The organism is Pseudoalteromonas denitrificans DSM 6059, from assembly GCF_900112265.1.
Classification (GTDB): Bacteria; Pseudomonadota; Gammaproteobacteria; order Enterobacterales; family Alteromonadaceae; genus Pseudoalteromonas; species Pseudoalteromonas denitrificans.
Genome location: NZ_FOLO01000015.1, coordinates 1 through 57671 on the forward strand (window position 1 = coordinate 1; position 57671 = coordinate 57671).

General features: G+C 35.0%; 56 protein-coding genes (1 of these 56 running past the window's edge). 45 read left to right on the top strand and 11 right to left on the bottom strand.

Annotated elements, in window-relative coordinates; genetic code table 11:
* Positions 1-183 precede the first annotated feature (183 nt).
* From BM088_RS11095 to BM088_RS11120, 6 genes are all read left to right on the top strand, one after another.
* Positions 184-693, top strand: a complete 510-nt coding sequence (locus BM088_RS11095; protein WP_091983668.1) for a VOC family protein — start codon at positions 184-186, stop codon at positions 691-693.
* 22 nt (positions 694-715) lie between these two features.
* Entirely contained in the window at positions 716-1210 is a 495-nt protein-coding gene (locus BM088_RS11100; protein ID WP_245763805.1) for a nuclear transport factor 2 family protein, read from the top strand.
* A gap of 14 nt (positions 1211-1224) precedes the next feature.
* A complete protein-coding gene (locus tag BM088_RS11105; protein ID WP_091983672.1) occupies positions 1225-2121 on the top strand; it encodes an MBL fold metallo-hydrolase in 897 nt (298 codons plus the stop codon).
* 157 nt (positions 2122-2278) lie between these two features.
* Positions 2279-2482 carry a Fe-S cluster assembly protein IscX gene (gene iscX / locus BM088_RS11110; RefSeq protein WP_091983674.1) on the top strand — a complete coding sequence of 68 codons (204 nt, stop codon included), beginning with the start codon at positions 2279-2281 and terminating at the stop codon, positions 2480-2482.
* A 77-nt stretch (positions 2483-2559) separates the two neighbouring features.
* Complete coding sequence (locus BM088_RS11115) at positions 2560-3489, top strand: glycosyltransferase family protein (RefSeq protein ID WP_091983676.1); 930 nt, start codon at positions 2560-2562, stop codon at positions 3487-3489.
* A complete protein-coding gene (locus BM088_RS11120) occupies positions 3489-4565 on the top strand; it encodes a phosphotransferase enzyme family protein (RefSeq protein WP_091983678.1) in 1077 nt (358 codons plus the stop codon). The genes BM088_RS11115 and BM088_RS11120 overlap by 1 nt, the downstream gene beginning before the upstream one ends.
* Positions 4566-4632: 67 nt before the next feature.
* On the opposite strand, the gene BM088_RS11125 is transcribed toward BM088_RS11120, so the two are convergent.
* Together BM088_RS11125 and trhP are read right to left on the bottom strand one after the other, a co-directional pair.
* Complete coding sequence (locus BM088_RS11125) at positions 4633-4881, bottom strand: YfhL family 4Fe-4S dicluster ferredoxin (protein WP_091983679.1); 249 nt, start codon at positions 4879-4881, stop codon at positions 4633-4635.
* Positions 4882-4883: 2 nt separating this feature from the next.
* Positions 4884-6281, bottom strand: a complete 1398-nt coding sequence (trhP, locus tag BM088_RS11130) for a prephenate-dependent tRNA uridine(34) hydroxylase TrhP (protein ID WP_091983680.1) — start codon at positions 6279-6281, stop codon at positions 4884-4886.
* Between the two features lie 322 nt (positions 6282-6603).
* Here trhP and ndk point away from each other — a divergent pair, with 322 nt between their 5' ends.
* The 10 genes from ndk (at position 6604) to BM088_RS11180 (ending at position 17740) form a co-directional block, all read left to right on the top strand.
* The gene (ndk, locus tag BM088_RS11135) at positions 6604-7035 is read left to right on the top strand and encodes a nucleoside-diphosphate kinase (protein WP_091983682.1); all 432 of its coding nucleotides are present in this window, start codon (positions 6604-6606) and stop codon (positions 7033-7035) included.
* Positions 7036-7214: 179 nt separating this feature from the next.
* On the top strand, positions 7215-8351 hold the full coding sequence (gene rlmN / locus BM088_RS11140) for a dual-specificity RNA methyltransferase RlmN (protein WP_091983683.1): 1137 nt from the start codon (positions 7215-7217) through the stop codon (positions 8349-8351).
* A 203-nt stretch (positions 8352-8554) separates the two neighbouring features.
* Complete coding sequence (gene pilW, locus BM088_RS11145; RefSeq protein WP_091983686.1) at positions 8555-10189, top strand: type IV pilus biogenesis/stability protein PilW; 1635 nt, start codon at positions 8555-8557, stop codon at positions 10187-10189.
* Positions 10186-11109 carry a RodZ domain-containing protein gene (locus tag BM088_RS11150; RefSeq protein WP_091983689.1) on the top strand — a complete coding sequence of 308 codons (924 nt, stop codon included), beginning with the start codon at positions 10186-10188 and terminating at the stop codon, positions 11107-11109. The genes pilW and BM088_RS11150 overlap by 4 nt, the downstream gene beginning before the upstream one ends.
* A 17-nt stretch (positions 11110-11126) precedes the next feature.
* The gene (ispG, locus tag BM088_RS11155; RefSeq protein WP_091983691.1) at positions 11127-12245 is read left to right on the top strand and encodes a flavodoxin-dependent (E)-4-hydroxy-3-methylbut-2-enyl-diphosphate synthase; all 1119 of its coding nucleotides are present in this window, start codon (positions 11127-11129) and stop codon (positions 12243-12245) included.
* Positions 12246-12392: 147 nt separating this feature from the next.
* Positions 12393-13670 (top strand): histidine--tRNA ligase, encoded by a 1278-nt coding sequence (gene hisS / locus BM088_RS11160; protein WP_091983693.1) that lies wholly within the window; start codon positions 12393-12395, stop codon positions 13668-13670.
* Position 13671: 1 nt separating this feature from the next.
* Positions 13672-14322 (top strand): YfgM family protein, encoded by a 651-nt coding sequence (locus BM088_RS11165; RefSeq protein WP_091983696.1) that lies wholly within the window; start codon positions 13672-13674, stop codon positions 14320-14322.
* A gap of 9 nt (positions 14323-14331) precedes the next feature.
* Entirely contained in the window at positions 14332-15510 is a 1179-nt protein-coding gene (gene bamB / locus BM088_RS11170; protein WP_091983698.1) for an outer membrane protein assembly factor BamB, read from the top strand.
* A gap of 167 nt (positions 15511-15677) precedes the next feature.
* A complete protein-coding gene (gene der / locus BM088_RS11175) occupies positions 15678-17147 on the top strand; it encodes a ribosome biogenesis GTPase Der (RefSeq protein WP_091983700.1) in 1470 nt (489 codons plus the stop codon).
* A gap of 206 nt (positions 17148-17353) precedes the next feature.
* On the top strand, positions 17354-17740 hold the full coding sequence (locus BM088_RS11180; RefSeq protein WP_091983702.1) for a VOC family protein: 387 nt from the start codon (positions 17354-17356) through the stop codon (positions 17738-17740).
* Between the two features lie 33 nt (positions 17741-17773).
* On the opposite strand, the gene argE is transcribed toward BM088_RS11180, so the two are convergent.
* Entirely contained in the window at positions 17774-18946 is a 1173-nt protein-coding gene (argE, locus tag BM088_RS11185; protein WP_091983704.1) for an acetylornithine deacetylase, read from the bottom strand.
* Positions 18947-19106: 160 nt separating this feature from the next.
* Here argE and argC point away from each other — a divergent pair, with 160 nt between their 5' ends.
* From argC to BM088_RS11220, 7 genes are all read left to right on the top strand, one after another.
* Positions 19107-20129: an N-acetyl-gamma-glutamyl-phosphate reductase gene (gene argC, locus BM088_RS11190; RefSeq protein ID WP_091983706.1), complete on the top strand. Its 1023-nt coding sequence runs from the start codon at positions 19107-19109 to the stop codon at positions 20127-20129.
* Positions 20126-20887 carry an acetylglutamate kinase gene (argB, locus tag BM088_RS11195; RefSeq protein WP_091983708.1) on the top strand — a complete coding sequence of 254 codons (762 nt, stop codon included), beginning with the start codon at positions 20126-20128 and terminating at the stop codon, positions 20885-20887. Before argC ends, argB begins: the two co-directional genes overlap by 4 nt.
* A 21-nt stretch (positions 20888-20908) precedes the next feature.
* Positions 20909-21829 carry an ornithine carbamoyltransferase gene (locus BM088_RS11200; protein WP_091983710.1) on the top strand — a complete coding sequence of 307 codons (921 nt, stop codon included), beginning with the start codon at positions 20909-20911 and terminating at the stop codon, positions 21827-21829.
* Positions 21830-21922: 93 nt separating this feature from the next.
* A complete protein-coding gene (locus BM088_RS11205) occupies positions 21923-23134 on the top strand; it encodes an argininosuccinate synthase (RefSeq protein WP_091983712.1) in 1212 nt (403 codons plus the stop codon).
* Positions 23135-23193: 59 nt separating this feature from the next.
* Positions 23194-25065, top strand: coding sequence for an argininosuccinate lyase (gene argH, locus BM088_RS11210; RefSeq protein ID WP_091983714.1), 1872 nt, complete (start codon positions 23194-23196; stop codon positions 25063-25065).
* Between the two features lie 370 nt (positions 25066-25435).
* The gene (locus tag BM088_RS11215; RefSeq protein WP_091983716.1) at positions 25436-25651 is read left to right on the top strand and encodes a hypothetical protein; all 216 of its coding nucleotides are present in this window, start codon (positions 25436-25438) and stop codon (positions 25649-25651) included.
* A 99-nt stretch (positions 25652-25750) separates the two neighbouring features.
* Positions 25751-26275 (top strand): hypothetical protein, encoded by a 525-nt coding sequence (locus BM088_RS11220; RefSeq protein ID WP_091983718.1) that lies wholly within the window; start codon positions 25751-25753, stop codon positions 26273-26275.
* Positions 26276-26337: 62 nt separating this feature from the next.
* On the opposite strand, the gene msrA is transcribed toward BM088_RS11220, so the two are convergent.
* A complete protein-coding gene (gene msrA, locus BM088_RS11225; protein WP_091983720.1) occupies positions 26338-26871 on the bottom strand; it encodes a peptide-methionine (S)-S-oxide reductase MsrA in 534 nt (177 codons plus the stop codon).
* Between the two features lie 324 nt (positions 26872-27195).
* On the opposite strand from msrA, the gene BM088_RS11230 reads away from it, so the two are divergent.
* The 4 genes from BM088_RS11230 to BM088_RS11245 all read left to right on the top strand — a co-directional run bounded on the left by BM088_RS11230 (position 27196) and on the right by BM088_RS11245 (position 30769).
* On the top strand, positions 27196-27531 hold the full coding sequence (locus tag BM088_RS11230; RefSeq protein ID WP_091983722.1) for a hypothetical protein: 336 nt from the start codon (positions 27196-27198) through the stop codon (positions 27529-27531).
* Between the two features lie 84 nt (positions 27532-27615).
* Positions 27616-29274: an Lcl C-terminal domain-containing protein gene (locus BM088_RS11235; protein WP_245763806.1), complete on the top strand. Its 1659-nt coding sequence runs from the start codon at positions 27616-27618 to the stop codon at positions 29272-29274.
* Between the two features lie 39 nt (positions 29275-29313).
* Positions 29314-29832 (top strand): Lcl C-terminal domain-containing protein, encoded by a 519-nt coding sequence (locus tag BM088_RS11240; protein WP_245763807.1) that lies wholly within the window; start codon positions 29314-29316, stop codon positions 29830-29832.
* Positions 29833-30001: 169 nt separating this feature from the next.
* Positions 30002-30769, top strand: coding sequence for a DUF2884 family protein (locus BM088_RS11245; protein ID WP_425439303.1), 768 nt, complete (start codon positions 30002-30004; stop codon positions 30767-30769).
* A 99-nt stretch (positions 30770-30868) separates the two neighbouring features.
* Here BM088_RS11245 and BM088_RS11250 read toward each other — a convergent pair whose 3' ends face one another.
* Together BM088_RS11250 and BM088_RS11255 are read right to left on the bottom strand one after the other, a co-directional pair.
* Positions 30869-32488, bottom strand: coding sequence for a methyl-accepting chemotaxis protein (locus tag BM088_RS11250; RefSeq protein WP_091983726.1), 1620 nt, complete (start codon positions 32486-32488; stop codon positions 30869-30871).
* Positions 32489-32628: 140 nt separating this feature from the next.
* Positions 32629-33330: a pseudouridine synthase gene (locus BM088_RS11255; RefSeq protein WP_091983728.1), complete on the bottom strand. Its 702-nt coding sequence runs from the start codon at positions 33328-33330 to the stop codon at positions 32629-32631.
* A gap of 298 nt (positions 33331-33628) precedes the next feature.
* Here BM088_RS11255 and xdhA point away from each other — a divergent pair, with 298 nt between their 5' ends.
* The 12 genes from xdhA (at position 33629) to BM088_RS11315 (ending at position 46535) form a co-directional block, all read left to right on the top strand.
* The gene (gene xdhA, locus BM088_RS11260; RefSeq protein WP_091983731.1) at positions 33629-35077 is read left to right on the top strand and encodes a xanthine dehydrogenase small subunit; all 1449 of its coding nucleotides are present in this window, start codon (positions 33629-33631) and stop codon (positions 35075-35077) included.
* The gene (xdhB, locus tag BM088_RS11265) at positions 35070-37406 is read left to right on the top strand and encodes a xanthine dehydrogenase molybdopterin binding subunit (RefSeq protein ID WP_091983733.1); all 2337 of its coding nucleotides are present in this window, start codon (positions 35070-35072) and stop codon (positions 37404-37406) included. The genes xdhA and xdhB overlap by 8 nt, the downstream gene beginning before the upstream one ends.
* 9 nt (positions 37407-37415) lie before the next feature.
* Positions 37416-38276, top strand: coding sequence for a xanthine dehydrogenase accessory protein XdhC (gene xdhC / locus BM088_RS11270; RefSeq protein ID WP_245763808.1), 861 nt, complete (start codon positions 37416-37418; stop codon positions 38274-38276).
* Positions 38277-38299: 23 nt separating this feature from the next.
* Positions 38300-39688: an allantoinase AllB gene (gene allB, locus BM088_RS11275; protein WP_091983735.1), complete on the top strand. Its 1389-nt coding sequence runs from the start codon at positions 38300-38302 to the stop codon at positions 39686-39688.
* Positions 39689-39774: 86 nt separating this feature from the next.
* Positions 39775-40797: an allantoicase gene (gene alc, locus BM088_RS11280; protein WP_091983737.1), complete on the top strand. Its 1023-nt coding sequence runs from the start codon at positions 39775-39777 to the stop codon at positions 40795-40797.
* Positions 40794-41294: a 2-oxo-4-hydroxy-4-carboxy-5-ureidoimidazoline decarboxylase gene (gene uraD, locus BM088_RS11285; protein ID WP_091983739.1), complete on the top strand. Its 501-nt coding sequence runs from the start codon at positions 40794-40796 to the stop codon at positions 41292-41294. The genes alc and uraD overlap by 4 nt, the downstream gene beginning before the upstream one ends.
* A gap of 9 nt (positions 41295-41303) precedes the next feature.
* Positions 41304-41645 carry a hydroxyisourate hydrolase gene (gene uraH / locus BM088_RS11290; RefSeq protein WP_091983742.1) on the top strand — a complete coding sequence of 114 codons (342 nt, stop codon included), beginning with the start codon at positions 41304-41306 and terminating at the stop codon, positions 41643-41645.
* 2 nt (positions 41646-41647) lie between these two features.
* The gene (locus BM088_RS11295) at positions 41648-42181 is read left to right on the top strand and encodes an ureidoglycolate lyase (RefSeq protein WP_091983745.1); all 534 of its coding nucleotides are present in this window, start codon (positions 41648-41650) and stop codon (positions 42179-42181) included.
* Positions 42182-42213: 32 nt separating this feature from the next.
* Entirely contained in the window at positions 42214-43539 is a 1326-nt protein-coding gene (gene guaD / locus BM088_RS11300) for a guanine deaminase (RefSeq protein ID WP_091983747.1), read from the top strand.
* Between the two features lie 166 nt (positions 43540-43705).
* Positions 43706-44914 (top strand): urate hydroxylase PuuD, encoded by a 1209-nt coding sequence (locus BM088_RS11305; RefSeq protein ID WP_091983749.1) that lies wholly within the window; start codon positions 43706-43708, stop codon positions 44912-44914.
* 62 nt (positions 44915-44976) lie between these two features.
* A complete protein-coding gene (locus BM088_RS11310; RefSeq protein WP_091983751.1) occupies positions 44977-45624 on the top strand; it encodes a TetR/AcrR family transcriptional regulator in 648 nt (215 codons plus the stop codon).
* 65 nt (positions 45625-45689) lie between these two features.
* Positions 45690-46535, top strand: coding sequence for a hypothetical protein (locus tag BM088_RS11315; RefSeq protein ID WP_091983753.1), 846 nt, complete (start codon positions 45690-45692; stop codon positions 46533-46535).
* A gap of 48 nt (positions 46536-46583) precedes the next feature.
* Here the strand turns inward: BM088_RS11315 and BM088_RS11320 are convergent, their stop codons facing one another.
* The 4 genes from BM088_RS11320 to BM088_RS11335 form a co-directional block, all read right to left on the bottom strand.
* Positions 46584-47186 (bottom strand): GyrI-like domain-containing protein, encoded by a 603-nt coding sequence (locus BM088_RS11320; protein ID WP_091983755.1) that lies wholly within the window; start codon positions 47184-47186, stop codon positions 46584-46586.
* 6 nt (positions 47187-47192) lie between these two features.
* A complete protein-coding gene (locus tag BM088_RS11325) occupies positions 47193-48092 on the bottom strand; it encodes an AraC family transcriptional regulator (protein ID WP_091983757.1) in 900 nt (299 codons plus the stop codon).
* 123 nt (positions 48093-48215) lie between these two features.
* Positions 48216-49109, bottom strand: coding sequence for a hypothetical protein (locus BM088_RS11330; RefSeq protein WP_143085065.1), 894 nt, complete (start codon positions 49107-49109; stop codon positions 48216-48218).
* 62 nt (positions 49110-49171) lie between these two features.
* The gene (locus BM088_RS11335; protein WP_091983762.1) at positions 49172-50434 is read right to left on the bottom strand and encodes a glycerate kinase type-2 family protein; all 1263 of its coding nucleotides are present in this window, start codon (positions 50432-50434) and stop codon (positions 49172-49174) included.
* Positions 50435-50726: 292 nt separating this feature from the next.
* Here BM088_RS11335 and BM088_RS11340 point away from each other — a divergent pair, with 292 nt between their 5' ends.
* On the top strand, positions 50727-52139 hold the full coding sequence (locus BM088_RS11340) for an MFS transporter (protein ID WP_091983765.1): 1413 nt from the start codon (positions 50727-50729) through the stop codon (positions 52137-52139).
* 86 nt (positions 52140-52225) lie between these two features.
* Here BM088_RS11340 and BM088_RS11345 read toward each other — a convergent pair whose 3' ends face one another.
* Complete coding sequence (locus tag BM088_RS11345; RefSeq protein WP_091983767.1) at positions 52226-52828, bottom strand: outer membrane beta-barrel protein; 603 nt, start codon at positions 52826-52828, stop codon at positions 52226-52228.
* A 191-nt stretch (positions 52829-53019) separates the two neighbouring features.
* On the opposite strand from BM088_RS11345, the gene BM088_RS11350 reads away from it, so the two are divergent.
* The 5 genes from BM088_RS11350 to BM088_RS11370 form a co-directional block, all read left to right on the top strand.
* Positions 53020-53487 carry a CreA family protein gene (locus BM088_RS11350; RefSeq protein ID WP_091983769.1) on the top strand — a complete coding sequence of 156 codons (468 nt, stop codon included), beginning with the start codon at positions 53020-53022 and terminating at the stop codon, positions 53485-53487.
* A 2-nt stretch (positions 53488-53489) separates the two neighbouring features.
* On the top strand, positions 53490-54284 hold the full coding sequence (locus tag BM088_RS11355) for a hypothetical protein (protein WP_091983771.1): 795 nt from the start codon (positions 53490-53492) through the stop codon (positions 54282-54284).
* Positions 54285-54304: 20 nt separating this feature from the next.
* A complete protein-coding gene (locus tag BM088_RS11360) occupies positions 54305-55858 on the top strand; it encodes a serine hydrolase (RefSeq protein WP_091983774.1) in 1554 nt (517 codons plus the stop codon).
* A 129-nt stretch (positions 55859-55987) separates the two neighbouring features.
* Positions 55988-56905 (top strand): histone deacetylase family protein, encoded by a 918-nt coding sequence (locus BM088_RS11365; RefSeq protein ID WP_091983776.1) that lies wholly within the window; start codon positions 55988-55990, stop codon positions 56903-56905.
* A gap of 165 nt (positions 56906-57070) precedes the next feature.
* Positions 57071-57671, top strand: partial view of an EAL domain-containing protein gene (locus tag BM088_RS11370; RefSeq protein WP_091983779.1) — the 5' end (the start) only. It continues 1925 nt past the right edge of the window; only the first 601 of its 2526 coding nucleotides appear in the window; the start codon lies at positions 57071-57073; its stop codon lies off the right edge, out of view.

The window sequence follows — 57671 nt, forward strand, 5'->3', positions numbered from 1 at the left end:
TATGATAAATTAAAGTTACAGTTTGAAAGTATGCTAGCACTGGCGTGTGCAATGATTTGGCTGCCAATGTGAAAGATCAACAGCCCCTAGGGTGAGTTGATTTTTTTAATGAGAGATAAACTTCACATCAAAAATCAATACGTTTTAATACATTTTCAAAGATTAGTAGGTTAAAAACAAGTTATGAAAAATAAATCCAAAATTTTAAATGTCACATTTTCGGTTCAAACTTTGATATTTTTAATATCAATAATAAGCTCAAGTTCAATCGCACAAGCAAATAGTTGCTTTGAAAGAAAAAACTTAGAGCCCAGTTTTATTGCTATCAATTCTTATAAAGGAAGTAACTTAGGGAAGTGGTATCAAGATGTTTTTAACCTTAAAACAGTTAAAGAGTTTGCATTTGAAGGTGGTAGTGCAACAGGTGTATTAATGCATAATGATGAATTTATTGTTGAAGTATTTTTTTACAAAAATGGAGATGTGAACAAGCAAAAACCACAAACTAAATCCGGCATCAAAAAATTTGGTATGTTTACTAACATTGATTTACAAAAATTAAAAACATGTTTAAACGCTAAAGGTGTTAAAGCAACGCGTATTTATAATGATAAAAACCTTAATATAGACTTATTACAAGTAATAGACCCTAGTAATAATGTATTTGAAATTATTAAGCGTCACGCTATTTAATAAGGTTCTGGAGACTTTAATTTTGAAACTAATTATAAAACTGATCCTTTTCATTTCTATTTTTTATTTGAGTAAAGTTCAGGCTGAAGATGTATTTACCAGCTCTGTCTCGCCAGACATTTCTGCGGATAAAATTGCAGTGCTTAGAGCTGCAACAGATTATATAGAATCACAACATAAGCGTTCTGGCCAAATGATGCAAAGAGGTTTACATCAAAAGCTAGTAAAAAGAACTTATTGGCAAGCTAAGGCTGGCTCAGAATTTATCATGGAAACTGATTTTAATACCATGGTGAGCGTTGCAGAAAATTATAATAAGTCAGGTGATAAATTTTCATCACCACCTAAAATTGACATAAAAATATTGGACATAGAACAACGTATTGCCTCTGTTAAATTAATTGCAGATGACTGGGTTGATTATATGCACTTAATAAAAAATACTCAGGGTCAATGGAAAATAATAAATGTGCTTTGGCAATATCATGATATTACAAAACATACTTCAAAAAGATAATAAGGAATTTAAAAATGAAACTTTTAAGCAAATTATGTTTTATGGCAGCAGCTATAATTTCACCTTATTTAATTGCAGCAGAAGATGGGTTAAATGTATCTGCAACTAAAATCACATCAGGTTTTTATATGCTTGAAGGTGTTGGTGGATTTGTTGGCGGCAATATGGGATTGTTTGTTGGTGATGACGGTGTCATTTTAATTGATGATGCATTACCAACTCATATACAACTTATAAAAAAAGCTATTAAAACAGTTACAAATAAACCTATCGATTTTTTGATCAATACCCATATCCATGCGGATCATATTGGTAACAATGAAATTTTAGGGAGTGAAGGGGCTCATATTGTAGCCCATGAAAATATATTACATGATTTATTAAAAGAGGGAATGCCCAGAGCTAAAGGCAAAGCAGTACCAAAAGCAGCATTACCTCAAATTACCTTTTCCCACTCAATGAATTTTCACTTAAATGGTAATGAAACTTACGTTCTTCATGTGCCACAAGCTCATACTAATGGTGATGCTGTTATTTATTTTAAAGATATAAATATATTACACACAGGAGATACTTTATTTAATGGTATGTTTCCTTACATAGATTTTGCTCGCGGTGGTACTTTAGAGGGTTATATTTCAGCACAAAAGAAAATTTTAACTTTAATTAATGAGCAAACAAAAATTATTCCGGGTCATGGTAAGTTGGCAGATAAACAAGATCTCGAATCTTCAATTAAGATGTTAGAAGATGCTAAAAAATTGATTAAAGCACTTATTTCACTAGGTAAAACTGAAGATGAAGTCATGCAGCTTAATCCTTTACTCAAATATCATGATAAATGGAACTGGAGCTTTATTACAACCGATAAAATGACCCGTCAAGTATATCAAGGATTAAAAAAGCAATAAATGGAGTGATATATATTGCAATTTTAGTATTAAATATTGGTTTAATGTCAGCTCTTTATTTGTAGCGATGAAGATGAGAGTTTCGATTTATTTATTGCTCTCAATTTGGTTAGCGACTATTTTTACTATAGAAGATGAACGTTTTAGGCAGAATAATATGGGCTTACATTGGACTGATTCGTTTGGTATTGCTGAGTCACTTTGTGATAAATATTCGGAACAAGATCCTTCCAGAATTCGCTTTACACAATTAAGAAATTTGGTTTTAAGTTTAGATGAATTTGATGATGATCCTGAACATTGTGGTGAGCGTGTGCTTGAAGCAATACAACAGGCATGGATTGATGAAGTCAGAGAATAAAAAATTGCGCAAAATCATAGCAATCGAAATTAAAGCGGCGTAACATTATGGATCCGTAATATTAATGAACTGCTTTAATGTCTTCTGAACAACAAAAACTTACTTTGGTAATTTTAGCTGCTGGCTTAGGCACTCGCTTTGGTGGTGATAAGCAGCTAACTGTGATTTCAGGGCTTGATTGCACTATTATGGAGTTAAATATACTTGATGCCATCAAAGCTGGTGTGACTCATGTTGTATTTGTTATCAGTCAAAAAATTAAATTAGAAGTTGAAACTGATATTCTACCTCGCTTGCCTAAAAATCTTGATATAAAAATCGCTATTCAAGATATTAAAAATGTACCACAATCATTTAAGCACTTAACGATACAAAGAAAGAAACCATGGGGTACAGGTCATGCATTACTCATGGCTAAACCTTATGTATCAGGTAAAGCAATCGTCATAACAGCAGATGATTATTATGGTGCATCTGCATATCAATTATTAGCTGATGCATTACTAAATGATAACTCATCACTCACTTCCAACTGGAGCTTAATCGGTTATCCTATTTTAGATACCTTGTCGGAAGAGGGTGGTGTTAATAGAGGTATTTGCCAAGTAAATGACCAAAATCATTTGAAGAAAGTAGTCGAGTTTTTAGATATTCGTATTAAAAACGATAAATTAACGGGGTTGAACGGTAATAAAGTCAGAGTAAACATACCAAAAAATAGTCTTGTATCTATGACTATTTGGGGTTTTGATATGAGCTTGTTTGAATATTTAGAGTCAGGATTTTTGAGGTTTCTTTCAATGCATGACAGCGCTGTCGAAAAAGAGTATTATTTACCTGATCAAATACAAAATGCAATAGAGAAAGATCAAAAGAAAACGCTTGTATTACGTACGAATGAGTCTTGGCTAGGAATGACTTACCGATCAGAGTTAATAAGTGTCACCAAAAAACTAAATCAGATTTTTAAGGGAAGCAGCAAACCTTGTTGTCAGAGTAATAAATAATGTACCAAGAGCAAGCAAAAATATTATCAGAATATTTTGGATTAAATACTAGTTCAGAAGCTAAAGAAGTCACAATAAAACCTATAGGCAATGGCCACATCAATACAACTTTATTATTGCAGGGGACAAAATCGCCTGTGGTTGTACAAAAACTAAATACTTATGTATTTCCTGAATTAAATGAACTAGTTAACAATGCCAGGTTGATTGAGCGGCATTTAGAAAATAAAAAAAATAGCAATAATTATAAACTTGATATTATTAAACATGTTGCCACTACTGAGCAAAAATATTTAGTAGATATAAATGGTGATAATTGGCGTGCTTTAGAGTTTATTGGTGGTAGTTACAGTGAAGATGTTGTTATTAATAAACAGCAGGCTAAAATAGCAGCTAATGCCTTTGGTCAGTTTGCAGCGGCATTAGAAGATTTTGATGCAAAAAAATTGTTTCCTGTTATTCCTGATTTTCATCACTTGGCCAAACGCATTGAAGCTCTAAAATCAGCTGTAAATTTGGATAAACATGACAGGCTTAGTAGCGCCCAAGATCAAGTTGACTTCTGTTTAGGGCAGGAAGGCTTAGTTGAAGAGTTGGAGCTGCTTAAAACAAAATTACCATTAAGAGCATGTCATAATGACACAAAAATAAATAATATGCTTTTTTGTTCAAAAAAACATAATGCTAAAGCTGTGATTGATTTAGATACTTGCATGTCAGGATATTGGTTATTCGACTTTGGTGATATGGTGCGAACTTTTTGTTCCCCCGAAGAAGAAGACTCTACAAATTTAGATAATGTTGTTATTCGTGAAGATATATTTGAAGCGATAGTCGAAGGTTATGTTACACCATTGAAAAACCTGATAACTCATGTTGAAAAGCAAAGTTTTTGGGTGGGTGCAAAGGTAATGTGTTTAATGATTGGAGTGCGCTTTTTAACTGACTATTTAGATGGTGATAACTACTTTTGCATTAAACGAGCTGGGCACAATTTAGATCGCGCAAAAAATCAGTTTGCTTTATATCAAGATTTACTGAAAAAAGAAGGTAAATTAAAAGCTTTATTAGATTAAAAAGTGATACGTGAAAATCTAGTCCCGCGGAGTTATTTTTAATAACTCCGCGTTTAAACTAAGCTTATTAACCTTGAGTTAAACGAATAAACTTTTCGGCCAGCTCATCTAAAGACTCTACATTATTAGGGTCTTTTTTTATGCAATCAATAGGACAAACACTCACGCATGTTGGTGTATCGTAATGGCCGACACACTCAGTGCATTTGTCGGGATCTATTTCAAAGATCTCTTTACCTAGTGTGATAGCCTGATTTGGACATTCAGGATCACACATATCACAGTTGATGCATTTATTATTTATTAAAAGAGCCAAGGCTATTTAGTCTGCTTAAATGGATTACGTGTATCTTGGCCTTCATCTAAATTTCTTAATAAAATTGCTTTATCTAAATCGATATCCTCTGGTAATGGAATTTTTACAATATGACCAGAACCTTTAGCATCATTAATAGATTCACCTTTTTTATTTTCCATATGCTCTAGTTTAAAGCTAACGTTACCTTGTGGTGTCATAAGCTCTAATGAATGTCCGGTACAAAATTTATTTTTAACATCAATTTCAACTAAGCCATTGTCATTACGACCAATTATTTCACCTACAAATTGCTGTTGTTCTGAAACAGAGTGACCATAATCATAGTTTTGGTAATCTTGATGTGCATGGCGTTTTAAAAAGCCTTCGGTATAACCGCGATGTGCAAGGTTTTCTAAATTTCCTAGTAAACTCGGATCAAAAGGGCGACCAGCAACGGCATCATCAATGGCCTTACGATAAACTTGAGCTGTACGCGCAACATAATAAAATGATTTAGTACGGCCTTCAATTTTTAAGCTATGTACACCCATTTGTGTTAACTGATCAACATACTGTACAGCACGTAAGTCTTTTGAGTTCATGATATAGGTACCATGCTCATCTTCAAATGCAGGCATGTATTCGCCTGGGCGGCCTTGTTCTTCCAGCATAAAAATTTCTTTAGTAGGTTCCCCTGCACCTAAAGTTGGGATAACAGCTTGTGGATCAATTTTATGAACTATATCTCCAGTTTCATTCTCTTTAGCTGGTTTTACATCATATTCCCAACGACATGCGTTAGTGCAGGTTCCTTGATTAGGATCTCGCTTATTAATGTAGCCTGATAATAAACAACGGCCTGAGTAAGCCATACATAAAGCACCATGAACAAATACTTCAAGTTCGGTATCTGGGCATTGTTGGCGAATTTCAGCGATTTCTTCAAGTGATAACTCACGAGATAAAATGATTCTTTCAACACCTTGTTTTGCCCAAAATAACACACTGGCATAGTTAACAGCGTTAGCTTGAACAGATAAATGAATTGGCATATCTGGATACTTTTCACGAACTAACATAATAAGACCAGGATCAGACATAATGAGTGCATCTGGTTTCATAGCAACAACAGGTTCAATATCACGCATATACGTTTTTATTTTTGCATTATGAGGTGCAATATTTGAAACTACATATAGTTTTTTACCTAAATCATGCGCTTCATTAATACCTATCTCTAAATTTTCTAGATTAAACTCATTATTTCTGACGCGTAAACTATAGCGAGGCTGTCCTGCATACACAGCATCTGAACCATAAGCATATGCATAACGCATATTTTTTAAGCTTCCTGCAGGAGATAAAAGTTCCGGCGTAAATAAGCTTGGAGAATTTTTAGGGGTAAGAATAGAAGACATTGTAAAACCTCATACATAGAACTGAGTACAAACCAGTTGCATGGATTATTAAATTAATAATTATAAAAAAACGCGGCATTCTATAAAAACAACAGCTGGCAGTTGTTGATCTAGATCATATTTACAAAGGAAACTGAAAAAGATTAAAACCTATCTCAGTCATATTTTTTAAATATTTATATGAGATAGTGCTATTTGAATGTTATTTCGACAATTAAGATAGGATCTTTGGATTTTATCGCGTATAATTCGCGCCCACTAATATATGGATGGTCTTTCATTCGTATAAACCATATTCTTTTAATTTATTGGAGCAAATAAGATGGCTTTAGAGCGTACTTTTTCAATCATCAAACCTGACGCAGTAGCAAAAAACCTAATCGGTCAAATCTATAACCGTTTCGAAACTGCTGGCCTTAAAATCGTAGCTTCTAAAATGGTTCACCTTTCTCAAGAAAAAGCAGAAGGTTTCTACGCTGAGCATTCTGAGCGTCCTTTCTTTGGTGCTTTAGTTGCATTTATGACTTCTGGTCCAGTTATGGTTCAAGTTTTAGAAGGCGAAAACGCTGTTCTTAAAAACCGTGAAATCATGGGTGCTACTAACCCTGCTGAAGCGCTAGCGGGTACTATCCGTGCAGATCTTGCTGATAGCATCGACGAAAATGCTGCTCACGGTTCTGACGCTTTAGAGTCTGCAGCTCGTGAGATCGCTTACTTCTTCGCTGATGAAGAACTTTGTGCACGCACTAGATAGTTTCTTTGTAGTAGCAACTTAGGTTGCAATACACTACACGGATTGTAGAAAAGGGCTTTATGCCCTTTTCTTGTCTTTTTTATAAATAAATTATTTGGTTTTGAGTTATTTATAAAGTAGATAAGTTTATATATTTACACATTAAAAACATTAAAGTCGTCACTATGGTAGAGGTTTTCATGAATACCACAAAAGCTAAAATTAACTTACTTGATTTAAACCGACAAGGCATGCGTGAGTTGTTTGAATCATACGGCGAAAAGCCATTCCGTGGTGATCAAGTAATGAAATGGATTTACCATTTTGGCGTAGATAACTTTGATGAAATGAGCAATATCAATAAAAAGCTCAAAGCACGCTTAAAAGACGAGTGTGAAATTCGTGCACCTGAGATATCAGAAAAACAAGTTGCTAGTGATGGCACCATTAAATACGCATTAATTCTAGATGGTGGGCAGGAGGTTGAAGCTGTTTGGATCCCTGAAAAAGAACGTAAAACTTTATGTGTTTCTTCTCAAGTGGGTTGTGCCCTCGAGTGTACTTTTTGTTCTACTGCTCAACAGGGGTTTAACCGTAATTTAAAAGTATCTGAAATTATAGGCCAAGTTTGGCGTGTAGCTAAAGACGTTGGTTTACATGCTGATAGCACAAACCGCCCGGTAACAAACGTTGTTATGATGGGTATGGGGGAGCCATTACTTAACTTAAATAATGTTGTCCCAGCAATGGAACTAATGATGGATGACTGGGGTTTTGGTTTATCTAAACGCCGCGTAACCATAAGTACTTCAGGTGTTGTGCCTGCACTTGATATATTAAAAGAAAAAATAGATGTTGCTTTGGCTATTTCATTACATGCACCAGATAATAAATTACGTGATGTACTAGTACCAATCAATAAAAAATACCCTATTGAAGAATTTTTAGCTGCATGTCGTCGTTATATTGATGGTTCAAAAGCAAATAAAGATGTGACAATTGAATATGTGATGCTTGACCATATCAATGATAGTACAGATCAAGCACATGAATTAGTTAAAACACTAAAAGGTACTCCTTCAAAAGTTAACTTGATCCCATTTAATCCATTTCCTGGCAATGATTATGGTCGCTCTAGTAATAGCCGAATAGACCGATTTTCTAAAGTATTACAGGCTGCTGGCATAACATGTATCGTTCGTCGTGCTCGTGGTGATGATATAGATGCGGCTTGTGGTCAATTAGTGGGGGATGTTAAAGACCGAACTAAACGATTAATGAAAAAGAGAATGCAGCAAGATAATGGAATTGCAGTAAAAGTAATGCCAGGTAAATAATAAGCTCTGTTTTTGTCACTTTTTGAAAGCATTTAATCAAGCGCTCATTAAATGACAAAAATAGATGAAGTTAAAGAGCTTTTCTGTAGACTATGCTTTCAATAAAAGAAATGTATACTTGTTGATTAAATTAATAAACGAGACTGATTCAATCGTTTAATATTTAGCCTTGATTGTTTTTGTTTGTTAATAAGGAAATTTATATGCGTCACTTATTATTTTATAGCTTAATTTTGTTGAGTGTTTCAGGCTGTGTCACTCAAAATGTATATGAAGGTAGCAAAAAATCTGTTGTTAATAAAAAAGTAGACAATAGCCAAGCCGCACGTACTCGTATTTCTTTAGCATTAAAGTATCTTTCAATGGGTGATAGCTCACAAGCTAAATTTAATTTAGAAAAAGCCTATCAGTTTTCTCCAAAGCTTCCAGAAGTCCATTACACAACAGCGTATTATTATCAATCTGTTGGAGAGCCTGGAAAAGCCAAGAAATCTTATAAAACTGCTTTAGCCTTAGCACCAAATGATGCAAATACACTTAATAATTATGGTGTGTTTTTATGTGATATTGGTGAATATGACAATGCTATAGATAATTTTTTACGTGCTATTGAGATACCTAGCTATTTGAGAGTTGCCGAAAGTTATGAAAATTTAGCCTTGTGTGCCATCGAATCTGATGATTTTGACAATGTTGAAGGTTATTTAAAATCATCGGTAAAACATAGCCCAATGCGAGGTTCTTCATTGATAAACTTAGCTGCATTCTATTATGCCAAAAGTGACTTACATAAAGCGCAAGGGATACTAAAACGTTATGAATCTGCTGGTCGAATTTCATCTAGATCATTATTGTTATCATATTTAATAGAATCTAGTATGGGACATATTGAAACTGCAAGTAACTTAGCAAAAACAATTGAGCAAACTTATACTACATCAAGTGAAGCAAGAATTTTACGTCAAAATAAAACTGCATCTAGCGAATTTGAACGTTTAAAAGATCAATATCGAAAAAGTGAATTACGAAAATTACAAAAAGATATTTTATCACGTAAAGAAAAGCCTAAAATTAAAATTATTAAAAAGAAAAAGGCACCAAAAGTACCAAAAGTAGCTCAAGTTATTAATAAAAATACTGAATTGGTAATTCAAAAGCCAAAAGTTGATGTTTTAAAGTCTGAAAAATTAAATGTAGAAGAAACGTCAAAAACTGAAAAGTCAGTTGACTCTGAAAATGAAGCAACTCAAGTTATTAACAAAATTCAAGAGCCAATAGTTGAAGTTTTGAAAGCTGAAGAATCAACTGTAGAAGAAATCTTAATGACTGAAACTGATGTGCCAAAGGTTTCTCTAAATAAAGTAGCGCCAGTTATTAATAAAAAGACTGAATTGGTAATTCAAGAGCCAAAAGTTGAGGCATCAAAGACTGAAAAAACATCGGTTTCTGAGGGTGTCATTGAATCTAAATCATTAATGATTGAACAAGCTTATTCATCTGTAAAAAGAGATGTTACACAAATTGAAACGCCATTTCATATTGTGAAAAATGGTGAAAACTTATTTAACCTTTCAGTAAAGTACAATGTTAAATTAAAAACTTTATTAGCTTGGAATAATTTAACTGAAAATGATCAGGTTTTTCGTGGAACCAAAATCTTTTTAAATAATCCAAATGTTTATCATCAGGTAACTGGTGGCGATACTTTATTTAGCATTTCACTTAAATATAATATTTTGATGAAAAAGTTACTTGAGTGGAATGCTTTAAAAGAAAATACTAATTTAACACCAAACCATAAAATTTTATTAGTGGATCCAAAAACATATATATTATGACAGACATAAAATTAGAACAGGACCAAATACAAGCGCAGTCTCGACTGAATTTAGGTCGCTTGTTATCCGAAGGTAGAGAAGCCGCAGATATTTCAATTGATTCTTTTGCGACGGAATTAAATTTAAATGCCTCACAATTATTAGAACTGGAAAACGGTCAATTTAACAATTTAGGTCCGGAAATATTTGTTAAAGGTTATATTAAGTCTTACTGTAAATTATTAGGTTTAAACGAATCTGAAGTATTAAAGTGTTATCAAAATATTGGGCATAATCCAGAACAAAAACAAATGCAAAGTTTCTCGCATCGAATTGAAAAAGAAACGCATGATAGTCGTTTAATGTTAGTAACTTATATTGTGCTTGTGATTGTATTTGGTTCTTCAGCTGTATGGTGGTGGCAAAACCAAACATCAGAAAATGACATTCAAGTTCAAGAAATAAATGAAAACCTTCAAAATAATACAGCTTTGAAAAATGTAAAAGAAGAGAGTAAACCAGGTTTTGTTGAAAGTGATGAAACTCTTAGTGACAGTGAAATAGAAGAGAGTCTACCTAGTGAGTCAGTTAAAGTTTTACTAGCTCCAAAAGCTGCAGATATAACTAAGGCTGAAAATAAACCTGATATTATTAATGAACAGGTTGAGATAAAAGAAGTTGCAACTGAAGCAATTACAAATAAAATAATTATGCGCTTTTCAGGGGATAGCTGGGTAGAAATTTTTGATGCTACGGGTGAACGTGTAGCTTTTGGTGTAAAAAAGTCGGGCTATGTTATGACTGTTAATGGTGTTGCCCCATTTGCTGTGGTTTTAGGTAAACAGCAGTTAGTTGCTATAGAGTTTGATGGTGAGAAAGTGGATACATCTGGCTTGCCAACAAATCGTTTAGCGAAGTTTAAACTTCCATTATCACTATAAATTAGACTGAGAATATTATGTTTTCTGAAACTCCCATAAAAAGACGAAAATCCAGCCGAATTTATGTAGGTGATGTAGCCATTGGTGATGGTGCACCCATTGCTGTTCAGTCTATGACTAATACAGATACAATGGATGTTGATGCTACAGTTAAGCAAATCCAAGATATTCAAAATGCTGGGGCAGATATTGTACGTGTTTCTGTACCGACAATGGCAGCTGCGGAGGCATTTAAAAGTATTAAACAGCAAGTTGATATTCCATTGGTTGCTGATATTCACTTTGATTATCGTATAGCTTTAAAAGTTGCTGAATATGGTGTTGATTGTTTACGTATTAACCCTGGTAATATTGGTTCTGAAGATCGTATTCGAGCGGTTGTTGATGCTGCAAGAACGTATGATATTCCAATTCGAATTGGGGTTAATGGTGGTTCTTTAGAAAAGGATATACAAGAAAAATATAAAGAACCAACACCTGAAGCATTATTAGAGTCGGCAATGCGACATGTTGAAATTTTACAAAGACTCAACTTTGATAAATTTAAAATATCTGTTAAAGCATCTGATGTATTTTTAGCCGTAGGCGCGTACAGGTTATTAGCTAAAGAAATAGACCAACCTTTGCATTTAGGTATTACTGAAGCAGGTGGCTTTAGAGCTGGAGCAGTAAAATCTGCGGTTGGTCTTGGTATGTTATTATCAGAAGGCATAGGCGATACTTTAAGAATTTCTCTTGCAGCGGATCCTGTTCAAGAAATTAAAGTGGGTTTTGATATATTAAAATCATTACGTATTCGCTCTCGAGGAATCAACTTTATAGCGTGTCCAAGTTGCTCAAGACAAGAGTTTGATGTAGTCAATACAATGAATCAGCTTGAAGAAAACCTAGAAGATATTATCACACCTATCAGTGTTTCAGTTATTGGTTGTGTGGTAAATGGACCTGGTGAAGCTTTAATCAGTGATTTAGGGCTTGCTGGAGCTAATAAACGTTCTGGTTTATATATTAACGGCGAACGTCAAAAAATGCGTATCGATAATAATAATATAGCAGATCAACTCGAGCAACAAATAAGGGACTATGTTAAAACAAAGGATGAACAAGCGCTTATAGATGTGAAAATAGTAGAATAACATACTTAAAAAAGATCTAATTAGAGCTAAAAATAGGCAACTAGAAGAATAAAGGGTTTTGGTTTATAATTCGGCTCTTTTGTTTTTAACGCAAGTTATATTTTTCAGCGTTTTTATTTATCTGTAACAAATGAATTAGGACCGACAGTGGCGAAACAAATTCAAGCAGTGCGTGGCATGAACGATTGCTTGCCAGGCGATACACAAATTTGGCAGAAACTTGAAGCAATACTACGTGAAACAGTTGCTTCTTTTGGTTATCAGGAAATTCGTTTTCCAATCGTAGAATCAACAGACTTATTTAAACGCTCTATCGGTGAAGTTACTGATATCGTTGAAAAAGAGATGTATACATTTGATGACCGAAATGGCGATAGCTTAACATTAAGGCCTGAAGGTACGGCTGTGTGTGTACGCGCAGCTAATCAAGCTGGCTTATTGTATAACCAAGAACAAAGACTTTGGTACATGGGCCCGATGTTTAGACATGAACGTCCTCAAAAAGGCCGTTATCGTCAATTTTACCAGTTTGGCTTAGAGTCATTTGGTTTTCCTACCGCAGAAATGGATGCGGAAGTGATAATCTTGACTGCCCACTTATGGAAAAAACTAGGTATAAATAAAAATGTCACATTGGAACTTAATTCATTAGGCTCCAGTGAAGCACGTGTAAAGTATCGTGAAATTTTAATTGCCTTTTTAGAAGAAAATAAATCGCAGTTAGACGAAGATTCTTTACGTCGTATGTATACGAATCCTTTACGTGTGTTAGATAGTAAAAATCCTGAAGTTCAGGCTCTTTTAATCAAAGCACCTAAGCTTTCTGAAAACTTAGATGAAGAGTCTGCAGAACATTTTTCAAATTTATGTGAACGATTAGACGCTGCAGGCATCGAATACCAGGTTAATGAAAAATTAGTACGAGGATTAGATTATTATAATCGTACAGTTTTTGAATGGGTTACTAAAAATTTAGGTGCTCAAGGTACTATATGTGCTGGTGGTCGTTATGATGGTTTGGTTGAACAATTAGGCGGTAAGGCAACGCCAGCTGTTGGTTTTGCTATGGGCATGGAACGATTGGTTTTATTGTTGCAAGAGTTAGAGTGTGTTGGTGAAATTCGTAGCAATGCTGATGTTTATTTTGCTGCTACGGGTGATAAAGCCAGTATTCAAGCTCAAGTGATTGCTTTAAAGTTACGAGAGCAAGTACCAGGTGTGCGTATTATGGTTCATGCTGGTGGTGGTAACTTTAAAAAGCAACTGAAACGCGCAGATAAAAGTGGTGCACAAATCGCCTTAATATTAGGTGATGACGAACTAGAACAAAATGTTTTGACAATAAAGTATTTAAGAGAAAAGAAAGATCAAATAACATTAAATATTGATGAAGTCAGAACTCTTTTAACAAATTTGGTAGGGTAGTATGGAAATTTTTTCAACAGAAGAAGAACAAGCAGAAGCAATCAAAGGCTTTTTTCGTGATAATGGTATTGCACTTGCTATAGGCGTTGTACTTGGTTTAGGTGGTTTATACGGTTGGAGAGCTTATAACCAACATACAGTAGATACTACAGAGTTAACATCGGACTCTTATACCAAGTTAGTTGAAAAAGCGGGTCAAGAAGGTTCGAGCTTATTAGCTGATGCTGATACATTTATTGAAAACAACAGTGGTTCTAGCTATGCAATTTTAGCTGCTTTTGTAACGGCAAAAGAAGCGGTAGATAAAAATGAACTTGATACGGCTGCTGAAAAGTTAATATGGATATCAACTAATACTAATAATATAGAATTTAAAGCTTTAGCTTTTACACGTTTAGCACGAATTCAATTAGAGCAAAAAAAGTTTGATGAAGCTTTAACTACGCTCGGTAATACTTTGCCCATCAGTTTTGAAGCGACTGTTGCTGAACTTAAAGGCGATGTATATGTTGCTAAAAATGATTTAGAGCAAGCGCGTAAATCATATCAGGTTGCTGTTGATGCTGGTGGTTCAGAAAATAATACTTTATTGCAAATTAAACTTGATAATTTAGCTGTTGTCGCATTAAACGTTCCAGTATCTGACAAGTAAGGTTGGGTCATGAAAAAAATTACCATGGCAACATTGGCTTTATGCATGGCCTCATTAATAGGTTGTTCTTCAAGTGATGAAGATGAAGAAGCGCTAGTTTTACCTGTAATCGTAAATCAGTTTGAAACAAATGTATTATGGCAAGAATCTGTTGGTGAAGGTGTTGGTCACTATTTTTCAAGACTTTCGCCAACTGTTTATAAAGAAACTCTTTTTGTTGCAGATAGAAATGGCGAAATTAAAGCGCTTTCTCTTGAAACCGGTGATGTTAAGTGGCAAAAAGACGTACGTTCAAATACTGCATTCTGGCCTTGGGAAGATAGCGATAACGCTAAACTATCGGGTGGTTTATTACAGGCGTTCGGTAAAATTTATGTTGGTTCTGAGCATGGCGAAATAATTGCACTAGATCGTGAAACAGGTGAAATAGTTTGGCGTCAAAGTGTTCCTGGCGAGGCCCTTTCAAGCCCTGCTGCAGGTGATGGTTTAATTTTTGCTAATTTAGGTTCGGGCCAATTAGTTGCATTGCACCCAGATACAGGTGAGCAACGTTGGAAATATGAACAAGAAGTACCAGCATTAACTTTACGTGGTATGAGTTCTCCTGTTGTTGCTAACGGCGGGGTGTTAGTAGGTGAAGAAACTGGAAAGCTGACGGTTTTAATTTCTGAAAGTGGTTTTTCTGCTTGGAAAGCTGATATTGCAGTGCCTAAAGGAACTTCTGAGTTTGAACGATTGGTTGATGTTGATGCACAGCCTATTGTTTCAGGGTCTATCGTATATACTCTTGCTTATAATGGTAATTTAGCTGCTGTAGATATTCGTTCAGGTAATGTGATTTTTAAACGCGAATACAGTGGGTATCGAGAGCTGTCTATTGATGGTCAGAATATTTATTTAGTTGATAGTTCGGGTGGTGTTTTTGCACTTGATAAAAATTCTGGTATAGAGCGTTGGAGTCAACCAGCACTTGTAGGTTGGCACTTAACTGGGCCAACGGTTATCGGTAATTATTTAGCTTTAGGTGATAATGAAGGTAATTTGCATTGGTTAGATAAAACAACGGGTGATTTAGTTTCTCGTAAAGAGTTTGATGATTCAGGCTTTTTTGTTGAACCTGTTGCTGTTGGCAATAAATTAGTTATTACTACAAGAAATGGTGAAGTTTCAGTTATTGAAGCACCATAATGTAAAATTTTAGTTAATTACACTTTATCCTGTGATTAATTAAGTATATTTTAAAGGGCTTCGCATAGCGAAGCCTTTTGTTGTTTTTAGTTTTCTACTAAATTAGAAAGTAAGCCATTTTGTTTTGGTTTGATATTCAGGTTTAGAATAATTTAAAGGGGTTGTTTATGCTTCCTGTGATCGCTCTTGTTGGGCGACCTAATGTTGGTAAATCCACATTATTTAATCGTTTAACTCGTACTCGTGATGCGTTAGTTGCTGACTTTCCAGGTTTAACTCGCGATCGTAAATATGGTCAGGCGCGTAGTGATGACTATGAGTTTATCGTTGTGGATACTGGCGGTATTGATGGTTCGGAAACGGGCATCGAAGTGGAAATGGCTGAGCAATCTTTATTAGCAATTGAAGAAGCTGATGTTGTTTTATTTTTGGTGGATGCCCGTGCCGGTATGACGGTCGCTGATCAGGCAATTGCTGATCATTTACGTAAACAAGATAAAACAATTTTATTAGTGGCCAATAAAACTGATGGTATAGATGCCGATTCACATTGTGCTGAATTTTATCAGTTATCTTTAGGTGAAGTTTTTCATATTGCAGCATCTCATGGCCGTGGTGTTACTTCTTTGATCGAGATTGCGTTGCAACCTGTTATTGAAGAATATAATAAGTTGCATGGTATTGAAGTTAATGTTTTAGACGAAAATGATGATGAGTTTTCTGAAATATACGAAAATGATGAAGATTTAGAAGATTATAATCCTGAAGATAAACCAATAAAGCTTGCTATTATTGGTCGTCCTAATGTTGGTAAGTCAACACTGACAAACAGAATTTTAGGTGAAGATCGTGTCATCGTTTATGATGCACCTGGCACAACACGTGACTCTGTGTATATTCCTATGACACGAAACGATAGAGAATATATTTTAATTGATACTGCTGGTGTGCGTAAGCGCAAAAAAGTAAGTGATGTTGTTGAGAAGTTTTCAGTTATTAAAACACTTAAAGCAATTGAAGATGCTAATGTGGTCTTAATTGTTGTTGATGCAAGAGAGGGGATCAGTGATCAGGATCTAAGCTTATTAGGTTTTACACTTAATGCAGGCCGTTCTTTAGTGATTGCAGTGAATAAATGGGATGGTTTGGATGATTATGTTAAAGATCGTATTAAAACTGAGCTAGATAGACGCTTAGGGTTTATTGATTTTGCACGTATTCATTTTATTTCAGCATTACATGGTACTGGTGTAGGTCATTTATTTGAATCAGTAGATGAAGCATATAAATCGGCAACTAAACGTGTAAGTACTTCAATGTTACGTCGTATTATGGATATGGCACAGTCGGACCATCAACCTCCTATGGTTAGTGGTCGTCGAGTGAAGTTTAAGTATGCTCATGCAGGTGGTTATAACCCACCAATTATTGTAATACACGGTAATCAGGTGCATAAATTACCAACGTCATATAAACGATATTTGATGAATTATTACCGTAAGGCCCTAAATGTTATGGGTACGCCCATTAAGATTGAATTTCGTGAAGGCGATAATCCTTATGCAGGGCGTACCACTAAAGTTACTTTGTCACAAAAACGTAAACGCAGACAAATCGCTAAATTACACAAAAAATAACTTTAAATATGATATTTAAACTAAGTTGAATAAAAGCGCCGATGGCGCTTTTTTTATAGGTTTTAAGAATATAAATATAGAATATAGTCATTCTTTTATTTTATGACATAATCCACTTGCTTGTTTTATAGCTAAAAATAGGGCATATTTTAAACTGAGGTAATGAAATAATAAAATAGAATTCTCTGCTGTTATAAGGTGATGCGATGGAATTTGCGAATACAATTATCTATGTTGATGACGTTGAGGAAACATTAGATTTTTATTATCAGGCCTTTGGCTTGCGCACAATTGAAGATGATGAATCAGGTCAGTATGGTGAATTGGATACTGGGAATGTTAAGTTAGCGTTTTCAGCACACCCATTTGCGCAATCTCATTTCAAACAAAGTTATATTCGCAGTCAACCAAAGCAACCCGCTTTAGGGTTTGAGATTCGGTTTTACTGCGATAATGTTACTCAATCTTATGATAAAGCTGTTGCTGCGGGTGCAGAACCTTTTTGCTCACCAGCAGAAAAAACAGGAGGTCAAACCGTGGCTTATGTGCGTTCTATCGAAGGTACTTTAATCGCTTTATATTCACGAAAATAAACCACTGTTAAGATTGTACTTCAAGCTCATTTTTCAAAAGCAGCTTTCTAAAATTATTTTTCTTATTATTTCTTGAGTCGGTTTTATTTTTTCCATTGCTAAATACTCATCAGGCTGGTGTGCTTGATTAATTGAGCCCGGTCCCATAATGATTGTTTCACACCCTAATTGCTGTATGAAAGGTGCTTCAGTACAATAATTCACTGCAATGGCTTTTTCACCTGATATTTTTTCAGCTAATTGCACTAAAGAAGAATCTGTTGCTCCCTTAAAAGCAGGGATAGGATCATGTAAATCTATTACCTCAACTGTATTGGGATATTGCTTAGTGATATCTGAAACGGCCGCAAGTAATATCGCTTGTAATTCTTTTACACTTATCCCAGGTAATGGGCGCAGATCAATATGTAATTCACAACAACCACATATGCGATTAGCATTATCCCCACCATGAATATGGCCTAAGTTTAATGTAGGGTAGGGAATTTTAAAATGCTTGTCTGAATATTTATTCTTCAAGGTTTGCTTTAAAACAAGTAGCTTCTCTATTACTAAATGCATTATTTCAATGGCGTTTAAACCAGAGTCGGGGGCTGAACTATGGCCCGACTTTCCTGTTATTCTTATCGCATTCGACATATGACCTTTATGTGTGAATACAGGGATCATGTCAGTTGGTTCACCAATAATGCATCTAGCAGGTTTTAAGTTTTTATGTTGACAAATTTGCTGGGCACCCGCCATGGTTGTTTCTTCATCCGCCGTTGCTAAAATAATTAAAGGTTGTTTTAAATTTTTTAAGTCTAAACCTTGTAAAACATCTAGGATGAATGCAAAAAAACCTTTCATATCGATTGCTCCTAAACCGTAAAGTTTATTGTTCTTTTGGGTTAACGCAAAGGGGTTTAAGCTCCATTGTTTATCATCAAAAGGGACTGTATCGGTATGACCTGCCAACATTAATCCTCCTTTCACATTTGTATGTTCTACTTGTTGCTCTTGCGGGGTTAGTCGAGCGAGTAAATTGTATTTTTTAGGTGCGTTATTTAGCTCTGTGATTTCACATTCAAAACCTAGAGTTTGGCACCAGGTTGCTAAGTTATCTATTACCAATTTGTTGCTTTGATTAAGTTTGTCATCAAGTGCGCTGATTGATGGAATTGATACGAGTGTTTGGTACATATGTAAAAAATTATTGTTGGACATAAATAAGCCTAAAAAGTTTAAAATAATTATTCATAAAACTTGAATATAAATCCAGTTTAATTTATTGTGCGTATATATTCATATTTTTAGCATAAATATCTCCCCAGCGTAAGCTGATTTTACTTCCCTCCGGATAGAGGGAATTTTTTTAGAGGTCAAAATGAAGGTTGTTATTATCGGGGCAAGTGGTTACAGCGGTGCAGAGCTTGCTTCACTCGTTGCATCACATAATAAGTTAACACTTGCAGGTATTTATGTATCAGAAGCAAGTTTAGACAAAGAAAAGTATTTAAGTGATTTATATCCTCAATATTTAGGTTTGTTAGATCAAATTTTACAACCTTTAACAAGTAATGCCTTTGCTGATATTCAAAAAAATGCTGATTTTGTCTGTTTATGTACAGATCATAAAGTAAGCATAGAACTTGCGCCTATTTTTATTGAAATGGGGAAGAAGGTGTTTGATCTTTCTGGAGGGTTTCGTTTGAGCTCTGATGAGGACTATCAAAAGTATTATGGTTTTAGTCATCAAAACATAAGTTTACTTAATCAAGCGGTTTATGGCTTAGCAGAATGGCAAAACACAGATGATATTAAAAATGCGCAACTGATTGCTGTGCCTGGGTGTTACCCAACAGCTGCGTTAAATGCACTGAAACCTTTGGTTGATGCGAATTTAGTAAGCAAAGAAAATATTATAATAAATGCTGTTTCAGGTGTAACTGGTGCAGGACGTAAAGCAAATGTTAACACTCATTTTTGTGAGGTGAGTTTAGCTGCTTATGGTTTATTTAATCACAGACATACCCCTGAAATTGAAAAATACTTAGGTCATAAAGTGCTGTTTACACCGCATATAGGAAATTTTCCTAGAGGTATTTTAGAAACTATTTACGTTCAGTTAAAAGAAAATGTAACAGCAGATCAAGTTGAAAAGGCATATGACTGTTTGGCTGATCAACCACTGATCCGTCTATTGGCTAATAAAATCCCCACAATTAATGGCGTAGTCAATAAGCCGTTCGTAGATATTGCATGGCAACAGCAAGGTTCTCAGTTAATTGTCATGTCGGCTATCGACAATTTGTTAAAAGGCGCTTCAGGTCAAGCATTACAATGCATGAATATAAGTATGGGACTTTGCGCGGAATATAGTTTATTACCTAAAGGAGTTCAGGAATGAAAACTTGGGTAATTAAACTGGGTGGTGCTGTTTTAAATAGTGAAGGTGCAGCTAAATCTTTATTTGAAGTGTTGACAAAGCAGCTTAATGCACAATTTGTCATAGTGCATGGTGGTGGATCATTAGTTGATACCTGGTTACAAGATGCCGGATTTGCAACTGCAAAACACTTAGGTTTGCGCATCAGTCCAAAGGAGCAAATGCCTTATATTGTAGGGGCGTTGGCAGGATGCGCAAATAAACAACTTATGGGGCAAGCAATTGCTGCAAATTTAAAACCAGTGGGTTTAAGTTTATATGATGCTGGGATTGAAAGTAATAAAAAACTTAAAGCGCTAGGTCAAGTGGGAACCAGTGAATCAACACTGGATAGTGTTGTTGAACTTATGTTAAGTCAAAAAAGGTTACCGATTATAAGTTCGATTGGTTTTGATTTAGATGGCAGTTGGTACAACGTAAATGCGGATGAAGCGGCTGCGGCAATTGCGGCAAGTTTAAATGCTGAACTTATATTTATGACTGATGTTGAAGCCGTTTTAGACGCTGACAAAAAACCTTTACATCAGCTTAATACAAATGAAATAAAAGAATTGGTTAATGATGGAGTGATTTTAGGTGGTATGCAGGTCAAAGTTGAGACCAGTTTACGTGCTGCCGAACACTTACGACGTGGTGTATATATTTCTAGTTGGCAAAAACCAGAGAATTTAGCTGATTTATTAGAAGGTCTGCACATTGGTACAAAAATTACTTTATAAATTATTTAGGAAAAATACATCATGTCACAACATTTTTTACACGGATTAGAGTTCGATAAAACAGCAATACTAAAGTTGCTTGATTTGGCAAAAGCATTAAAAGCAAATCCAAAAGATTTTAATCAAGCCTTGCGGGGATTATCAATAGTTACTTTATTTGAAAAGCCAAGTTTAAGAACACGTCTTTCATTTGATATTGGTATTAACAAATTAGGTGGTCACGCAGTTTATTTAGATCAACAAAATGGTGCTATGGGTTCTCGTGAATCTGTAAAAGATTTTGCTTTAAATATTTCAACTTGGGCTGATGGTATTGTAGCTCGTGTAAACCAACACAGTACTTTAACGACTTTGGCTGAACACGCAAGTGTGCCAGTGGTGAATAGTTTGTGTAATTTATATCATCCATGTCAGGCATTAGCTGATTTTTTAACTTTGCAAGAAGTACATGGGGATGTAAGTCAGCTTAAATTAGCATATTTAGGTGAAGGTAATAATGTTACTCACTCGCTTATGTTACTTGCGGCTACTTTAGGCACTGACTTTGTTGCTGTGTGTCCTAAAGGTGCTTCCCCCGATGCTCAAATTGTAAAACAAGCTGAACAAATAGCTGCAATTAATAATGCTCATGTGCAGGTCAGCGATAGAGTAGAGGCAGCAGCGGGAGCTGATGTTTTATATGCTGATACTTGGGTGTCGATGGGGGATACTTCTTCAATTGATGAAGTGAAGCAAAAGTATATGCCATATCAATTGAACCAAACATTATTAGAGCAAACGGGTGCAAGTACCGTTTTACATTGCCAGCCTGCTCATCGAGAGTTTGAAATTACATCTCAGTTAATGGATGGACCTGCAGCCAAAATTATTCAACAGGCTGAAAATCGTATGCATGCACAAAACGCATTATTAATCACATTATTAAATCCTGACTTTATTTAATTAAAAAGTCTAGGTCAGAACTTCAATTAAGAATTTAAGTAGGTTGGGTTTTAGCCTAATAAATTAAAGAAAGCATTATTCAAAGGTAAAGTTATGAGTTCAATAAAAAAAGTAGTATTAGCATATTCTGGTGGCTTAGATACATCTGTGATTATGCCGTGGTTAAAAGAAAATTATGATTGTGAAGTTGTCGCTTTTGTTGCTGATGTAGGTCAAGGGGATGAAGAACTTGAAGGCATTGAAGCAAAAGCATTAGCGTCAGGTGCATCAGAATGTTATGTCGTAGACTTAAAAGAAGAAATGGTTGCTGATTACATCTACCCTACGCTTAAAACGGGTGCTGTGTATGAAGGAACTTATTTATTAGGAACATCAATGGCACGTCCTATCATTGCTAAGGCACAAGTAGAAGTTGCACTTAAAGTAGGTGCTGATGCTGTTGCTCATGGATGTACAGGTAAAGGTAATGATCAGGTGCGTTTTGAATCTTGTTTTGCGGCTTTAGCGCCAAACTTAAAAGTGATTGCACCGTGGCGGGAGTGGGATTTAGATAGTCGTGAATCCCTTCTTGATTACTTAGCTGAACGAGATATTCCATGTGCTGCTTCAGCTAAAAAAATCTATAGTCGTGATGGTAATGCATGGCATTTATCCACTGAAGGTGGTGAGCTTGAAGACCCATGGTGTGAGCCGTCAGCAGAAATTTGGCCTTTAACTAATTCTCCAGAAGAAGCACCAAATGAAGCGCAATATGTTCATATTGGTATTGAAAAAGGTGAAATCATAGCTGTAGATGGTGAAAAACTATCTCCTTATCAATGTCTAGTGGCATTAAATAAACCTGCAGCACTTCATGGCGTAGGACGTATTGACATAGTTGAAAATCGTTTAGTCGGTATGAAATCGCGTGGATGTTATGAAACACCAGGTGGTACGGTAATGGTAACTGCTCTACGTGCACTTGAAGAACTTGTTTTAGATAAAGAGTGTCGTAAATGGAAAAATACTTTTGCCAATGAATTTGCACACCTTGTATATGATGGCCGTTGGTTTACACCACTTAAAGATTCTATTTTAGCGGGGGCTGAAGCGCTTGCTCAAACATTTACTGGTGAAATAGTTGTTAAGTTATATAAAGGTAATGTGACAGCGGTACAAAAGAGATCTCCAAATAGTTTATACAGCGAAGATTTTGCTACTTTTGGTGCTGATGATGTTTATAACCAATCTCATGCGGAAGGGTTTATTCGTTTATTCTCGCTTTCGAGCAGAATCACAGCACTGAGCAAAGAAAATACAAAGTAGTTTTTAGCAACAAAAAGCAAGTAATAACTAGGGCGAAATAATTCGACCAGGAGAACAAAATGGCATTGTGGGGCGGTAGGTTTTCATCAGGACCAGATCAGGCATTTAAACAGTTTAATGACTCATTGCCTTTTGATTATCAATTGGCAGAACAAGATATTATTGGTTCAATTGCCTGGGCAAATGCATTAACGCAGGTAAATGTATTAACGAAGGGCGAATTTCAACAAATTCAAACGGCATTAAATGAATTACTAGATGAAGTTGCAGTCAACCCACAATTAATTGTGGCATCAGGTGCAGAAGATATTCATTCTTATGTTGAAACTGCGTTAATTGAAAAAGTGGGTGATTTAGGTAAAAAGCTACATACCGGGCGCAGCAGAAACGATCAAGTCGCCACTGACTTTAGGCTTTGGTGTCGTGATACTGCTGAGCAGTTATTAAAAGCAATAACATCACTTAAGAATGCCATTATCACTTTAGCTGAAAATGAATTTGGAACTGTGCTACCTGGTTATACACACTTACAACGCGCACAGCCCGTACTATTCAGTCATTGGTGCATGGCTTATTATGAAATGTTGGAACGTGATGAAAGTCGTTTAAAAGATGCAATTGAACGACTTAATGTATGCCCATTAGGTTCCGGTGCTTTGGCGGGAACAGCTTATGCTATCGATAGGCAAAAACTTGCCGAGTCACTTGGTTTTACCTCTGCAACAAAAAATAGTTTAGATGGTGTTTCGGATCGTGATTTTGTGGTGGAATTGTTAAGTTGCGCTTCTATTTCTATGATGCATTTATCACGTATGGCTGAAGATATGATTTTTTATAATACTGGGGAAGCTGGGTTTTTAGAGCTAGCTGATAGCGTAACATCAGGCTCTTCTTTAATGCCACAAAAGAAAAACCCTGATGCACTTGAGCTAATTCGTGGTAAAACAGGCCGTGTTTTTGGGGCTTTTTCTGCCATGATGATGACCTTAAAAGCCTTGCCTCTTGCTTATAACAAAGATATGCAAGAAGACAAAGAAGGCTTATTTGATGCCATGCCAACATGGATTGCCTGCATACATATGGCAGAAGCGTGTATTAAAGGTGTCAAAATAAACCAAGAAGTCACCAAGGCTGCAGCGCAAGGTGGTCATGCAAATGCGACGGAATTAGCAGACTATTTAGTTGCAAAAGGTATTCCTTTTAGAGAGGGGCATCACATAGTTGGTGAATTAGTACAAGTTGCGATTAGTGAAAATAAAAACCTTGAAGATTTGTCCTTAGCTCAGTTTCAAGCAGTATGTAAAACAATTCAGGAAGATGTTTACCCTGTGCTTGAGTTACAGGCGTGTTTAGATGCACGTCAAGCATTAGGCGGAACATCGGCAATACAAGTTAAATTTGCAATGCAAAGTGCTAGAGCATCACAAAAAGTAAGAGTACGAGATGCAAGATTAGATGATGTTGAAGCGATAAATGATTTAATCCAATACTGGGCAAAAGTCGGGGAGAATCTGCCGCGAGCAAAAAGTGACATGATACATTCTATAAATGAATTTGCTGTTACAGAAATTAATGGCAAAGTGACTGGATGCGCGTCACTTTATATTTACGATACAGGTCTTGCAGAAATACGCTCTTTAGGTATATGTGAAAAAACTGAAGCTAAAGGACAGGGTCGCGCATTAGTTGACCATTTATTAGTTAAAGCTAAAAAACTGGCCCTTAAGCGTGTGATTGTTTTAACCCGTGTACCAGGCTTTTTTACTAAATTAGGGTTTTCAGCAAGCCATAAATCTGAATTACCTGAAAAAGTAATGAAAGATTGTGAATTATGCCTACGCAAAGATAATTGTGATGAAGTTGCTATGGATTATTTATTGAATACTCACGCTCAAACCGAAGGTCATATACCGTGTGCAAATGTTGCTTAACCTTCTTTATGTATAGATGTAGTTAGCATAATAGTTAATGACAGTATTTTGACATTAAATATAAAGTCCCCTTTTTATCGTTTTTTGTTAGAAACAAGACTCGTTAATTAAAGCCTATCAATATGTATTGATAGGCTTTTTTGTATATTAAATAAACATATAAAAATAACCACTGAAGGATGCTAAATCGAAAGTGTGAAAAAAGATAAATGTGAATAATTCCTTATTCGTAATTTCAATTGTTTTTTCAAGTTTGGATCGTAACTTGCTAAATAAAAAGGGAAATTAATTTATGAGTTTAAATTTAACCATTAAAAATAATAAATGACTCAAATTTCCCCTTTTAACAATAAAAACAAGGAAAAATATTATGCAAGCATATGACAAACAAGGTTTATCAGCACTGGTTCATAAAAAAAATCAAACAATGAATTCGTCGCAGAACACTAGCAAAAGTAGTTTATTATCTGCTAAGGTAATCAGCTTATCACAAGCTGCTTTGATTTCAGGGGGAGCTAGGTTAACAGCTAGGTTAAACCCTATGCGTGGTGGTGGGGTATTACCAGATAAAAAAAGTTTTCTTTAGTGAATAAAGTATAGTTTTAACTTAAAATTTAATTATTTTATTTTCTATTTGAACACATAACTTTTTTCAGTTTTAAGTAATTAAAAATAGAGATTAATAATGTTTTGGTTAACCAAAAACTTGAGTTCATCATTAGGTGCATTAGTGGTGTGGGGTTTTTTAATGGCTCTGCTTTTTAATTTATTAATGAAATATTCTAAAAGTAAAAAAGATAGCCTGCTATTTTTTTCTGCTTTTATAATGTTTAGTTCATATTTTATTAGTGATCACTTTTGGGATCTATATAAAGTCTCTGAAATTTATTTAATTTGGTTTAGCTATGATGTTATCACTTTAATTGTTATCTTTTGGTTTTCTAAAACTTTTAATTTAAAAACTTCTTTTGGTGTTAGGTATGTTTATATTGGACTTGTAATAAATTCATTATTCTTTTTAAGTATGCATATAGACACTAGAGTTTTAGGTAATGCAGAACATTGGTGGTTATGGGATCTATACTCAGCAGGCGTAAACTTAATCGATTTTATGATGATATTTGCGCTCATATTAGATAAAGACTATTTAGGCATATTTCGATTTTATAAATTTGTCACTTCACCCATTCGAAAAAAAGCGCTTGTATAGCGCTTTGATTATATCTAAAAATCAATATTGTCACTGAAGATTTTGGTTCAATTTATAGCTATTTATTTTAAATATTCAATAAACTCTTCTTTTAACTTTTTTATTTTAGGTCCTATTAACATACTGCAATAGGGTTGTTCTTGATTCGCTGCATAATAATCTTGATGGTAATTTTCAGCTAAATAAAACTCTGAAGCAGGGGTTATCTCTGTTACAATCTTAGCACTAAAGTGAGGTTGATATTTGATGATAGCTTGTTCTGCTAGATTTTTCTGTGCATCATTATGATAAAAAATAACGCTTCGATATTGTGTACCAATATCATTGCCCTGTCGATTCAATTGAGTTGGATTGTGTAAGGTAAAAAGCATATCAAGTAAAACTTCAAATGAGATTTTAGTTTCATCAAACTTGATTTGAATAACTTCGGCATGGTTTGTTAGCCCGCTACAAATTTGTTGATAGCTCGGATTTTTTATTGCTCCCCCCGCATAACCAGACTTTACAGAGTTTACACCAAGTACATTTCTAAATGCTGCATCAATACACCAAAAGCAACCAGCACCAAAAGTTGCCGTTTGAATTTCTTTGTCCATAATAAAACTTTTTGGAAGGCCATAAAAATAAGTATAACTTAAAAGAGTAAATATCTTGCCCTAGCGTATTAATTTATCTAATCTTTATCTGTATTTTATTAAAATTTATGTTTATTAGTGTTTTAGTTTCTATATAAGAAACTTTCAAAGTAGATAAAAGTGAAATAATGCTTAAAAAGTCAAATTGTATACATTGTAAAAGGTCGAGATATATTTTTATTTGGGCTTTTTTAATGCTAGTAATGTACTTTGCTTTTCTTCAATAAGATTATTTTTGCTATACTAAAATAGCTAATACTTAAGTAATTGTAGGAATTAATATAAATGAGTGAGAATGAAAGAGCGTTTATTACCAGTGGGCGTAATACAATTATTCATAAAGAAAAAAAATTAGATTTAGTGATAGTTAATGGTGATGAACATCCTCGAATTAAAGTAACAATTAATGGGCTAGAACCTTTTAAAGAAAAGCTACCAAAAAATCGCAGAGAAGCAAAAGAACGTTATTTAGAAATGGTATATGTAGCAACTCAAGATGTATTTACAGACGTGAAGCAGTTATTATTTATTCAAGCACTGGATGGAAGAGAATATAAAGTAGATTATTCCAAAATAGGTACTAAATTGTTTGTAAGGATTCATCAAGATAGTTATATGTAATTAAATCTAATATTATGTGTCAAAAATATTTGGCTAGCATTTTGCATTATTAACATTAGTGATAATGATAAATTAGGTGATGCCATGAAAAAAGTGGCTATTTTAGCTTTACTAGTAGCAAACATCACAGCTTGTGGTGGTGGTTCTGATTCAGATACCAATAAAGAAGTTTCTGTTAGTGTTAATGCTGGTTCCGATCAAGTTATAGATGAAAAATCAATAATAAACTTAACTGCGATAGCTGCACCAGCTGAAGGTGTATTTACTTGGACTCAAAAAAGTGGGCCCATTATAGCGGGTTTTCCTCTTGAAGGTGCAACACAAAGTATTACTGCACCGGAAGTAAAACAAAATTCACAGTTAACTTTTCAGGTGCAATACAAATCTCCAGACAATACAACAGCAATAGATGAGGTTGTCGTAATTGTTAATTCAATAAATCAATTACCTACCGTTATTATTGAGCAAACAGCTCCAACTCAACTACCGTCAAAATATGCTGATGTAATTACATTAAGCAGCGTAAAGTCAGTAGATCCGGATACAAATGGCAGTTTAGTAAATTATCAATGGGAACAAACGAAAGGCACTGAAGTGAATTTGCCCATAACAAACCAAGCTGACTTAAGCTTTTCTCACCCTTTACTTGATGAAAATACGCAAACACAGTTTAGTTTAACTATCACAGATGATGAGAATGGCAGTCAGACAAATTATTTTGATTTATTGTTATTTAAAACAGATAAAGTAATTGAAGTAGATACAGGGGTAACCCAAACAGCAAATGAATTTGAAACTGTATTATTAGATGCAAGTAAAAGCCAAACTCTTACGCCAAGTTTTAGCTGTGTTTGGTCACAAACTTCAGGGACTAGTGTTAATTTAATACAAGCTGATGAATGTATCAGCCACTTTTCAGTGCCTGATATAGATGCGACCGAGCAACTTCTTTTCACTGTCATTGTAAAAGATGAAAAGAATAGAACAGCATCAGGAGTTACCAGAGTTAATATAAAAACTTTTGCTTTAGGCATAGGCAATGATTCTGGCATGACCGATTGTTTTGATGAATTACAAAAAATTGATTGCAATGGTAATGATTTTCCTGGGCAAGATGCTGACTTTGGTCGTGATTCAGTTGCACAACATTTAGATAAAGCAGGATTTGGAGAGTCAGGATTTGATTTTACAAAGCTAGATGAGTTTGCAGATGAACTACCTAATGATACAAATGCTTTTTCATGTGTACGTGATAATGTAACAGGGTTGATTTGGGAAGTTAAGCAAGCAAATACGGGCACAATTCCAAATGCACAGCTAAGAGAAGGTCAAAATCATTATACTTGGTTTTATTCTGGAAGTGCTAACGGCGGTGTCGAAGGAACAAAAGGGGCTGCACAGTCAACTTGTACAAGTAGTTTAGATTGTGGGTTAGAAACTTATGTAAATGAAGTGAATGCAACTAACTATTGTGGTGGTAATAATTGGCGGGTGCCAAGTTACAATGAACTCATGAGCATTATGGATTTAAGTAAGCAGGGTCAAGCTCATTTATTAAATACAGAAGTATTTCCTAATATACCAGTGCAGACTCAATTGAACCATTTAAGGTATTGGACGTTAGAAACAAGTGCTGATGGACAAAGTTTAAGTTTTGCCTGGGTTTTAGATATGCAAACTGGTAATGATATTGCCTACCCTAAATCAAATACCGCTTATTTACGTTTAGTCAGAACCCCTTAGTTTGCGATGTAAACTTTGTTAATTAAGAAGAGGAGTGATATGAAATTAATTAAATTATTCAGCATGCTAAGTCTTTTTATCAGCCAAATAAGTATGGCACAAACGTGTTATGACGCTGATTTAGTTGCAACAACACCTAGCAGTCGTTTTGTTCAGTCTGATAATGGGACCGTTGAAGATCAGTTAACAGGTTTAATGTGGATGCGATGCAGTATAGGCCAAACATATAACAGTACAACAAAGGCTTGTGATAACGAAGCACAACAAGTTACGTGGCAGCAAGCACTAAAAACGGCAAAATCCACAACATTTGCAGATTTTAGTGATTGGCATTTACCTGACTATAAACAGTTGGCTAGTATTGTTGAAAGACAATGTGTAGATCCTGCAGTTAATGCCGTATTATTTCCAAATACGCTTGCAGAAAATTATTGGTCAAGCACATCAAGTATTGATAAAGCAGATCATGCTTGGGCTTATGCTTTTTATAGTGGAAAAAACAATTTAAAAAACAAGAATGCAGACGTATATTTACGTTTAGTAAGATTTGCTAAATAGCGAATATATTGAAGCTTTAATAAAACGCGGCTTTGGTCGCGTTTTTTATTTCTTGTTTCAAAGTTATTTTTCAGTGTGATTGGGTATTAAGCCCTTTTTTGCTAAAGTACGCCCATAGGTTTTCTTTATGAGTAAAATAATGCGCAAAAAGCTGTTACGGCCTCTAATAATGCTATGTCTGAGCTTTTATACTTTAAATGTTTTTGCTGAAGAAGAATGCAATGTTGAATTGGCGCTAGGCCTTATTATCACTGAAAATGTGATCAGAATAGTTGATGGTACCCAAACTCGCGTACAAATAAATTCAGGACTCAGTAAACAAAATCACCAAATATTCATAAAAGGTCGCTGGATAGCATTAACAGAAGAAGAAACTCTCGTATTAAATGAATATAGCCAAGGTCTTAGAAGCACAGTGCCAGAACTTGTTAACTTGGCAACAGATGGGGTTAATTTAGGTTTATCAGCTATAGAACAAGTTGTAGAAGGATTTTCAGATAAAGAACCTGAAGTATTGCAAAACCAGTTAGAGTATGTTGAAAAAGCTTTAATGAATAAGTTTAAAAAAGGTGATGATTTTTATTATATTGCACCTCAATCATTATCACGTTTAGACGATTTTTTTAAAAATGAAATTAGTGACAAAATTCATGCCGCAGTACATGGATCTTTAGGTGCTATTTTATTGGCATTGGGTGAAGCGTTTGAATCAGATGAGGGTAATATAGAGGAACGCTTATTAGATATGGGCGATCGCATGGATATTATTTCAAGTGAAATTGATAAAGCGTTGCAAAAAAAAGCAAGTGTATTAGAAAAAAAAGCAGCTGAATATTGTGGTTGTCTACAATCTTTAGATGAAACTGAAACTCGCTTGCAAAATATTATTCCGCAACTTGTTGAATTCGATTTAGTTAAAATCAAGCCAAAAATTTAACTAGGCTAAAGTGGGAAACTGTTAGATCAAGTCTGAGCTACTACATCTAAGTTATAACTCCTTATTGTATTAAAAGTAAGGAGTTATATCGTTATTTTTTTATAATTCAAATTTTGTTACTTCTTTCTCTAAATTGGTTGTCAGTAATTTTATTTCATCGGTTGAAGAGTGTGCTTGATTAGATACTTCGGCCGTATTATGTGCAGTATCTGAAATATTAACAATACGCTGCGCTGTATCTTCACCTGCTTCTAGTTGCTCTTTTGCTGCAACCGAAATTTGATGACTCATTAAAGATATTTCAGATAATGAATTGGCAATTTTTTGTAACTCTTGAGATACTTTTTGAGATTTTGATACCGTTTGTTCACTGGTTGACATACTTTGATTTACCGATGTTTTTGCATCTTTAGTTGCACTTTGCAGACGAGAAATCATGGTATGTATTTCTTCTGTGCTACTTTGGGTTCTTTGCGCTAATTGACGAACTTCATCAGCTACAACCGCAAAACCACGGCCTTGCTCTCCTGCTCTTGCAGCTTCAATAGCGGCATTAAGTGCTAGTAAATTTGTTTGTTCAGCAATACCTTGTATTACTGTTAAAACATTTGCAATATTATTAACTTCATCATCAAGAATTTGGATATTTGAGCCAGCACTTTCAATTTGCTTTTCTAACAATGTAATTGTTTTTGTTGCTTCCTCAGTCAATAAGTGTGCATTTTGTCCTTGTACTTCAGCTGCTTTTACGGACTCAGCTGCTTGTTCTGCATGATTAGAAACAGCCTTTGCAGAGGCCGTGAGTTCGGTAATTGCTGATGCTACCATTTGTGTTTCATTATTTAATGAGCCAGTTAAATTATCTAATTCAACAGAACGCCTTTCAGAATCAAGGGTTTGCTCTTTGAGGCTATTAGATACATTTATGATACCTTGAACGACGCTTTTTAATCCCACTTGCATATAATTTACAGCGCCGACAACGCTGTCATTTAGGGCGTTGTTAAATGCAATATTGGGTTGTAAATTCCCGCGTGAGACTTTAAGCACAATACTTAAAACTTGATTAATCTCAGCTCCTAAAGCATTGCTGAGTTTTAAACCAAAGTGACCTAATGCAAAAGCAAGTGCCAATGCGATGATAATAGATAAACCTAACAGCCATTGAGCAGTCGACCAGTATCGTTTATCAACTTCTTTATAACTGATGCCAGTACCTACATACCAACCCCAATCCGTTGTTTTTTGTACAACAGAGGTTAAATCGACAATTTCTCCCTCTCTTTTTGAACTCCAGTGGTAAGTAATGATTTTATCTACCTTGTTACCTACCAAACGTTCAACTAATTTACCAACGCTTGCGCCATTTGCATCTTTAAAATCATTGAAACTGGTACCATGTAATTGAGGGTCATGAGGAGCCGCGATAAAGTTTAATTCATCATTTACTACATAAACATATTCTGAATCATGGTATTTGTTTTCACGTAATAAGCGACTAGCGTATTCTTGAGCTTGTTCTTTGCTTAACAGGCCAGAAGTGGCGAGTTGTTCAAACTGTTGTACTATGTTGACCGTGCTTTTCATTAATTGATTAATACGTGCGATATTGTCGTTTTCACTTGTATGGCGTAGTGCCTGCAAACCTAAGCCTGCAATACTTAGAAGGGCAATAAATAATATCCCAACAAAAAAAATTATTTTTGAACGTAAACTCATATAGTTATCTCCTCTGATTTATTATTATTCGAATACGATAATAGCGCTTTCTGAGGCAAGTACTAGAGGTAATCATTAATAAAAATTATCTTTAACATGATTTTTATTAATGATTTGATTGAGGATTATTAAATTTTTTATTAAATAGAATCTATTTCATCTTGAGTTAGTGCCCTGTACTGACCAGGTTCTAAACTTGAATCTAATAATATCCTTGATACTTGTTCACGGTGTAATGCAGCCACATGATTTCCTACAGCTGCTAGCATTCTTTTAACTTGATGATATTTTCCTTCTTGAATTGATAGCTTTAAGCTAAAACGGGCAAGTTTTTCTACTTTTGCTGGAAGAGTTGGTGCATTTTCACCATTAAGCATGACACCTTCTTCAAGTTCTGTTATTGCCTGCTCTGTAATTTCTGCATCAGTTTCAATTAGGTAAGTTTTAAATTTTTGATGTTTCGGGGATGTTGCTCTATGTGACCAGTCACCATCATTTGTGATCAACACCAAGCCAGTGGTATCTATATCAAGTCTGCCTGCAATATGTAATTCCGAAAGTTTTGGCTCATTTAATAATTCCAATACAGTGGGATGCATTTCATCGCTATTTGCACAAACATAATCTTCAGGTTTATTTACCATGAAGTAGCGTTTGCCTAGATCGGTCAATTGAACATCTTTAAATATAACAATATCATCAGGCTTTACTTGATAATCAAAGCTACGAATGACTTCACCATTAACGGTTGCAAATTTTCTTTTGATCCCTGCTTTGGCTTTTGTGCGTGGGATCTCAGCTAAGTGACTAATAAATTTATCTAAACGGCAAGGAAATTTCATAGGGGTGTTCACATAGGATAATTTAATGGCGCGAGTATAGCGGATAGCTGTAGATAGATAAATATTGATGATATATAAACCGATAAAAAACCAATTGTTAAGCATGCTCTAATTTTGGGTCTATTATTGAAGAATAAACTATTTTGCTAGATTGACCTTGACTCCTAACCTCTGTTGACTTACATTTTAAAATTTGTCACATGTGTCAGGTTTTGTGTGGCAAGTATTTATAATTTTGTTTTTTGAAAAAGCAAGACTGATGGTGAGCTGAATAGGCAATATTAATGGCAGAGTTTTTATGTTAAAAAATAAAATTCAATTTTTACTTAATGATCGTTTAATCTCGTTAAGTGATATCAATCCAAATACCAGTATTTTGCAATACTTGAGATCTTGTACGGGTAAAAGTGGTACTAAAGAAGGTTGCGCATCCGGAGACTGCGGCGCTTGTACCGTTGTGACTGTTGAATATGCTGGTGGAGATTTACGATATAAAAGTTTAAACGCCTGTATTAGTTTATTACCGAGTTTGCATGGCAAACAGTTACTCACTGTTGAAGACTTACAAGATGGTGATAAGTTACACCCTGTGCAAAAAGCGATGGTTGACTTTCATGGATCCCAATGCGGTTTTTGCACACCGGGTTTTATTATGTCATTGTTTGCTTTACATAAAAACAACCCCGAACCTGAAAAAGCACAAACGTTAGAGGCGCTTGCGGGTAATTTATGCCGTTGTACTGGTTATCGGGCTATTATTGATGCGGCAAGTGCCGCTAAAAATCATGGACCTGACCAATTTGATAGAAATAAAAGAAATACAATAGCTGCTTTAGCTAAAATTCAAAAAACATCACTATTGAAATTAAGTGAAGGTGACCAAGTTGCTTATAGTCCAAGTTCATTATCTGAATTAACTGATTTGATGCTTGCCCACCCTAATGCTCGTATTATTGCTGGCGGCACAGATATCGTACTTGAAATTACACAAATGATGAAAAGTTTAGGTACGATCATTTATGTTGGAAATGTGCCTGAGTTGCAAGAATTTGAAGAAAGTGATGCGCAGTTTACCTTAGGTGCAGCTTTACCTTTTAGTGATTTTACACCAAGTATTGCAACACACTACCATGAATTTGGAGAAATGATTGAGCGTATTGGTTCACTACAAATTCGTAATCAAGGTACTTTAGGAGGTAATATTGGTAACGCTTCTCCTATAGCTGATACACCTCCGGTATTAATTGCACTGGATGCTAAGTTGAATTTACGTTTGGGTAATAAAAATAGAATCATTTCAATAGAAGACTATTTCATCGATTATAAAAAAACATCTCAACAAAAAAGTGAGTTTATTCAAAGTATTATTATTCCAAAAGCGAAAGAAAATAGTTATTTAAAGGTATATAAAATATCAAAACGTTTTGATGATGATATTTCGGCAGTATTAGCAGCATTTAACCTAGTTATTGAAGATGATGTTGTTAAAAGTGTTCGTATTGCATTTGGAGGTATGGCAGGGACCCCCAAGCGTGCTATTAAATGTGAAAAAGAATTAATTGGAAAGCCTTGGACTCAAGCTAGTATTGAAAATGGGATGCAAGCATTAGAGCAAGACTTTACCCCTATGAGTGATGTACGCGCTTCGGCGAATTACCGCATGGTCGTTGCTAAAAACTTATTACAAAAAGCTTTTATCGAAATTACTCAGCCAACGATTAATACGGGAGTTGTTCAATATGCGTAAGTTAGCTCAACTTCAAGATAAAACCTCAAGCAAAATTACTGGAAAAGTAGGTGTTTCACGTAAGCATGAAAGCGCTGATAAACATGTAACTGGTAAAGCATTATATATAGATGATCGACCTCAAATGGCGAACCAACTTTTTGCTGCTATCGGTCAAACAACGATTGCACATGGTTTAGTTAAATCTATGGATTTAAGTAAAGTCAAAGTGGCACCTGGTGTGGTTGATGTTTTAATTGCGACTGATGTACCTGGTCATTTAGATATAGGCCCAGTATTTAAAGGTGACCCTGTACTAGTGTTAGATAAAGTCGAATTTATGGGCCAAGCTTTATTTGCTGTTGCTGCAACAAGTCATGAAGCGGCGGTTAAAGCGGCAAAGTTAGCGATTGTAGAATATGAAGAAATTGAACCAGTTTTGTCGGTAAAAGAGGCCTTATCTAAGCAAAATTTTGTACGCCCACCTCATACTCAAAAGAGAGGCGATGCCGTTTCAGCCATTAATGCCAGTAAACATATTTTAGAAGGGAAGTTAAAAATAGGAGGGCAAGAACACTTTTATTTAGAAAGCCAAATTTCAAGTGCAGAGCCAACAGAAGATGGTGGCATGATGATTTATAGCTCAAGCCAGCACCCCAGTGAGGTGCAAAAGCTTGTTGCTGAAGTGTTAGGTATTTCTTTTAATAAAGTTGTGGTCGATATGCGCCGTATGGGGGGAGGTTTTGGTGGTAAAGAAACACAAGCTGCGCCTTGGGCTTGTATTGCGGCATTATTAGCAAATAAAACGGGTCGCTGTGTCAAATTACGTTTAAATCGCGTTGATGATATGACCTTAACAGGAAAGCGTCACCCTTTTGAAAATGATTATAAAGTGGGTTTTGATGAGCAAGGCTTGATCAAAGGCATTGAGTTTAACATTAATGGAAATTGTGGTTATTCACCTGACTTATCTGATGCGATTGTCGACCGTGCGATGTTTCATAGCGATAACGCTTATTTTTTAGAAAATGCGCATGTTGTTGGTAATCGTTGTAAAACAAATACGGTATCTCATACAGCATATCGTGGCTTTGGTGGTCCGCAAGGCATGATCTCCATTGAAGGTGTGATGGATGATATTGCTCGAAAAGTGGATAAAGACCCATTAGAAATACGAAAGCTAAATTTATATGGGCAAAATGATCGAAACATTACTCATTATGGTCAAACGGTAGAACATAATATTCTGCCTATGATGATAAACAAACTTGAAAATGATTGTGAGTATCAAAAGCGACGAACTGAAATTACACAGTTTAATAAAATCAATACTTTCTTGAAAAAAGGGATAGCACTCACGCCCGTCAAATTTGGTATCTCTTTTACTGTTCAGCATTTAAATCAAGCTGGCGCATTAATTCATTTATATACCGATGGTTCCATACAGTTAAATCACGGTGGCACTGAAATGGGGCAAGGATTAAATACTAAAATTGCTCAGGTTGTTGCGCAAGAGTTTCAGGTTGATATAGATAATATTATTGTTTGTTCGACAAGAACCGATAAAGTGCCTAATACTTCACCTACAGCAGCATCCTCGGGCACAGATTTAAATGGTAAAGCAGCACAAAATGCAGCCATTATCTTGAAAAATAGATTAATTGAGTTTACTTGTGAGCATTTTTCAGTTGAACAAAACGATGTGATTTTTAGTGATAACCAAGTTCATATTAGTAATGTTAAGCAATTGAGTTTTGCTGAGTTAGTACAGTTGGCTTATATGAATCGTATTTCATTATCTTCTACAGGATTTTATAAAACGCCAAAAATATATTATGACCGTGACAAAGCAAATGGTCGTCCTTTTTTCTATTTTGCTAATGGTGTTGCATGTTCTGAGGTTGTGATTGATACCTTAACCGGAGAATACAAAGTAGCGCGTGTTGATGTCTTACATGACGTTGGAGATTCTTTAAACCCCGCCATAGATTTAGGACAAATTGAAGGAGCCTTCGTGCAAGGCATGGGCTGGCTCACAACGGAAGAATTAATTTGGAATGAAAAAGGTCGTCTTGTGAGTAATAACCCTGCAACCTATAAAATACCTGCAATTGCTGATATGCCTGAAGTTTTTAATGTTGAGCTATTGCAAAATGAACCGAATGCAGAGGCAACAATTTATAACTCTAAAGCGGTAGGTGAACCGCCATTTATGTTGGCAATTTCGGTTTGGTCGGCGTTACGAGACGCGGTTTCAAGTGTAAGCGACTACAAAGCGAGTCCTATTTTAAATACTCCTGCGACACCTGAGCGCGTGCTAATGGCTGTACAACAAATGAAATCACTTTAGGTGAACGTCATGATGATACCAAATACGAACTGGATTGATGCCGTCAAAGAGCTGAGCACTAAAGGCGAAGCTTATATAATAGTCACAATACTTGGTGTTCAGGGGTCTGCGCCACGTAATAGCGGCACTAAAATGGTCGTGAGTCAAAATGCGGTATTTGACACTATTGGTGGAGGGCATTTAGAGCACAAGGCTACAAAAATAGCATTGGAATTTCTAGCTAAAGGTGAGCAAGCGCAGCATTTAGAGCATTTTCCTTTAGGTCCTAAATTAGGTCAGTGTTGTGGCGGTACTACAAGTATCTTGTTTGAAAGTTTTGTAAGTAGTCATATTAATATTATGTTATTTGGTGCAGGACATGTTGGGCATGCAATTGCACCCATGTTAGCTGGATTACCTGTAAAGTTATTTTGGGTTGATGAACGTGAAGAACTTTTTCCTAAAATAGTTGCAACAAATACGCAACATCTCGTCTGTGACAATCCTGTTGATGAAGTTGTTAATATGCCTGCAAATAGTTATTACTTAGTGCTTACGCATAACCATCAAAGGGATTTTGATATTTGTAGTGCAGTACTCAAGCGAAATGATTTTACATATTTAGGTTTGATAGGTTCTGATACTAAGTGGAAACGGTTTCAGCACAGGTTTGAACATAGAGGTTTTGCAAAAGAGCAAGTGAAAAAAATAGTGTGTCCAGTGGGGCTCAGTAATGTTCAGGGGAAACTCCCAATGGAAGTTGCAGTTTCTATTGTTGGTGAAATTATTACGCTGTATCAATCACAATTAAAACCGACTGAGAATAAACAAGGCATAGATTGGACTGAACTAAAATCATTAGTGAATGAACAAGAAGTACTTGTTGAATAAATCAATTAGTTAAAGGAAAAATAATGCTTAGCAGTGATACCAAAAATTCAAATAATAGTAATTATTTTGCCATTAGAAGTCAGCGCGTAGTGACTTCTAATGGGATAATCGCTGCTACTGTTATTGTTAAAAATGGCCTTATTGATTCAATTGATACTTATGATTGTCAGTTGCAATGCCCTGTAGATGATATTGGCAATAAAGTACTCATGCCTGGTTTGGTTGATAGTCATGTACATATAAATGAACCCGGTCGTACTGAATGGGAAGGTTTCAACACTGCGACACAAGCTGCGGCTGCTGGTGGCATCACAACTTTAGTTGATATGCCACTTAACTGCATTCCAGTCACAATAAATAAAAAAGCTTTTGATGAAAAGTTAGCTGCTGTTAGTGATAAGTTATGGGTCGATTGTGGTTTTTGGGGAGGGGTAATACCTGACAGTATTAATGATTTAGAAGCACTTTTAGAGGCGGGAGTATTGGGGGTCAAATCATTTTTAATAGACTCAGGCATTGCTGAATTCCCAAACATGCAAGCTGATGATTTACGAAAAGCAATGCCCATTTTAGCCAAGCACAATGTTCCCTATTTAATTCATGCAGAGCTTGATTGCACTAATAATGAACCTGCTGAAATAGGACGAAGTTATCAGAGCTTTTTAGCATCAAGGCCTAAATCTTGGGAAAATGATGCGATTAATATGATGATAAATTTAAATCGTGAAGTGAAAAAAAAAGGTTTAGATTGTCATGTGCATATCGTGCATTTATCAAGTGCAGAAGCGATTAGTAACATTAAAAAAGCACGAGCAGAAGGTCAAAAATTAACAATTGAAACTTGTCCGCATTATTTAACGCTATTCTCAGAAAGCATTCCCGATGGTAAAACTTTATTTAAATGTTGCCCCCCGATTCGTGAAAATGAAAATCGTCACCAGCTTTGGCAAGGTTTAAAGGAAGGGGTTATTGATTTTATTGTCTCAGATCATTCACCTTGTACACCGCAACTAAAACATATAGATACAGGAGATATTGAAAAAGCCTGGGGAGGAATTTCAGCATTGCAGTTTGGTTTACCACTCATTTGGACTCAAGCGAAAGAGAAAGCTTTTGATTTAACCGATATCGCTTATTGGATGAGTGCGCAAACGGCTAAATTTATTGGCATGGATCATATTAAGGGTCATATAAAAGTAGGCTACCATGCTGATTTTATGGTGTTTGATGATGTTACAGAATATAAAATCACCAATGAAATGATTAAACATAAAAATAAAATAACGCCTTATGAAGGACGCACTGTAACAGGTCTAGTAGAGCGTACATATTTACGAGGTCAAATAGTTTACGACAATGACAAATTTATTAATAAACCTGTAGGTCAGCCTTTGTTAAAAGGTCGTTATTGATGAAGAGGTAGACGGGGCTTTAGATAAGTCTGTTTTATTCCATACTTTGCGTGGTTAAGCCCTCGCATTTTTATAGTGAGAAATAAATGAACCAAGAAAAATTGAATACCTATTTCAAGCAAACATTCATTGATTTAGCACAGGCACGTTTAGGTGGTGAAACCTTAAGTTGTAGTGATGATTTTTTTGCTGAAATGGAAAATTTACTTAAACCAGGGCGAGGTATATTTATTGAAGATAAATTTACCGACCGAGGTAAGTGGATGGATGGTTGGGAATCTCGTCGTAGCTATGGTCGGGATAATGGCCGTGATTTTGATTGGTGCATAATTCGTCTTGGCATACCAGGTATTATTAGCGGCTTTGATATTGATACGCATTTTTTTAGGGGAAATGCGCCACAATCAATATCTGTAGAAGCCTGTCACTGTAAAGGTGATATTAAAGATGCTGTTTGGATAACTGTTTTAGAACAAAAATCAACACAAGCGCATAGCCAAAACCTTTTCCTTATTGATGAGTTAGATAATAAAAAACAAGTTTGGACTCATGTAAGACTTAATATTTTTCCTGATGGCGGGGTTGCACGTTTTAGGGTGTTTGGCGAGGCAAAGTTTGAACCTAATAACTTTATTTCAGGGGAGTTAATTGATCTCGCATCCATTAAAAATGGTGCAAAAGCCATGTTATGTTCAGATATGTTTTTTAGCGATAAAAATAATTTAATCATGCCTGAACGGGGTATTAATATGGGAGATGGTTGGGAGACAAAACGACGCCGAGATCCAGGTCCCGATTGGCTGATTGTAAAGCTTGCGCTTGAAGGTGATTTTCAAAAGTTGATTATAGATACAGTGCATTTTAAAGGCAACTTTCCTGATACTTTTTCTTTAGAGGCAAGCAATGGCACGGATGATGATGTACTGGCAGGTAATGTGAAATGGCAAAGTGTTGTTAATAAAACTAAACTATTTGCTGATCGTGAGCATTTATTTATAAGCGATATAATCAGTGAAAAACAGACGTTTAGTCATATTCGATTGAATATATTTCCAGATGGTGGGATTTCTCGATTACGTTTATTTGGTTTACCTAAAGAGAGTTTATGAATTTTAAAGATATCAATCTTATGAGTGAAAGTGATGCTAAAAATGCCTTTATGCAATGTTGCACTTCAAGCATTTGGGTCCATAAGATGGTTCAATCTCGTCCTTTTAATGATTTGAATTCTTTATTTGAAGCCGCAAATTTACATTGGCTAGATTTAACAGAAGCCGATTATTTAGAGGCATTTGACGGTCATCCTAAAATTGGTAATGTAAATAGTTTAGTGAAAAAATATGCTGATACTAAAACACTTGCTGCTGGTGAACAATCGGGCATGAATGCAGCTAATGAGCTAACTATAAAGGCACTTGCAAAAGGTAATGATGATTATTTATCTAAGTTTGGCTTTATATTCATAGTATGTGCAACAGGAAAGAGCGCCGCGAAAATGTTGGCTTTATTACAAAAGCGCATAATTAATGATCGTGAAACTGAACTTGAAAATGCAGCAGAAGAGCAACGTAAAATATTTCATATCAGATTAAATAAATACGCGTAGGGAAAGCTTATGAGTCAAATTACAACACATGTACTAGATACAACAAAAGGTTTACCTGCTTGTTCAGTTCCTATTAGGTTATATCAACAAGTTGCACAAGGCTGGCTATTATTGTCGCAGGGAGTAACAAATAAAGATGGTCGAATTGCTGGTTTGTTAGCCGACGATATGACTTTAGCTGCGGGAACTTATCGTATGCATTTTGATACTAAAGTTTATTTTGATTTAATGCAGGAACAAAGTTTTTATCCTTATGTGGATATCGTATTTAGCATAGATGGTAGTGGTAGCCACTATCATATTCCATTGTTATTAACTGCTTATGGTTACTCTACCTATAGGGGCAGTTGAATATGTCTGAAACACATATTTATATTGATGAAAAAGGTTATAAAACGATAGTAGCTAAACCATTAACGGCGACAAATTTTGCTATTTTTGGTGATGTGATCGAATGCAATGAACAGGTTGAAAATTTCACAATTAATCAGGGGTTCACTCGACGTTTTCATAACTTGGCTGATATTGATGTATCCGATAATGATGGTAAAGCAATCATTAGTATTTTTCGAACAATACCTTTAGAACAGCCTATTAGAATAGGTATGATGGAGCGCCACCCTAAAGGTAGTCAAGCATTTATACCCATTGGCAATCAGCCCTATTTAGTGGTTGTTGCACCAAAAGGGGAATTGAACTTAAGCCAAATTCAAGTGTTTATCGCTAGCTCAGATCAGGGCGTTAATTACCATAAAGGTACTTGGCATCACTTCTGTTTAGCGTTAAATGAACAAAGTGATTTTTTGGTGGTAGACAGGTGTGGAGAAGGCAATAATTGTGATGAAATTACTTTTATTGATGAGCAAAAAATTATAATTAAATTTTAATAGTAGAAAATAGTGCAAGGTAAATTAACTATATGAGTAATACAACAAAAGCATTTCGTGGTGAAATTCTTCATTTTTTAAGCGATCCGGCTAAAGACAATGAGCAGAGTTATCAATATTTTGCAGATGGTATTTTAGTGGTGACTAACGGTTTAGTTGAGTCAGTCGGTTTTGCGTGTGATATTTTAACCACTTTAGCAGAAGATGTTGTGGTAAAAAAACATGATAATGGTTTGTTGATCCCGGGTTTTGTTGATACACATATTCATTACCCACAAACACAAATGATAGGCTCATATGGTGAACAATTATTAGAATGGCTTGAAAGCTATACTTTTCCAACTGAGTCTCAATTTGGAGATATTAATTTTGCAAAACCAAGAGCTGAATTCTTTTTGGATCAATTATTAACAAATGGTACAACAACTGCTTTAGTATTTGGCACTGTGCATCCAGAATCTGTCGACGCATTTTTTACACAAGCTGAGCAATTAAATGTACGTATGATATGCGGCAAAGTGATGATGGACCGTAATGCACCTGATAATTTAACCGATACCCCGCAACAAAGTTATGATGAATCAAAAGCCTTAATCGAAAAGTGGCACGGAAAAGGACGCCTACACTATGCGGTAACTCCCCGGTTTGCACCAACCAGTACCAGTGAACAATTAAATAAAGCGGGCCAATTATTACAAGAGTATCCTGATGTATTTATGCATACGCATTTATCTGAAAATAAAAATGAGTGTGCTTGGGTGAACGATTTATTCCCTGAATGTAAAAATTATTTAGATGTATATGATCAACATGGTTTGTTAAGTAAACGTAGTATCTTTGCTCATGGTATTCATTTATGTGATGACGAATATCAAAGACTCAGTGATACAGATTCAGCTTTATCTTATTGTCCAACTTCAAATTTATTTTTAGGCAGTGGTTTGTTTAACTTAAACAAGGCGCAAGAATTTGATATTGATGTTGGATTAGGAACCGACGTTGGTGCTGGTACTAGCTTTTCACAATTACAAAGTTTAAATGAAGCTTATAAAATTCAACAGCTTCGTGGTGAAAAGTTAACATCACTTAAATCATTTTATTTAGCAACTTTAGGCGGTGCAAAAGCATTAGATTTAGATGATAAAATTGGCAATTTTAGCAAAGGAAAAGAAGCGGATTTTATAGTACTAGATTATCAATCAACAGATTTAATGCGTGTTCGAATGAACAATGCAAAAGACATTATTGAACGTTTATTTGTATTAAGTACATTAGGAGACGACAGAGCTGTGAGTAAAACTTATGTTATGGGCGAATTGGCTCATGATAGAGAGAATAAAAAAATCTCAGCTTTATAAGTATTTTTGTAGAGAGTCTTTTAGGTTAAATTTTATGATAAAAACGAGGCTAATATCTCGTTTAACAATGAATAAATGCAATAAATTAAAGGTAAAACAATAATAATAATTCACATGTTTTGAGGCTGTTTTAGTCTCAAACATGTAGAGTATACTGGAGATCAGCATGAGTCCATATGTTACTGAATGGGTCAATTTAATTTTACGTTTTACCCATGTAATAACAGGAATAGCCTGGATAGGCGCGTCATTTTATTTTGTATGGCTAGATAATCATTTAGAAAAGCCACCTAGTTGGAAATCGGATAAAGGCATAGGCGGTGATTTATGGGCCATTCATGGGGGAGGTTTTTATGAAATAGCTAAATATAAACATGCTCCTGAAAAAATGCCTGAATTACTACATTGGTTTAAGTGGGAAGCTTACAGTACCTGGCTAACGGGTTTTGTACTATTAAGTTTGATGTTTTATGTTGGAGCCGATATTTATTTGATAGACCCTAGCATTGCTCAATTAAGTCAAATGCAGGCAATTACTATTGGGTTAAGTGTTATAGTGGGTGGTTGGGTTGTTTATGATGTTTTATGCAGAACTAAACTTGCCAATCATAGCCTCATTCTCGGCATTATATTAATGGCATTAATTACGGGGTTATCGTATATATTAAGTGAAACATTTAGTGCTCGTGGAGCCTTTATGCATATTGGAGCTGTGATTGGCACTGTTATGGCCGGCAACGTATTTTTTACTATTATGCCTTCACAACGCGCTTTAGTTACATCTGTTGCGCAAGGTGAACCTGTAGATCCAAGTTGGGGTGCTAAAGCAAAATTACGATCCACTCATAATACCTACGCGACACTTCCGCTTGTTTTTATAATGATCAGCAATCATTATCCCATGATTTTTAATCATGAATATAACTGGCTAGTGCTTATGGTGATTTTTGTAATAACGGGTGCAATTCGCCAATATTTTGTGGCAAAACATAAAGGTAATCAAAATTCATTGGTTTTAGTTGCGGCTGTAATTTCAGGCATTAGCCTTGCTATCTTCATTGCGCCAAATACGACGATATCTAAACTTGAAAGGCAAGATTTGAAAAGCCAAACTGTTGATCTACAAAAAATAAAAAGCATCATTACTCATCGCTGCACCAGTTGTCATTCAAGTTCACCTACTGATGATGTTTTCACCGTAGCTCAAGGAGGTGTCATGTTTGATAATTTATCGCAAATGAGTCGTTGGGCTCCAAGAATCCAAGCGCGTGCAATTGAAGCTAAAGATATGCCGTTTATGAATAAAACAAATATAGAAGATAGTGAGCGTAATTATATTGCTTTATGGATAGCGCTAGGTGCACCCGTTAAATAGCGCTAGCTCAATGGGTTGAAATTACTTATAATTTACTTTTTATTACGTATCTTTAATCATTTATGACCGAAATTGATGTTTTACAAAATAGACGAAAAGAACCTGCTGGTCGTATTCGCCAGAAAAATCAAATTGTCATAATTGCAGCTGCAGAAGAAGAGTTTCTTAACTTTGGCTTTAAAGGCGCTTCAATGAAGCGCATCGCTGAGCGTGCCCAGTTACCGCGCGCAAATATTCATTATTATTTTAAAAACAAGTTAGATTTATATGGCGCTGTTTTGGGAGATATTGTTGAAATATGGGATGCAACTATATCTGATATTAATGCTGATGATGATCCAAAAGAAACTTTAACAGCCTATATTCGTGCTAAGGTCATGTCGTCTAAAAATAACCCGAAGGCATCTCGTATATTTGCCAGTGAAATGATCCATGGCGCACCGCATTTAAGCCACTTTATCAGTCATGATTTTAGAAATTCAATTAAACATAAGGCTGATGCCATTCAAGCCTGGATAGATCAAGGTAAAATGGATCCCATTGACCCTATGCATTTATTGTTTTTTATCTGGGGTTCTACGCAGCATTATGCCGACTTTGGTGTTCAAGTTTTAGCTGCTATGGATAAGGATTCATTGTCGGATGATGATTTTGAAGATATCAATGAATCACTCACACAATTGATTTTAAAGGGCTGTGGACTAAAGTAATTCAAATAAGTTCAGACAGTTACAATTAAAAATTATAAAAAGACAAACACACAAACGGAAACACAATGAAATATTTATGTATTTATCACAAAAATTGTTCAGATGGCTTTGGGGCTGCTTTAGCTGTTAAGCAATACTGTGATGAAAATCAACTTGATTGTGATTTTATTGCTGCACAACATGGCGATAAAGCACCGGATGTAAGCAATAAACATGTATTTATTGTTGATTTTTCGTATTCGAGGGAAGTGATACTTACATTAGAAAAAAGCGCTGCATCTTTATTAGTTATAGATCATCATAAAACAGCTGAAGAAGCATTGGCAGGTTTAGATTGTTGTGTTTTTGATATGAATCGTTCTGGTGCCGTATTGGCGTGGCAACATCTATTACCTGAAAGACCCGTTCCTACCTTACTTGCATATATTCAAGATCGTGATTTATGGCATTGGCAACTACCAAGCAGTAAAGCAGTATCGGCAGCTTTGCAAACATGCGCTATGGAATTTGAAGTATGGGAACAATATTTAGACGAAGATAAACTACTCGATTTGATTAGCAAAGGCGAAGCGATTGTTGATTACCAAAATAAACAAATTGAGCGTGCCACTAAACCTAAGAATGTTGAAATGATAGAGATTGCGGGTTATCAGGTGCCATGTGTTAATACGAACAGTCTTTCAAGTGAGATTGGCAATGAACTCGCAAAAGGTCATCCATTTGCTGCTATGTATTGTGACTCATCAGATAAACGTATTTTCTCACTTAGGTCTGATGTTGATGGCGTTGATGTGGCTAATATTGCAAAACTTTTTGGTGGCGGAGGGCATTTTCATGCGGCAGGTTTTGCTGTCGATAAACCTAAAATCTCTTTGGGTTTAGTTTCACACTTTGAAAACCCTGAAAAATAGCATTCAGGGTTTAGTTACTACAGCTAATATTATTCTAAATGGTGTTAGTTAAACGATAGTCATTCTCAGAATTGTTTTTAAACGCTCAGGTGGAATGCGCCTTGGATCGGAAATATGTATTTCACAATGCTCACCTAAAGCTGATAAGTTATTCTCAACTGCAAAAGCTGACATCTGCTTAATACTGAGATATTCATCTTCATAAGCACCAATATGTAACATTTGTATGCATGGGCCAAACTCATGCTCTATCATCATTACCTTATTTACGCTGGGTGTTTTGCCTTTTTCGAATAATGCTTTAGCGGCTTGTTTTAAATCTGTCATTTCAACATGGCTGGGAGTGCGGATCATTAATTGCCAATGCCATAAGGTTTTATCTATTTCACTTAAACATTGCTCACTACCACAGAAGTAACGTGCCTCTAATTTGCAAATAACATAATCACCTTTATTTTGCTTTTTACGTGTCATTTTTATGGTGTAAGCCATAGCATAAAGCGCGTTAATAGCATCTTCAAAACTTGCCTCTCCTGGAGCGCCAATTCCATTAATCACTAAATAGTTTGCCATCGTAATTTCATTTAGGATAGGTTCTTTTGATGCAATGTAGTCAGCTTTATGTAATTTAAATAAATCAATTTTATCCATGTTTAATTATCCTTTTAATGGAATGTAAATATCAGTTACTAAATCTTCAGGGTCAGTCGACTCAGGGTCATTTAAGTAAATTTCAAAACAAGGTTTATTGGCTGGTTCATAATCACTTTGACTTAACCATTGACCAAAAAATTGACGATAAGTTTGGGATAGCTTTCCATAAGGTCCTATATGAGTTATGACCGCATATTTTCCAGCACAGATTGTTTTGGTTCCAACTTCCTCTATTGGTTTAAATGATCTTGTTACACTAATACAGGCATCATATCGTAACTTTTCTGCTGCAATAACGTCTGGATCATCAAAGCTGACCCCTATCATTTTTGCATTTCCACCTAATAAACCCTCAGGCGCTAAGGTGCTACATAAAACATCCCATGCTTTGCCGCACTCTTGGTATGGTCCAGTGTGAGATACAAAAGCGACATAAATATCATCAACTTGTTTGATCATTACATTCATATTTAATTCCTTATCAATAAAAGGTTCAAAGGAGGTAATATATTCATTGGTAACATAACGGATACTCGCTTTTGCCAAGCAAGGATATTTTGTATGTGTAGACTTCCTAAATTTAGAAGGTAACAAGCCTGTTCTAGCTTTAAATACGCGTGAAAATGCCATATCACTTTCATATCCAGCTTGCAGAGCAATTTGTAAAATACTTAATGCGCCAGTTTGTAATTGAATTGCAGCGCGCTCTAAACGTAAACGCCTTACTAGCTCTTTTACTGATTCACCTAGCATGCCACTAAATATGCGATGAAAATGATAAGTAGAAAAACATGCTTGTTCAGCAAGTTCACTTAAGGTTAAATCCTTATCTAAATTTGCTTGAATATAATTAAGCACTTTAACCATACGTGATATATATAATTCCTTGGTTGATACTCGCATCTAGGTTTATATCCATTTATTTTGATTGAAGTATATTGCCATACCATTGAGTTGTTTCCAGAATATTCTGGTTGGAGTAATATCGTTTTTTTAGTGCAAAGATAACTGATAGTTTTTGCTATTTTACATAATAAAAAATAGAGTGAGCAATAAAGCTTCTTCATATGCGGCATAAACATGTGCGGGGGTGATTGGCATTTTAGCTGATAGTGCTAGAGGATGAACAAATGAAAATCCATTTCGCCGAAATAAGTCTTTGAGCAGTATTTGGTTAATTATTGTTACGGTAAATACATGACTAGGCTTTATATCATCCTCATTTAATGGAATATAATAAGGTCTTTTAGGGTATTCAATACCGAACTTTAAATGAGCTGTATTGGCTAATGTTGCAAATAAATTTTGTGCATTGATAAATACATCTCTTGGTTCTACGTGAGCATAAGCCTCATAATGAATAATGGGTATTTCTTTTTTTTCTTTTTTTAATGCTATGCGCAAATTGTCTTTTAAATTTTGAACTACTAAAAATGGATATTTAGGCGTCAGCTTTTGTGTTATTAGTTCGTCTAATATTAAATTAGATGCAACGAGCATTCTCAATACATCAGCAGGGTGTTTTTCCTTATTTCCTTTATTTTCAAATTTGATATTAGGGAATAATGTTTTAATATTTTTTTGTACAGTTTTAATTAGTTGATATACATGTTTAGGTTGTATCTCTTCATTTGGAAAATCAGTACGCTGAAAATGAGTCACTCCTGATTTTATAAATAAAATAGCTACTTTTTCATTTAGGGCTGTTGTAATAGCGTAAACATGTAATGGTTGCGTATTTGAAAGTTCAATTGGTTGAATTCTACCTATATTCATATTTTTATTAAGCTTATCAATTGCTTTTTTTAGAGCTAAAGCTTCAGAATAAACATGATTAGAGGTCAACTTTTGAGTTGCGTTAATACTTTGAGTAAATAAAAAAAATAATATTATTGTTAATTTGAATAAGTGAGAAATCATAAGGTTAATCAGTGTGATTGTTACTTTAATAATAGTAGATAAGATATTTTCATTGAGCAAATTTACAAAATTAAAATGGCTCTAAAGTCATTTACATTAGTGAGTGTTGGTCCTGTCACGATTAGTTGTTCAGTTGCTTGAAAAAAACTATAAGCATCATTATTTTTAAGATAAGTTTCAAGGTTAAGCTTTTTACTTTTGGCAATTTGATACGTCAGGGGTGTTAATAAACATCCAGCATTATTTTCAGAGCCATCTATGCCATCGGTATCTGCTGCAAGTGCATAAATATTTTTATTGTGTTGCAGTGCAATTGCTAAACTTAATAAAAATTCAGCGTTACGTCCACCTCGACCGTTTCCTTTAACTGTTACTGTGGTTTCACCGCCAGATAAGATGATGCAAGGGGTGGGAATTGGTTGATTATTTTTGACTATATTTAAACTGAGGGCAGCATGTTCTCTGGCAATCTCTTTTGATTCCCCTTCAATTTCATCTCCTAAAACTAAAGTGTTTAAACCCGCTGATTTTGCTTTTATTTGCGCAGCGTTTAGCGCACCTTTTGCTGTGGCGATTAAGGTGAATTTATTATTTATAAAAGCGGGATGGTCTTCTTTTAAAGTTTCTGATTGTGGGTTGTTAAGCCAATTTCTTACATTGTCAGGTATATTAATTTTATATTTGATGAGTATTTTTAATGCTTGATCTGAAGTTGTCGGATCCGCAACTGTGGGGCCTGAAGCAATGGTACTTGCTTCATCATTTGGTACATCTGAAATCGCATAAGTATGAATAGTGGCAGGAAAACAAGCTTGTGCTAATTGGCCTCCTTTTATTGCAGATAAATGTTTTCGTACACAGTTTATCTCATTTATGTTTGCACCTGATTTAAGTAAGGCTTTAGTGATTACTTTTTTGTCACTGAAGTTAATGCTAGGTGCTGGTAGTGATAATAAAGATGACCCTCCCCCTGAAATTAAACAAATAACCAGATCACTTTTAGTTAAATTTTTTACAAGTTGTAAAATACGTTTAGTGACTTCTTGACCTGTTTCATCAGGTACTGGGTGTGCGGCTTCAATCACGTTTATATGTTCGCAGCTGTGGCTATGACCATAAGGGGCGATCACTAAACCTGATAATGGGCCTTGCCAATGTTGTTCTAGTGCTCCAGCCATAGAAGCAGCTGCTTTTCCAGCTCCAATAACAATTACAGGTTTATTTGTATCATTTGGCAGGTAGTTTGCTAAAACGTCCTTGGGCAGAACTGCTTGAACTGCCATATCAAAAAGGTTTATGAGGAAGTCTTCAGGTTTTATAATCATTTTGAGCTGCTTGTAAACCTTATATATTCACACTTAAAATATTATTTATTAAAACGAACATATTGAATTTACTTAGGAATATGTGCGAATATTCTTCACTACTAAATAAAAACAATTAATTTATTTTATAAACTGTATTTAAAAAAAAGTAAATCAGTGAATTTAAAAAATTGATATAAACCTTCATAAAAATGAAATTTCATAATTTGTATCAAGAACTATTGAATAATAGATTGCTAAATTATTTACTCGAAATTTAATGAAGCATTGAATTTTATATTGGGAATAAAAAATGAATAATATATCTTCAAGGATGACCCTTGGCTTTCCAAAAATTTTTTGGATTGCAAATAGTGTTGAGCTATTAGAGCGTGCTGCATATTACGGTGTGTTTATTGTAATTACTTTATATTTATCACGTATTTTAGGTTTCAGTGATGTAGAAGCTGCTTGGCTGGCAGGTTCGTTTTCTGCTGGTTTATATTTTTTACCGACTTTTACAGGTGCTTTAGCTGATAAGATTGGCTTTAGAAAAGCACTGTTACTGGCATTTGGTTTACTTTCTATTGGGTATGCGAGTTTAGCTATATTTCCTGCATTACTGGAATCCCAAGGATTAGTCGAATATGGACGTGAAGCCGAATATCATGGCTTATTAGAGGCAGATATTCGTTGGGCTATCATTCCAATTTTAATTGTTCTTATGATAGGTGGTTCGTTTATTAAAGCTGTTATCACGGCAACAGTTGCAAAATCTACTTCAGCGGCTACTCGAGCAAAAGGGTTTTCTATCTTTTATATGATGGTAAATATAGGTGCGTTTTCAGGTAAAACAGTTGTAAAACCATTACGAGAATCAATGGGGGATTTAGGCTTAATTAACTTGAATTATTTTGCTGCTAGCATGACCTTAATTGCTTTTTTTAGTATCTTTATTTTTTTTAAAAATGCAGAGTCTAACAGTGATGGAAAATCAATGGGAGAAATTTGGACTGCATTAATGAAAGTGCTTACTAATGGTCGTTTAATAACTTTAATTTTAATCATTACTGGTTTTTGGATGGTACAGCATCAACTGTATGCAACCATGCCAAAATATGTATTACGTATGGCTGGAGAGGGAGCATCACCGTCTTGGTACGCAAATGTAAATCCACTTATTGTATTTTTATCTGTTGGCTTTGTTACTTCCTTAATGAGTAAAAGAAGTGCGTTGTTTTCAATGACAGTTGGTATGTTTATTATGCCGTTATCTGCATTATTAATGGCCTCGGGTAACATGCTTGATGGCAATGTTGATCTAGGATTCATTAAAATGCACCCAATTGCAGCTATGATGATTATTGGTATTGTATTTCAAGGTTTAGCTGAATCATTTATTTCCCCCCGATTTTTAGAGTATTTCTCTTTGCAAGCACCTAAAGGTGAGGAAGGATTATATTTAGGTTTTTCCCATTTACATTCGTTTTTAAGTTCATTACTAGGTTTTGGCTTATCTGGTTACCTTTTAGAAGCGTATTGCCCAGACCCAAGAACGTTTGAAAGTCACGATGCTTGGCAAGCGGCTTCGAGTAATGCTCATTATATTTGGTATGTTTTTGCTGGAATTGCAACAGTATCAGCTATCTCATTGATAATTTATGGGATTGTAATAAAGCGTTTAGATGCAAAAACACAGGAAAGTGCTGCATTGGCAGCAACTTAATTTTATTATTAGCCTGATTTTAATTAGCAAAAGCCCGCAAGCGGGCTTAAATTTTAATTTTAACTAGGTGTAGCAGTTAGTTGAAATTAAAAGCGATAACTTACACCGACACTTGTTTGAAATTGATTTAATAAATCACCATCTAAATGCCACAAACAATTGGTATCAGTTGTTTTATTTGCTACATCACAGGTCGTTTTACTGTTGTTATCTACTATGGTTGATAACCAGCGAGTTTCAAATAATACTCTTGTTGCTTGCGTTAAATGATATTCTACTCCGCCATATAAACCCGCTGCAAAATAGGTATCAGAGTCTTGCCAATTAGGTTTTATTTTATTAATTCCGAGTTGGGCTCCAAAATAACCAGAAACATTTTTTGCTACAGGAAAATCTATGGCGCTTTGAAATAAAAGATAATTAAAGTCTAATTTTTTATCTTGTTGATTTTTTAATTGAGTGGACATTTTAGAATAAAATAGACCATATTTAGCATCCGTTATGCTTTTTTCTATGGTTAAATTAAAATGAGTATCATCTTTTATTTCAATCTTTTGTGATTCTATAGTTTCAAGCCTTTGACTAAAGCTTTGTCCTACTGCGCCACCGATAATAATTTTTGCATTTGAATAGGGTGTAAAAGATATTAACAAGCCCGCCACGAGAGTGGATAAAATAGTTTTTTGCATTCTTAATTCCTTTGAAGCTAAGCTACATCCAAACGACTTTTTGAGTGGGTATTTGGGCTCTGCTTGTGTATATATAATGTATGTACTTTTTATTGGGACTAAGAGTATCAAACAAATGCAATGAAAATAAGCTTTAACTTAAAAGCAATCTTCATTATGCTGATGATATTTTTAAGTGATAACAAAATACTATGAGTCATAAAATTTTAATTTTAAGTTTTCTTTTTTTATCAGGATGTTCTGATAATGCAGGAAAAGTGAGTTTAGGTTTGTTTACGACAAAAGATGTGGTGATAAAAGCGAATATTGACCCAAAACTACCGGGTGTAACATGTCATATTAGCCATATTGAAGCTGACTTAGATTTTTCGGACCCATCGGATATGTCTATTGCATGTCGTCAAACAGGTCCTATTTTAGCTGAACAAATGCAAAAAATTGATTTTTCAAAAAATGGTGAAGTGGTTTTTAAAGAATCAAAAAGTATTTTATTTAAGAGTCTTAAAGTGAGACGTATATATGATGATAGTGCTAAAACATTAATGTATCTATCGTATTCAACAAAAGAATCAAGTGGTAGTCATCATCATGCTTTATCAACAGTACCTCTTTATAATACCCAAGCTTGGCAATGGGCTAATCAACCAATAAAGAAATAATTATGTTATCAATTTTTAAATCAAAATCGCTATTAGCCACAGAAGAGCAAAATTGGGTTTTAGATACTTTCATTTGGGCATTTGAACGATTTGATGGAGAATGTTTTATAGATGAAACTAAGATTATTCTCCCGAATAATCATTACTTTCCTGATCAGGTCAACAGCGTTTTTGGTATGGCGCAAAATGTATTTAATCATGTTGTAAAATACGCTGGTATGCAAAACTGGCCTCTAAAATTAGTCGAGCCAGATAAAATGCAAGCAGTTGCATTTCCCCATTGGCAATTTGAGTCTAGATTGCGAGGAGAAAATGCAAAGCTAATAAATGTGAATATGCGCGAGCAAATAATTAGCATTTCATATAACCCACAACAAATAAATCAACCTCAAGATTTAGTTGCATCTTTTGCACAAACACTCGCTTTGATCTTAATTCATCATAATAAAGAGTTACCACCAGGAGGGGAAGCCTTATTACCTCAGGTAAGTGAACTAGTCGCTGGCTTTTTAGGTTTTGGTGTGATGTTAGCAAATACGGCGTATCAATTTAGAGGTGGATGTGGTTCTTGTTTTAATGCTTATGCAAATAGACAAGCTGCATTGCCTGAGCCTGAATTAATTTTTAATTTGGCTTTAATCGCTAAATTAAAAGGAGAAAATAGGAATAAAATATTACCGCACTTAAAACCATACTTAAGAGGTATGTTTAAAAAAGCCGATAAAACTTTAAATAATGAGCTTAAACAAACTGCAAATCCTCTATTGCTGGCTGTATTTGATAAAGCAAACCCTTAAAAATAATTAATGAGAAAAAAATGAAAAAATTAAACTGTGTATTCACTGGGGTATTATTAGCATTATTAAGTTTTACTTCTTTGGCAAAAGTCAATTCAGAAAAAATTGAGCGTGTTATCGAGAATTCGATGGCAAGATTCAATGTGCCAGGTTTAGCCATCGCAATAGTCGAAGATAATGAAGTAATTATGGCTAAAGGTTTTGGTATTAAGCATTTAGATACAGGAGAAAAGGTAAATAAAAACACCTTATTTGGAATTGCATCAAATACGAAAGCTTTTACTGTGGCTGCCATTGCTATCTTGGTTGATCAAGGTAAATTAAGCTGGGATGACAAAGTAATAGATCATTTACCTGAATTTCGTTTATATGATGCTTATGTCACACGAGAAATGACAATTCGAGATTTATTGAGTCATAGGAGTGGTTTAGGTTTAGGGGCTGGAGATTTGATGATTTGGCCTGATACCAATAAAAAAATCAATGATATTTTAGATAGCTTACGCTATTTAAAGCCTGCTTCTAGTTTTCGTTCTAAATATGCTTATAACAATTTAATGTTTGTAACTGCCGGTGAAGTTGTTGCAAGAGTATCAGGTATGAGTTGGCAAGACTTTACGGAAAAAAATATTTTGCAACCTCTTAAAATGAATACATCAAGAGCCGGTTTTTCTCGTATTGCTAAAAGTAATAAAAACTGGGCAACAGGGCATATTCCATTAGAGGGTAAGTTAACACCATTTTTTGTTAATTATTTAGAAGACTTTCGTGGTGCGGGTGCAATTGCATCGAATGTAGTCGATATGAGTCAGTGGTTGAAAATGCAATTAGCGCAAGGTGAAATGGCTGATGGTACGTCGTTATTTACAAAAAAACAGCAACTGGAAATGTGGCATCCGCATATTACTAAGAAAGCTTCTAAAAAAGGCTTTGTAAGTCATAGACAACAGTTTAGAGGTTATGGTTTAGGTTGGAGTATTGAAGATTATCAAGGATATAAAAAAGTAGGACATGGCGGTGGTATTTTAGGCATGGTGTCGCAAGTTACTTTAATACCAGAAAAAAAACTAGGGATTGTTATTTTATCAAATCAACAAGCATTTAGTGCTTTATCTGCCATTACACATGAAGTGTTAGAAGATGTTCTACAACTTAAAGATAAAGATAAAGATTGGGTCGATGTGTTAGCAAAAAAACACTTTCAAAAAAAAGAAAAAGCTTATAAAGAATCAGAACTTGCTAAAGTTGTAAACTATCAAGCTTCCTTACCTTTGAGTTCTTATACAGGAAGCTTTATAGATGACTGGTATGGTGATGTTAATATTGAAGAAAAATCGGGTGAATTATTAATTGATTTTACACATACAGAGCGATTAAAAGGGGTGTTAGAACACCATACAGGTAATACTTTTATTGTGCGTTGGAATGAAAAGTTACTTGAAGCCGATGCCTTTATTCACTTTGATATGTCAGCTAAAAATCAGGTCAAGAATATTAAGCTAGAAGCCGTTGCTCCGAGTGTAACGGACTTTAGCTTTGATTTTCATAATTTAAATTTAAAACAAAAATTATAATTTTTGAGTTGTGTTATATCTTTTATTCGATAATAAAATAGAGTGTATCGACTAAAGTATCAAAGTTTACGCAGGTAAACTTTGATACGCTTTATATTTAATTAAATTAATATCAACTCGGACCTGAGTATGCGTACTGCGATTATTTATCATCCTGATTGTCGAAAACACAAGATGACTCCAGATCATCCTGAGAGCACAATGCGCTTAGATGCAATTCAAGATAGATTACTGGCATCTGGTTTAGATATTGCTGTACCTCAATTGTTAACTCCTAAAGCAACAGATGAAGATATATTACGAGTTCATAAAAAAGTATATGTAGACTTTGTAAAAAATAAGATTCCAAAAGCCGGGTTAATCGATCTGGATGGAGATACCTGGCTGTGCAAAGATAGCTTTAAAGCTGCAGAGCGTGCTGCTGGCTCTGGAATTTATGCTGTTGAACAAATTTTAAGTGGTCAGTTAGATTCTGCTTTTTGTGCGATAAGACCGCCAGGTCATCATGCAAATGAAGATGTCTCATCTGGTTTTTGTATCTTCAATAATGTAGCCATCGCAGTGAAGTATGCACAAGAACAAGGTATTAAACGCATTGCCATTTTAGATATAGACGTACACCATGGCAATGGAACACAAGATATTTTCGAACAAGATGATAATGTATTGTTTTGCTCTATTTTTCAGCATCCTTTTTATCCAAATACCCCTATTAAAAATACAAAAACAATTATAAATACACCTTTAAAAGCGGGTTTGGGCGGTGATGATTTTAAGCGCTCAATTACGGATAGCTGGCTTCCAGCCATTAACCGTTTTAGCCCCGAGCTTATTGTTATAAGTGCTGGGTTTGATGGTCACTTAGAAGATGATATGGGGCAGCTGGTATTGGTTGAAGCCGACTATGCATGGTTTACCGATAAAATAGTAAAGCTTTCAAAGGAAATAAATTGTAAGGGGATTGTTTCTATGTTGGAAGGTGGATATGACTTATCTTCGTTAGGACGCAGTGTGGCTGTTCATATCAAATCTTTAGCTGAGGTGTAGTTGTTACTTTAATGCGAGTTAAATAACAACTACCAGGAAAAGTTCGCATATAACCCCATTTAAGTTGATCTAAAACAAACTGTTTTGTTTTTATTTTTGGTAAATTTCATGTTTTGCATGTGTATTTTAATGCTAATTTCACTTTCTTTTACATGGAGTTTCTAAATGGTTTTAAAGTCTAAAAATAAAATGTTAACAGTGGCAGATGTCATGTCTAAAAATATTTTATTTTGTAAACCTGAAACATCATTATTTGAAGCTGCTAATATGATGGGAAATCGCAATGTGAGCGCTATTTTTATCATGTCTAATGATAAACTTATTGGCGTTTGGACTGAAGCTGATTGCTCAAAACTCGACTTTTCAATGGCTCACTTTTCTGAACAGCCTATCGCTAATTTTATGAGTAGCCCTGTAAAACAAGTTCATACCAAAACAGCGGTTTCAGAGCTCACAATTTTATTTCATAATTATGGTTTTCGTCATTTATTGGTTGTTGATGAAAAGAATAGCCCAAAAGGTGTTGTGAGCTTATCAGATGTAATTAAAAGCCAAGGACTGGAACATTATTTACATTTTAGGCAAGTAGACAAAAGCTATAACCCAAACATTCCTATATTAGATGCCAGCGACAGTATGACTATTGTTGCCAAAAAAATGCGGGAGACGAGGGTTAATGCTGTTTTGATTGAAAACAAAACCATTAAACAAAAAGGCATAATAACAGAGAGGGACTTACTTAACTTATTGAGAAAAGGTGTCATTA

Excerpts from the sequence above, each read along its gene's own strand:
- BM088_RS11095 (WP_091983668.1), top strand. The coding sequence starts at position 184 with ATGAAAAATAAATCCAAAATTTTAAATGTCACATTTTCGGTTCAAACT.
- BM088_RS11105 (WP_091983672.1), top strand. The coding sequence starts at position 1,225 with ATGAAACTTTTAAGCAAATTATGTTTTATGGCAGCAGCTATAATTTCA.
- iscX (WP_091983674.1), top strand. The coding sequence starts at position 2,279 with ATGGGCTTACATTGGACTGATTCGTTTGGTATTGCTGAGTCACTTTGT.
- BM088_RS11115 (WP_091983676.1), top strand. The coding sequence starts at position 2,560 with ATGTCTTCTGAACAACAAAAACTTACTTTGGTAATTTTAGCTGCTGGC.
- BM088_RS11120 (WP_091983678.1), top strand. The coding sequence starts at position 3,489 with ATGTACCAAGAGCAAGCAAAAATATTATCAGAATATTTTGGATTAAAT.
- trhP (WP_091983680.1), bottom strand. The coding sequence starts at position 6,281 with ATGTCTTCTATTCTTACCCCTAAAAATTCTCCAAGCTTATTTACGCCG.
- ndk (WP_091983682.1), top strand. The coding sequence starts at position 6,604 with ATGGCTTTAGAGCGTACTTTTTCAATCATCAAACCTGACGCAGTAGCA.
- rlmN (WP_091983683.1), top strand. The coding sequence starts at position 7,215 with ATGAATACCACAAAAGCTAAAATTAACTTACTTGATTTAAACCGACAA.
- pilW (WP_091983686.1), top strand. The coding sequence starts at position 8,555 with ATGCGTCACTTATTATTTTATAGCTTAATTTTGTTGAGTGTTTCAGGC.
- BM088_RS11150 (WP_091983689.1), top strand. The coding sequence starts at position 10,186 with ATGACAGACATAAAATTAGAACAGGACCAAATACAAGCGCAGTCTCGA.
- ispG (WP_091983691.1), top strand. The coding sequence starts at position 11,127 with ATGTTTTCTGAAACTCCCATAAAAAGACGAAAATCCAGCCGAATTTAT.
- BM088_RS11165 (WP_091983696.1), top strand. The coding sequence starts at position 13,672 with ATGGAAATTTTTTCAACAGAAGAAGAACAAGCAGAAGCAATCAAAGGC.
- bamB (WP_091983698.1), top strand. The coding sequence starts at position 14,332 with ATGAAAAAAATTACCATGGCAACATTGGCTTTATGCATGGCCTCATTA.
- der (WP_091983700.1), top strand. The coding sequence starts at position 15,678 with ATGCTTCCTGTGATCGCTCTTGTTGGGCGACCTAATGTTGGTAAATCC.
- BM088_RS11180 (WP_091983702.1), top strand. The coding sequence starts at position 17,354 with ATGGAATTTGCGAATACAATTATCTATGTTGATGACGTTGAGGAAACA.
- argE (WP_091983704.1), bottom strand. The coding sequence starts at position 18,946 with ATGTCCAACAATAATTTTTTACATATGTACCAAACACTCGTATCAATT.
- argC (WP_091983706.1), top strand. The coding sequence starts at position 19,107 with ATGAAGGTTGTTATTATCGGGGCAAGTGGTTACAGCGGTGCAGAGCTT.
- argB (WP_091983708.1), top strand. The coding sequence starts at position 20,126 with ATGAAAACTTGGGTAATTAAACTGGGTGGTGCTGTTTTAAATAGTGAA.
- BM088_RS11200 (WP_091983710.1), top strand. The coding sequence starts at position 20,909 with ATGTCACAACATTTTTTACACGGATTAGAGTTCGATAAAACAGCAATA.
- BM088_RS11205 (WP_091983712.1), top strand. The coding sequence starts at position 21,923 with ATGAGTTCAATAAAAAAAGTAGTATTAGCATATTCTGGTGGCTTAGAT.
- argH (WP_091983714.1), top strand. The coding sequence starts at position 23,194 with ATGGCATTGTGGGGCGGTAGGTTTTCATCAGGACCAGATCAGGCATTT.
- BM088_RS11215 (WP_091983716.1), top strand. The coding sequence starts at position 25,436 with ATGCAAGCATATGACAAACAAGGTTTATCAGCACTGGTTCATAAAAAA.
- BM088_RS11220 (WP_091983718.1), top strand. The coding sequence starts at position 25,751 with ATGTTTTGGTTAACCAAAAACTTGAGTTCATCATTAGGTGCATTAGTG.
- msrA (WP_091983720.1), bottom strand. The coding sequence starts at position 26,871 with ATGGACAAAGAAATTCAAACGGCAACTTTTGGTGCTGGTTGCTTTTGG.
- BM088_RS11230 (WP_091983722.1), top strand. The coding sequence starts at position 27,196 with ATGAGTGAGAATGAAAGAGCGTTTATTACCAGTGGGCGTAATACAATT.
- BM088_RS11235 (WP_245763806.1), top strand. The coding sequence starts at position 27,616 with ATGAAAAAAGTGGCTATTTTAGCTTTACTAGTAGCAAACATCACAGCT.
- BM088_RS11240 (WP_245763807.1), top strand. The coding sequence starts at position 29,314 with ATGAAATTAATTAAATTATTCAGCATGCTAAGTCTTTTTATCAGCCAA.
- BM088_RS11245 (WP_425439303.1), top strand. The coding sequence starts at position 30,002 with ATGCTATGTCTGAGCTTTTATACTTTAAATGTTTTTGCTGAAGAAGAA.
- BM088_RS11250 (WP_091983726.1), bottom strand. The coding sequence starts at position 32,488 with ATGAGTTTACGTTCAAAAATAATTTTTTTTGTTGGGATATTATTTATT.
- BM088_RS11255 (WP_091983728.1), bottom strand. The coding sequence starts at position 33,330 with ATGAAATTTCCTTGCCGTTTAGATAAATTTATTAGTCACTTAGCTGAG.
- xdhA (WP_091983731.1), top strand. The coding sequence starts at position 33,629 with ATGTTAAAAAATAAAATTCAATTTTTACTTAATGATCGTTTAATCTCG.
- xdhB (WP_091983733.1), top strand. The coding sequence starts at position 35,070 with ATGCGTAAGTTAGCTCAACTTCAAGATAAAACCTCAAGCAAAATTACT.
- xdhC (WP_245763808.1), top strand. The coding sequence starts at position 37,416 with ATGATGATACCAAATACGAACTGGATTGATGCCGTCAAAGAGCTGAGC.
- allB (WP_091983735.1), top strand. The coding sequence starts at position 38,300 with ATGCTTAGCAGTGATACCAAAAATTCAAATAATAGTAATTATTTTGCC.
- alc (WP_091983737.1), top strand. The coding sequence starts at position 39,775 with ATGAACCAAGAAAAATTGAATACCTATTTCAAGCAAACATTCATTGAT.
- uraD (WP_091983739.1), top strand. The coding sequence starts at position 40,794 with ATGAATTTTAAAGATATCAATCTTATGAGTGAAAGTGATGCTAAAAAT.
- uraH (WP_091983742.1), top strand. The coding sequence starts at position 41,304 with ATGAGTCAAATTACAACACATGTACTAGATACAACAAAAGGTTTACCT.
- BM088_RS11295 (WP_091983745.1), top strand. The coding sequence starts at position 41,648 with ATGTCTGAAACACATATTTATATTGATGAAAAAGGTTATAAAACGATA.
- guaD (WP_091983747.1), top strand. The coding sequence starts at position 42,214 with ATGAGTAATACAACAAAAGCATTTCGTGGTGAAATTCTTCATTTTTTA.
- BM088_RS11305 (WP_091983749.1), top strand. The coding sequence starts at position 43,706 with ATGAGTCCATATGTTACTGAATGGGTCAATTTAATTTTACGTTTTACC.
- BM088_RS11310 (WP_091983751.1), top strand. The coding sequence starts at position 44,977 with ATGACCGAAATTGATGTTTTACAAAATAGACGAAAAGAACCTGCTGGT.
- BM088_RS11315 (WP_091983753.1), top strand. The coding sequence starts at position 45,690 with ATGAAATATTTATGTATTTATCACAAAAATTGTTCAGATGGCTTTGGG.
- BM088_RS11320 (WP_091983755.1), bottom strand. The coding sequence starts at position 47,186 with ATGGATAAAATTGATTTATTTAAATTACATAAAGCTGACTACATTGCA.
- BM088_RS11325 (WP_091983757.1), bottom strand. The coding sequence starts at position 48,092 with ATGCGAGTATCAACCAAGGAATTATATATATCACGTATGGTTAAAGTG.
- BM088_RS11330 (WP_143085065.1), bottom strand. The coding sequence starts at position 49,109 with ATGATTTCTCACTTATTCAAATTAACAATAATATTATTTTTTTTATTT.
- BM088_RS11335 (WP_091983762.1), bottom strand. The coding sequence starts at position 50,434 with ATGATTATAAAACCTGAAGACTTCCTCATAAACCTTTTTGATATGGCA.
- BM088_RS11340 (WP_091983765.1), top strand. The coding sequence starts at position 50,727 with ATGAATAATATATCTTCAAGGATGACCCTTGGCTTTCCAAAAATTTTT.
- BM088_RS11345 (WP_091983767.1), bottom strand. The coding sequence starts at position 52,828 with ATGCAAAAAACTATTTTATCCACTCTCGTGGCGGGCTTGTTAATATCT.
- BM088_RS11350 (WP_091983769.1), top strand. The coding sequence starts at position 53,020 with ATGAGTCATAAAATTTTAATTTTAAGTTTTCTTTTTTTATCAGGATGT.
- BM088_RS11355 (WP_091983771.1), top strand. The coding sequence starts at position 53,490 with ATGTTATCAATTTTTAAATCAAAATCGCTATTAGCCACAGAAGAGCAA.
- BM088_RS11360 (WP_091983774.1), top strand. The coding sequence starts at position 54,305 with ATGAAAAAATTAAACTGTGTATTCACTGGGGTATTATTAGCATTATTA.
- BM088_RS11365 (WP_091983776.1), top strand. The coding sequence starts at position 55,988 with ATGCGTACTGCGATTATTTATCATCCTGATTGTCGAAAACACAAGATG.